This window comes from Salinactinospora qingdaonensis, from assembly GCF_039539445.1.
Taxonomy (GTDB): domain Bacteria; phylum Actinomycetota; class Actinomycetes; order Streptosporangiales; family Streptosporangiaceae; genus Salinactinospora; species Salinactinospora qingdaonensis.
On sequence record NZ_BAABDD010000004.1, the window covers coordinates 115,344 to 173,014 of the forward strand.

The 57,671-nt window shown below is 65.3% G+C and carries 42 protein-coding genes, 1 tRNA gene, 2 pseudogenes and 4 CRISPR repeat arrays; of the genes and pseudogenes, 22 read left to right on the forward strand and 23 right to left on the reverse strand.

The window, feature by feature from the left end:
- Positions 1-541 precede the first annotated feature (541 nt).
- The 9 genes from dnaA (at position 542) to ABD848_RS06005 (ending at position 13,342) form a co-directional block, all read left to right on the forward strand.
- Entirely contained in the window at positions 542-2,557 is a 2,016-nt protein-coding gene (dnaA, locus tag ABD848_RS05965) for a chromosomal replication initiator protein DnaA (RefSeq protein ID WP_344968184.1), read from the forward strand.
- A gap of 856 nt (positions 2,558-3,413) precedes the next feature.
- Positions 3,414-4,547 (forward strand): DNA polymerase III subunit beta, encoded by a 1,134-nt coding sequence (gene dnaN / locus ABD848_RS05970; protein ID WP_344968186.1) that lies wholly within the window; start codon positions 3,414-3,416, stop codon positions 4,545-4,547.
- Positions 4,548-4,607: 60 nt separating this feature from the next.
- Positions 4,608-5,501: a phosphogluconate dehydrogenase (NAD(+)-dependent, decarboxylating) gene (gnd, locus tag ABD848_RS05975; RefSeq protein WP_344968188.1), complete on the forward strand. Its 894-nt coding sequence runs from the start codon at positions 4,608-4,610 to the stop codon at positions 5,499-5,501.
- A gap of 124 nt (positions 5,502-5,625) precedes the next feature.
- Entirely contained in the window at positions 5,626-6,759 is a 1,134-nt protein-coding gene (gene recF / locus ABD848_RS05980) for a DNA replication/repair protein RecF (protein ID WP_344968190.1), read from the forward strand.
- Entirely contained in the window at positions 6,752-7,252 is a 501-nt protein-coding gene (locus ABD848_RS05985) for a DciA family protein (RefSeq protein WP_344968192.1), read from the forward strand. Before recF ends, ABD848_RS05985 begins: the two co-directional genes overlap by 8 nt.
- 342 nt (positions 7,253-7,594) lie before the next feature.
- Entirely contained in the window at positions 7,595-9,535 is a 1,941-nt protein-coding gene (gene gyrB, locus ABD848_RS05990) for a DNA topoisomerase (ATP-hydrolyzing) subunit B (protein WP_344968194.1), read from the forward strand.
- A gap of 61 nt (positions 9,536-9,596) precedes the next feature.
- Complete coding sequence (gene gyrA, locus ABD848_RS05995; protein ID WP_344968196.1) at positions 9,597-12,173, forward strand: DNA gyrase subunit A; 2,577 nt, start codon at positions 9,597-9,599, stop codon at positions 12,171-12,173.
- Between the two features lie 278 nt (positions 12,174-12,451).
- Entirely contained in the window at positions 12,452-13,120 is a 669-nt protein-coding gene (locus ABD848_RS06000; protein ID WP_344968198.1) for a DUF3566 domain-containing protein, read from the forward strand.
- A 148-nt stretch (positions 13,121-13,268) separates the two neighbouring features.
- A tRNA-Ile gene (locus tag ABD848_RS06005) sits at positions 13,269-13,342 on the forward strand.
- A 171-nt stretch (positions 13,343-13,513) separates the two neighbouring features.
- On the opposite strand, the gene ABD848_RS06010 is transcribed toward ABD848_RS06005, so the two are convergent.
- On the reverse strand, positions 13,514-13,753 hold the full coding sequence (locus ABD848_RS06010) for a helix-turn-helix domain-containing protein (RefSeq protein WP_344968200.1): 240 nt from the start codon (positions 13,751-13,753) through the stop codon (positions 13,514-13,516).
- A 24-nt stretch (positions 13,754-13,777) separates the two neighbouring features.
- On the reverse strand, positions 13,778-14,368 hold the full coding sequence (locus tag ABD848_RS06015; protein WP_344968202.1) for a hypothetical protein: 591 nt from the start codon (positions 14,366-14,368) through the stop codon (positions 13,778-13,780).
- A 256-nt stretch (positions 14,369-14,624) separates the two neighbouring features.
- On the opposite strand from ABD848_RS06015, the gene ABD848_RS06020 reads away from it, so the two are divergent.
- Positions 14,625-15,167, forward strand: coding sequence for a helix-turn-helix transcriptional regulator (locus ABD848_RS06020; protein ID WP_344968204.1), 543 nt, complete (start codon positions 14,625-14,627; stop codon positions 15,165-15,167).
- Between the two features lie 323 nt (positions 15,168-15,490).
- Here the strand turns inward: ABD848_RS06020 and ABD848_RS06025 are convergent, their stop codons facing one another.
- Genes ABD848_RS06025 through ABD848_RS06060 form a run of 8 tightly spaced genes read right to left on the reverse strand, consistent with a single transcriptional unit; the run spans position 15,491 to position 22,698 of the window.
- Positions 15,491-16,315, reverse strand: coding sequence for a shikimate dehydrogenase (locus tag ABD848_RS06025; protein WP_344968206.1), 825 nt, complete (start codon positions 16,313-16,315; stop codon positions 15,491-15,493).
- 7 nt (positions 16,316-16,322) lie between these two features.
- Complete coding sequence (locus ABD848_RS06030; RefSeq protein ID WP_344968208.1) at positions 16,323-17,075, reverse strand: NAD-dependent epimerase/dehydratase family protein; 753 nt, start codon at positions 17,073-17,075, stop codon at positions 16,323-16,325.
- Positions 17,072-17,800 (reverse strand): coenzyme F420-0:L-glutamate ligase, encoded by a 729-nt coding sequence (locus tag ABD848_RS06035; RefSeq protein ID WP_344968210.1) that lies wholly within the window; start codon positions 17,798-17,800, stop codon positions 17,072-17,074. The genes ABD848_RS06030 and ABD848_RS06035 overlap by 4 nt, the downstream gene beginning before the upstream one ends.
- Positions 17,797-18,858: a glycosyltransferase family protein gene (locus tag ABD848_RS06040; protein ID WP_344968212.1), complete on the reverse strand. Its 1,062-nt coding sequence runs from the start codon at positions 18,856-18,858 to the stop codon at positions 17,797-17,799. The genes ABD848_RS06035 and ABD848_RS06040 overlap by 4 nt, the downstream gene beginning before the upstream one ends.
- The gene (locus tag ABD848_RS06045; protein ID WP_344968214.1) at positions 18,855-19,736 is read right to left on the reverse strand and encodes a hypothetical protein; all 882 of its coding nucleotides are present in this window, start codon (positions 19,734-19,736) and stop codon (positions 18,855-18,857) included. The genes ABD848_RS06040 and ABD848_RS06045 overlap by 4 nt, the downstream gene beginning before the upstream one ends.
- A gap of 4 nt (positions 19,737-19,740) precedes the next feature.
- Positions 19,741-20,961: a methionine adenosyltransferase gene (locus ABD848_RS06050; RefSeq protein WP_344968216.1), complete on the reverse strand. Its 1,221-nt coding sequence runs from the start codon at positions 20,959-20,961 to the stop codon at positions 19,741-19,743.
- The gene (locus ABD848_RS06055; protein WP_344968219.1) at positions 20,909-21,844 is read right to left on the reverse strand and encodes a Gfo/Idh/MocA family protein; all 936 of its coding nucleotides are present in this window, start codon (positions 21,842-21,844) and stop codon (positions 20,909-20,911) included. The genes ABD848_RS06050 and ABD848_RS06055 overlap by 53 nt, the downstream gene beginning before the upstream one ends.
- Entirely contained in the window at positions 21,841-22,698 is an 858-nt protein-coding gene (locus ABD848_RS06060; protein ID WP_344968221.1) for a sugar phosphate isomerase/epimerase family protein, read from the reverse strand. The genes ABD848_RS06055 and ABD848_RS06060 overlap by 4 nt, the downstream gene beginning before the upstream one ends.
- 311 nt (positions 22,699-23,009) lie before the next feature.
- Between ABD848_RS06060 and ABD848_RS06065 the strand changes: the two genes are divergently transcribed.
- Positions 23,010-24,188 (forward strand): hypothetical protein, encoded by a 1,179-nt coding sequence (locus ABD848_RS06065; protein WP_344968223.1) that lies wholly within the window; start codon positions 23,010-23,012, stop codon positions 24,186-24,188.
- Positions 24,189-24,214: 26 nt separating this feature from the next.
- Here the strand turns inward: ABD848_RS06065 and ABD848_RS06070 are convergent.
- Positions 24,215-24,847 (reverse strand): annotated as a pseudogene (locus ABD848_RS06070) (IS110 family transposase); the annotation flags it as partial.
- Between the two features lie 181 nt (positions 24,848-25,028).
- Positions 25,029-25,598, reverse strand: a pseudogene (locus ABD848_RS06075) (transposase); the annotation flags it as partial.
- Positions 25,599-26,302: 704 nt separating this feature from the next.
- Here ABD848_RS06075 and ABD848_RS06080 point away from each other — a divergent pair.
- Complete coding sequence (locus ABD848_RS06080; RefSeq protein WP_344968225.1) at positions 26,303-27,064, forward strand: DUF5131 family protein; 762 nt, start codon at positions 26,303-26,305, stop codon at positions 27,062-27,064.
- 67 nt (positions 27,065-27,131) lie between these two features.
- Positions 27,132-28,262: a three-Cys-motif partner protein TcmP gene (locus tag ABD848_RS06085; protein ID WP_344968227.1), complete on the forward strand. Its 1,131-nt coding sequence runs from the start codon at positions 27,132-27,134 to the stop codon at positions 28,260-28,262.
- Between the two features lie 191 nt (positions 28,263-28,453).
- Here ABD848_RS06085 and ABD848_RS06090 read toward each other — a convergent pair whose 3' ends face one another.
- Complete coding sequence (locus ABD848_RS06090; RefSeq protein WP_344968229.1) at positions 28,454-30,340, reverse strand: hypothetical protein; 1,887 nt, start codon at positions 30,338-30,340, stop codon at positions 28,454-28,456.
- 394 nt (positions 30,341-30,734) lie between these two features.
- Here ABD848_RS06090 and cas7g point away from each other — a divergent pair, with 394 nt between their 5' ends.
- The 4 genes from cas7g to ABD848_RS06110 all read left to right on the forward strand — a co-directional run bounded on the left by cas7g (position 30,735) and on the right by ABD848_RS06110 (position 39,790).
- Complete coding sequence (gene cas7g, locus ABD848_RS06095; RefSeq protein ID WP_344968231.1) at positions 30,735-31,913, forward strand: type I-G CRISPR-associated RAMP protein Csb1/Cas7g; 1,179 nt, start codon at positions 30,735-30,737, stop codon at positions 31,911-31,913.
- Between the two features lie 3 nt (positions 31,914-31,916).
- Positions 31,917-33,356, forward strand: a complete 1,440-nt coding sequence (gene csb2, locus ABD848_RS06100) for a type I-G CRISPR-associated protein Csb2 (RefSeq protein WP_344968232.1) — start codon at positions 31,917-31,919, stop codon at positions 33,354-33,356.
- Complete coding sequence (cas3g, locus tag ABD848_RS06105) at positions 33,349-37,323, forward strand: type I-G CRISPR-associated helicase/endonuclease Cas3g (protein ID WP_344968233.1); 3,975 nt, start codon at positions 33,349-33,351, stop codon at positions 37,321-37,323. Before csb2 ends, cas3g begins: the two co-directional genes overlap by 8 nt.
- A gap of 184 nt (positions 37,324-37,507) precedes the next feature.
- A CRISPR array of direct repeats spans positions 37,508-38,264; the repeat unit is 37 nt; unit sequence GTGTCCACGGCTTCTCGGAAGCCGTCCCCGTTGAAGG.
- Between the two features lie 188 nt (positions 38,265-38,452).
- A complete protein-coding gene (locus ABD848_RS06110; protein WP_344968235.1) occupies positions 38,453-39,790 on the forward strand; it encodes a hypothetical protein in 1,338 nt (445 codons plus the stop codon).
- A 992-nt stretch (positions 39,791-40,782) separates the two neighbouring features.
- Positions 40,783-41,401: a CRISPR direct-repeat array (repeat unit 37 nt; unit sequence GTGTCCACGGCTTCCGAGAAGCCGTCCCCGTTGAAGC).
- Between the two features lie 128 nt (positions 41,402-41,529).
- On the opposite strand, the gene ABD848_RS06115 is transcribed toward ABD848_RS06110, so the two are convergent.
- The 9 genes from ABD848_RS06115 to tgmA all read right to left on the reverse strand — a co-directional run bounded on the left by ABD848_RS06115 (position 41,530) and on the right by tgmA (position 50,902).
- Positions 41,530-41,826, reverse strand: coding sequence for a hypothetical protein (locus tag ABD848_RS06115; RefSeq protein ID WP_344968237.1), 297 nt, complete (start codon positions 41,824-41,826; stop codon positions 41,530-41,532).
- Between the two features lie 338 nt (positions 41,827-42,164).
- A complete protein-coding gene (locus ABD848_RS06120; RefSeq protein WP_344968239.1) occupies positions 42,165-43,343 on the reverse strand; it encodes a DNA polymerase III subunit beta in 1,179 nt (392 codons plus the stop codon).
- Between the two features lie 71 nt (positions 43,344-43,414).
- Positions 43,415-44,419, reverse strand: a complete 1,005-nt coding sequence (locus tag ABD848_RS06125; protein ID WP_344968241.1) for a DUF932 domain-containing protein — start codon at positions 44,417-44,419, stop codon at positions 43,415-43,417.
- Between the two features lie 377 nt (positions 44,420-44,796).
- Positions 44,797-44,967: a hypothetical protein gene (locus tag ABD848_RS06130; RefSeq protein WP_344968243.1), complete on the reverse strand. Its 171-nt coding sequence runs from the start codon at positions 44,965-44,967 to the stop codon at positions 44,797-44,799.
- Positions 44,968-45,043: 76 nt separating this feature from the next.
- Positions 45,044-45,529: a hypothetical protein gene (locus ABD848_RS06135; RefSeq protein WP_344968245.1), complete on the reverse strand. Its 486-nt coding sequence runs from the start codon at positions 45,527-45,529 to the stop codon at positions 45,044-45,046.
- Between the two features lie 679 nt (positions 45,530-46,208).
- Positions 46,209-47,000, reverse strand: coding sequence for a hypothetical protein (locus ABD848_RS06140; protein WP_344968247.1), 792 nt, complete (start codon positions 46,998-47,000; stop codon positions 46,209-46,211).
- 813 nt (positions 47,001-47,813) lie between these two features.
- A CRISPR array of direct repeats spans positions 47,814-48,215; the repeat unit is 37 nt; unit sequence GTGTCCACGGCTTCCGAGAAGCCGTCCCCGTTGAAGC.
- 205 nt (positions 48,216-48,420) lie between these two features.
- Positions 48,421-49,647, reverse strand: a complete 1,227-nt coding sequence (locus tag ABD848_RS06145; RefSeq protein ID WP_344968249.1) for a methyltransferase domain-containing protein — start codon at positions 49,645-49,647, stop codon at positions 48,421-48,423.
- Complete coding sequence (tgmB, locus tag ABD848_RS06150; RefSeq protein ID WP_344968251.1) at positions 49,640-50,593, reverse strand: ATP-grasp ribosomal peptide maturase; 954 nt, start codon at positions 50,591-50,593, stop codon at positions 49,640-49,642. The genes ABD848_RS06145 and tgmB overlap by 8 nt, the downstream gene beginning before the upstream one ends.
- A gap of 6 nt (positions 50,594-50,599) precedes the next feature.
- Complete coding sequence (tgmA, locus tag ABD848_RS06155) at positions 50,600-50,902, reverse strand: putative ATP-grasp-modified RiPP (protein ID WP_344968253.1); 303 nt, start codon at positions 50,900-50,902, stop codon at positions 50,600-50,602.
- A 522-nt stretch (positions 50,903-51,424) separates the two neighbouring features.
- On the opposite strand from tgmA, the gene ABD848_RS06160 reads away from it, so the two are divergent.
- From ABD848_RS06160 to ABD848_RS06175, 4 genes are all read left to right on the forward strand, one after another.
- Positions 51,425-52,222 carry a hypothetical protein gene (locus ABD848_RS06160; protein WP_344968255.1) on the forward strand — a complete coding sequence of 266 codons (798 nt, stop codon included), beginning with the start codon at positions 51,425-51,427 and terminating at the stop codon, positions 52,220-52,222.
- Positions 52,219-53,403, forward strand: a complete 1,185-nt coding sequence (locus ABD848_RS06165; RefSeq protein ID WP_344968257.1) for an XRE family transcriptional regulator — start codon at positions 52,219-52,221, stop codon at positions 53,401-53,403. Before ABD848_RS06160 ends, ABD848_RS06165 begins: the two co-directional genes overlap by 4 nt.
- A gap of 567 nt (positions 53,404-53,970) precedes the next feature.
- Positions 53,971-54,737: a CRISPR direct-repeat array (repeat unit 37 nt; unit sequence GTGTCCACGGCTTCCGAGAAGCCGTCCCCGTTGAAGC).
- A gap of 162 nt (positions 54,738-54,899) precedes the next feature.
- The gene (locus tag ABD848_RS06170) at positions 54,900-55,172 is read left to right on the forward strand and encodes a colicin immunity domain-containing protein (RefSeq protein WP_344968259.1); all 273 of its coding nucleotides are present in this window, start codon (positions 54,900-54,902) and stop codon (positions 55,170-55,172) included.
- Positions 55,173-55,260: 88 nt separating this feature from the next.
- A complete protein-coding gene (locus ABD848_RS06175) occupies positions 55,261-55,962 on the forward strand; it encodes an Imm52 family immunity protein (RefSeq protein WP_344968262.1) in 702 nt (233 codons plus the stop codon).
- Positions 55,963-56,109: 147 nt separating this feature from the next.
- On the opposite strand, the gene ABD848_RS06180 is transcribed toward ABD848_RS06175, so the two are convergent.
- Positions 56,110-56,466 carry a hypothetical protein gene (locus ABD848_RS06180; protein ID WP_344968264.1) on the reverse strand — a complete coding sequence of 119 codons (357 nt, stop codon included), beginning with the start codon at positions 56,464-56,466 and terminating at the stop codon, positions 56,110-56,112.
- A 496-nt stretch (positions 56,467-56,962) separates the two neighbouring features.
- Between ABD848_RS06180 and ABD848_RS06185 the strand changes: the two genes are divergently transcribed.
- Entirely contained in the window at positions 56,963-57,310 is a 348-nt protein-coding gene (locus ABD848_RS06185; RefSeq protein WP_344968265.1) for a contact-dependent growth inhibition system immunity protein, read from the forward strand.
- Positions 57,311-57,671: the final 361 nt, after the last annotated feature.

Genomic DNA, 57,671 nt, shown 5'->3' on the forward strand with positions numbered 1-57,671 from the left:
GGGCGGCGCTCCACGGTTGTCCACGAGAGTGGCAGTGTGTGGAAAACACTTTGTCCACAGGCTGTGAGTAGCCGACCTGGCGGCCTAAGCTGTGGACAGCCCCCTAGTTGAACGCCGTGGGGCCACAGGGTTACGGTCTCCCGGCTATCCCCTGCTCCCACCCACTGGTCACACCCTGTCAACTGGGAATTGTGGATAAGTCAACAGCGTCACCGCAGATCTGCAAAGCTGTGGAAAACACAGTGCACAACATGTGGATAAGACACGAGGACTGTGGAGCGAGCAGGAGACACGAGCGACGTCGTCACTGACCCGAACCTCGCACCGTACACACATTCGTCCACAGAAATACCGTTAGTTTCCCACAGGGCACCGTCCGTAAGAGGGGCTCATCCCCAACCACCCCCCACGCGACCGGACGGTCCCCGAATCGGATGCCGCGACAATGGATCGTCGGAGCCGATGCGCGCGGGGTGCCAGCGAGAGCGCACCGGCAACGGCCGGCACATCCATGAGGAGGGGCGAACCATGGCAGGTCACCGTGTCTGATGGACAGGTCAACCTCGCAATGGTGTGGTCGAGTGTCTTGGAGGCCCTCGACAGCAACGCGCTGCCCCCGCAACAGCGGGCGTGGCTGCCGCAGACCCGCCCATTGGGACTCATCGAGGACACCGCCTTGTTGGCGGCCCCCAACGAGTTCGCCAAGGAGATTCTGGAAAACCGCCTGCGCCCGGCCATCAGCCAAGCGCTCTCCGCCGAGCTGGGCCGCGAGATCCGCGTTGCCGTCACGGTCGACCCCACAGCGATGCAACCGGCCCCGCCGCAGCAGCCACTCCCCTCAGCCCCCTATGGCAGTCCAGAACCGCCCCCAAACCCGGGACGCCCCGAGTTCCCCCGGCCCAACGAACAGTCCCGAGGGTGGCAGGAGTCGCCCAACAGCGGGGCCGGCGACGGACAGCAGCCGGTCACCTCTGAGGACACGCCTGCACCACCCGCCACCTCGGAGGATCTGCCCGACGGCCACTTTGGTCACCCCGGGCACCTGGAGGAGGGCGCTACCTTTCCCCCGGCAGGACAGCTCCCCGGTGCAGCGCCGGGGGCGCCGGGGAGCACCGCCGGCGAGCCCGGCCGGCACGAACGCCCCGGCAGCGGCGAGGACCTCCTGGCGGGCTGGGAAGAGCCGGGCTCCCATAGCGGGTACGACTCCTTCGGCTACCCCTTGACCAGTGCCCAAGACAGCTCTGGCGACCCGCGCTACCGCGGCTGGGAGGAGCCGCCACGCTGGGACCGCCCCAACCGCTGGGAGAGCCCAGCGTGGGAGGTCCCCGCTGGACAGCCTGCCTCCAGCGGGCCGCCCGCGCCCGAGACGGACAACACGGACAACGCAGTCGGCGAGGCGGCCGATGCGGAACCGGCAGCGCCCTCGGGTGCTGAGGAGGAGCCTGGTCCGGTTCCCCCCGCTCCCGCCCCAAGCGCGCCCGACACCTCGGGGGGCAACCAGCCGCACACCTCAGCCGAGCCGGCCCGACTGAACCCGAAGTACACCTTTGACACCTTCGTCATCGGTTCCAGCAACCGGTTCGCGCACGCCGCGGCGGTGGCCGTGGCCGAGGCGCCGGCCAAGGCCTACAACCCGCTGTTCATCTATGGCGGCTCCGGGCTGGGCAAGACGCACCTGCTGCACGCGATCGGTCACTACACGCAGCGCCTCTACGACGGCGCCCGGGTGCGCTACGTCAGCTCCGAGGAATTCACCAACGAGTTCATCAACTCCATCCGCGACGGCAAGGCCGACGGCTTCCGTCGCCGGTACCGCGACATCGACGTGCTGCTTGTGGACGACATCCAGTTTCTGGAGAACAAGGAGCAGACCCAGGAAGAGTTCTTCCACACCTTCAACACCCTCCACAACTCCAACAAGCAGATCGTCATCTCCAGCGACCGTCCTCCCAAACAGCTCGTGACGCTGGAGGACCGGCTGCGCAACCGGTTCGAGTGGGGGCTGATCACCGATGTGCAGCCTCCTGAACTGGAGACACGGATCGCGATCCTGCGCAAGAAGGCCGCGCAGGAAGGGTTGGCGGCGCCACCGGAGGTTCTGGAGTTCATCGCCAGCAAGATCGCGACGAACATCCGGGAGCTTGAGGGGGCGCTGATCCGGGTCACCGCCTTCGCCAGCCTCAACCGGCAGTCGGTGGACCTCCACCTGACGGGGATCGTGTTGAAGGACCTGATCCCCAACGACGAGGGCCCCGAGATCACGACGTCGGCGATCATCGCCCAGACCGCCTCTTACTTCGGTCTGACCACCGAGGATCTGTCGGGTACCTCACGGTCGCGGGTGCTGGTGACCGCCCGCCAGATCGCGATGTATCTGTGTCGGGAACTCACTGACCTGTCCCTGCCCAAGATCGGCCAACAGTTCGGTGGCCGGGATCACACCACGGTCATGCACGCCGACCGCAAGATCCGTTCTCTCATGGCCGAGCGTCGCTCGATCTACAACCAGGTGACCGAGCTGACCAACCGCATCAAGCAGCAGTCGCGCAACCTGTGATTTCCGCGGCCGAGCTGGGGTCCTGAGGCGCTTCCGGCTCGGCCGCCGACAAACTCCCCCGCCTGTCTTCGGAGCGAAGGGACAGGCGTATCCGCCGTCTCCCGCTTCACCACTCCCCCTGCACGCCGCCGCCTTTCCCCATACCTGTGGATAACCAGTGGAAAAGTTGCGGATAACTCGACGGTAGCTGTGGGTAAGTAGGGGATGCGCTGTGGGTAAAGGTGTGAATCTGTCGTCCTGTGACCCGATGACCCACTGGGAATTCTTGTGGGTAGCCCGTGGATAACTCGTGGATAAGCCGTGGATAACCGGTGGACAGGCTGTGGGAGTCCTTCACACGTCCACAGTGCGCCGTGTTATCCCCAGCCGCCGCCCACAAGAGCAGTGGACAGAAAAACCGCGGCTACGCTGGGCAAACGGTGGTTGTCCACACTGTCCACAGCCCCTATTACTACTGCGCCACCTATTAACCCCCCGAGTGACGTGGAAAGTGGGTTCACCCCCAACCTGTGCACAACTACCGCCGCCGTGCCGCAGCTTCGTTGGAAACGCCAACGGCATCGAGTCGAGTGGCCTCCAGTGCTGGGCATTAGCAGCTTCTTCGCTGGTCAGAGGCGAATTGGCGGCAATCGAGCGTGTGGGCGGCGACAGTGAGAGAATCCGGGTAACGTGTGAAGCCGTTCCCTTGTCTCGCGGTGGCAGTCGGGTGCAGGCTGAGACCTCCGAGGTCGCACCGCTGGGATGAACCGGCTACCGAGCTGGCGTAGTGCCGACTGCCGATCACGCGTGGTCATGTCACGGCAGCTATGTGTACAGCCCATGGGCGCCATCGTTTTCGCAGAAAGAGGGTCGGATCGTGAAGTTCCGGGTCGAACGTGACGTACTCGCTGAGGCCGTGGCCTGGACCGCGCGTTCGCTGCCGGCACGGCCGTCCGTTCCCGTCCTCGCTGGGATGCTGCTGGAGGCCAGCGACGAGGGCGACAGCCAGCGCCTGAAACTCTCCGGCTTTGACTACGAGGTCTCGGGGCAGGTCTCGGTGGACATCGATGTGGAAGAGCCGGGCACCACACTGGTCTCGGGGCGGCTGTTGGCTGAGATCACCCGCAACCTGCCGCCGCGGACGGTGGAGTTCAGCACCGACGGCGCGAAGGTCACCCTCTCCTGCGGCAGCGCGAAGTTCACCCTGTTGACCATGCCGGTGGAGGACTACCCGACGCTGCCGGAGATGCCTAACCTCGCCGGATCGGTGGGCAGCGACGTCTTCTCCGCCGCTGTGGGGCAGGTCGCCGTCGCCGCCGGCCGCGACGAAACGCTGCCCATGCTCACCGGCGTTCGAGTCGAGATCGAGGGCGAGACCCTCACACTGGCCTCCACCGACCGTTACCGGCTGGCCGTGCGCGAGCTGACCTGGAATCCAGAAGACCCCGAACTGTCGGCTGTGGCGCTGGTACCGGCCAAGACGCTGGCCGACACGGCCAAGTCGCTCACCGGCGGTGCCGAAGTCTCTATCGCGCTGTCCTCGGCCGACAGCGGAGAGGGCATGATCGGTTTCGAGGGGGGAGGCCGGCGCACCACGACCCGGCTGCTCGACAACGAATTCCCCAAGTACCGTGCCCTGCTGCCCGACTCCTTCAACTCCGTCGCCGAGCTGTCCAAGAGCGAGTTCCTCGACGCTGTCAAACGGGTCTCACTGGTCGCCGAACGCAACACGCCACTGCGGTTGGCTTTCAGCGAGAGCCAACTCGTTCTCGAAGCGGGCACCGGCGAGGAAGCACAGGCGGTGGAAGTCCTTGATGCCTCGCTGACAGGCGATGACATCCAGATCGCCTTCAACTCCTCCTACCTGATCGACGGGCTCAACGCGATCGACTCCGACACCGCCCGGCTACAGTTCACCACGTCCACCAAGCCTGCGATCATCACGGGCAAGCCCGCCGACGAGGACGCCACGGCCGAGTATCGATACCTGATCATGCCGGTGCGGATGTAGCGCTGACCACTCGCTTTATCGACATATCACCCCCACCGGGTACGAGGGAAAGGCACGAGGATGCAACTGGGGCTGATCGGCCTGGGCAAGATGGGCGGCAACATGCGGGCGCGGCTGCGTGAGAAGGGGCACGAGGTCGTGGGAGTCGATCATCACCCCGAACGCAGCGACGTCGAAAGCACCGCCGAGATGGTGCGCACCCTGGCCACGCCGCGAACCGTCTGGCTCATGATCCCCGCGGGGGAACCCACCAAGAGCGCCGTCCACGAACTCAGCGGCCTCCTCGACCCCGGCGACCTCGTCATCGAGGGCGGCAACTCTCACTATCTCGACGACCGCCGCCAGGCCGACGAACTGAAGAGTCGCGGCATCCACTACATCGACGCCGGTGTCAGTGGCGGTGTCTGGGGCCGTGAGAACGGCTACGGCATCATGGTCGGCGGCGCTGCCGAGGACGTCGCCCGTGTGCAGCCGATCTTCGACGCCCTGACCCCCGACTCCGGCGGAGGCTTTGTCCACGCCGGCGACATCGGTGCGGGCCATTTCGTCAAGATGGTGCACAACGGCATCGAGTACGGCATGATGCAGGCTTTCGCCGAGGGCTACGAGCTCATGGCCGCCTCTGACGTGGTCGATGACGTCGTGGGCACCTTCGACAGTTGGCGCGAAGGCACCGTGGTCCGTTCCTGGCTGCTCGACCTACTCGTGCGTGCGCTGGAAGAGGACCCCGAGCTGGCTGGGTTGCGTGGCTACGCTCAGGACTCCGGTGAGGGCCGCTGGACGGTTCAGGCGGCTGTGGACCACGCGGTGCCGGCCCCGGCGATCACCGCTGCTCTGTTCGCCCGTTTCTCCTCCCGGCAGGAAGACAGCCCCGCCATGAAGGTCATCGCCGCCCTGCGCAACCAGTTCGGCGGCCACGCCGTGACTAAGGCCAAGGGCGACACGGGTGAATAGATCCCGCGCGGGCAGTGTCAGCTAGAGCTGACTGTACTGGCGCGGTCGGCTCTAGCTGACAGCCGCGATTTCGACCCACTGGCTGCATCGCCGTTTCACGTGAAACCGCTGAGGGGGAGGCCAGATGTACGTTTCACACCTACAACTGGCCGACTATCGTTCCTACGAATCCGTGCTGCTGGAGTTGGCGCCGGGCGTGAGCACCTTCGTCGGCCCCAACGGGCACGGCAAGACCAACTTGGTCGAAGCGCTCGGCTACGCCGCCACCTTGAGCAGCCACCGGGTATCCACAGATGCTCCCCTCGTGCGGAAGGGGGCCGAGCGCGCGATCGTGCGTGCCAAAGTTGTCAAAGGCGAGCAGAGCGCTCTCATCGAGTTGGAGATCAACCCGGGCAAAGCCAACCGCGCGCGACTCAACCGTTCCGCCGCCACCCGGCCGCGCGACGTTCTCGGTGTCTTGCGCACCGTTCTGTTCGCGCCAGAGGACCTGGCGCTGGTCAAGGGTGATCCCGGCGAGCGACGCCGTTTCCTCGACGATCTGCTGGTGGCTCGCGCCCCGCGCTACGCGGCGGTCCGCTCCGATTACGATCGCGTGCTCAAGCAGCGAAACGCGCTGCTGAAGTCCGCTTCGGCGGCTTACCTCAAACAGCGCACCGCCCCTGATCTGTCGACACTGGACGTCTGGGACGATCACCTGGCCCAGAGCGGGGCCGATCTGCTGGCTGCCCGCTTGGCCTTGGTCGCTGAGCTACAACCGTTGACGGCCAAGGCTTACAGCGAACTCACATCGAGCGGTGGCCCACCGGTGTTGCAGTACCGATGTTCGGCCAGCGAGGGTGAGGAACCGCTTCCCGGCGCCCGGGATGATCTCGTCGAGGTCCTGCGCGCCGCCCTGGTGCAAGCGCGCGAGCAGGAGTTGCAGCGCGGCGTTAGCCTGGTCGGCCCCCACCGCGACGATCTGCAATTACGACTGGACGACCTGCCGGCGAAGGGGTACGCGAGTCAGGGTGAGTCGTGGTCCTATGCGCTGTCGTTGCGGTTGGCCGGATTTGAGCTGTTGCGTGCCGATGGCGACGATCCGGTGCTCATCCTCGATGACGTCTTCGCCGAGCTCGACGAAGAGCGGCGCCGCCGGCTCGCTGAACACGTGCGCACCGCTGAGCAGGTCCTCGTGAGCGCGGCCGTGGCCGAAGACATTCCTTCCGAACTGATCGGTGCTCGTTTCGAGGTACGGGAAGGGACGGTGGCGCGTGAGTAGCGCTGAGACGCCACACCCTGGGGACAGTAGTCCCGCCGCGGGTGGAGCCCGGGGAGTCGAGCTCGCGCGTCAGGCGCTGGCTCAGGCCCGTGTGGCGGCCAAGGAGCGAGGGGCCACCCCCGGTCCGCGCCCTCGCCGTGCTCGGAGCCGGTCGGCGCGCTCCCGCAATGAGCCGCAGCACTTCGGCGATGCCATCCGAGCCTGGCTCATCGAGCACGGTTGGCAGGAGCAGGTGGCGATCGGCGGCATCTTCGGCCGGTGGTCACAGATCGTGGGCGAACGCCTTGCCCAGTATGCGCGGCCGGCCACCTTCGACGACGGGGTTCTCACGGTCGACACCGACTCCCCGACGTGGGCCACGCAGGTGAGGGCGCTGACCCCGCAGTTGTTGCGCAGGATTAACGAGGAGCTGGGGCATGGCAGTGTGACCTCGATCAAGGTGCGCGGCCCGCAGCGTAGCTCCCGCTCCACCGGAGCCTGGCGGGCTCGCTAGGGCCAGTCGCGTGGGGCGCCCTCGCTACGGGCACTGAACGGGGCGCGGAGTTGATTTCGGGGGCTTCCGCGTGTGGGGAGTCGTCTCCCGCTCTACTCGTTCGTTCTAGAGCATCACAGGGCCGTTAGTGCCACTTTCTGACAGCGCGCGCGGTATCATGGAGAAGGTTCTTCGGACGCTTCCGCCGGCGAAGCTCGCCTCAGGAATAGGGGCAGAGGATTGGCGAAGTGAGTGGGTGCCCGGCGGAGGCCGCTGTCAGACAGCGATGTCACCTTGGGTCACCGGCACGCTCGCCGGTCGTCGTGCGGCCGGGAGGGTCCCCAGCAGGAGGGTGTTCACACTTTGGCCTACGACGCTCGATCCATCACTGTTCTCGAAGGGCTCGAAGCGGTACGCAAGCGCCCCGGCATGTACATCGGGACGACCAGTGAGCGGGGGCTGCACCACTTGGTCTACGAGGTGGTGGACAACTCCGTAGACGAGGCCCTTGCCGGTTACGCCAGCGCGATCGAAGTAACCCTACTCGCCGACGGGGGGGTACGCGTCGCCGACAACGGTCGCGGTATCCCCGTCGATCTCCACCCGGTGGAGAAACGGCCGGCGGTGGAGCTCGTCCTCACCACCCTGCACGCGGGCGGCAAGTTCGACACCAAATCTTACGCCGTCTCCGGCGGCCTGCACGGTGTCGGCGCCGCCGTCGTCAACGCCCTTTCCACGCGCCTTGAGGTGGAGATCCGCCGCGATGGCTACGTGTGGCGCCAGAACTACGAGATGACCCGGCCCACCGCCGACCTCGCCAAGAGCGAGCAAACCGACGAGACCGGGACCGTCATCACCTTCTGGGCCGACCCGGTGATCTTCGAGACGACCACCTACAACTTCGAGACGTTGGCCCGGCGGCTCCAGGAGATGGCCTTCCTGAACAAAGGGCTGTCGATCACCATCCGCGACGAGCGCCACGTCGACGAGGTCTCCGGTGCTCCCCTGGTGCAGACCTACCACTACAGAAGCGGCATCTCCGACTTCGTGCAGCACCTCAACACCACGAAGGAGCCCGCCCACGCCTCCATCATCGATTTCGAGGAGGAAGGCGAGGGGATCTCGGTCGAGATCGCCATGCAGTGGAACCAGTCCTACACCTCTTCGGTGCACACCTTCGCCAACACCATCAACACCGCTGAAGGCGGCACACACGAAGAGGGCTTCCGTTCGGCGCTGACCACGCTGGTCAACCGCTACGCGCGCGAGCAGCGCCTGCTCCGTGACAAGGACGACAACCTCACCGGCGACGACATCCGCGAAGGTCTCACCGCCATCATCTCGGTGAAGCTGGCCGATCCCCAGTTCGAGGGCCAGACCAAGACCAAGCTCGGCAACACCGAAGCCAAGTCGTTCGTGCAGCGGGTCACCAACGAGCACCTGCGCGACTGGTTCGATCGCAACCCCGGCGAGGCCAAGGACATCGTCACCAAGGCGAGCCAGGCGGCCCGAGCCCGCATCGCCGCCCGGCAGGCCCGCGACCTCACGCGACGTAAGACCCTGCTGGAGTCGACCTCCCTGCCCGGCAAGCTGTCGGACTGCCAGTCGGCCGAGCCGGAGAAGTGCGAGCTCTACATCGTCGAGGGCGACTCGGCCGGCGGCTCCGCCAAGGGCGGAAGAGACCCGCAATACCAGGCCATCCTCCCGATCCGGGGCAAGATCCTCAACGTCGAGAAGTCGCGCATCGACCGCATCCTCAAAAACAACGAGGTCCAGGCCATCATCACCGCGCTGGGTACGGGCGTCCACGACGACTTCGACATCACCAAGCTGCGCTACCACAAGATCATCCTCATGGCCGACGCCGACGTCGACGGCCAGCACATTCGCACGCTTTTGCTCACCCTGCTGTTCCGGTTCATGAAACCGCTGATCGAGGCGGGCTACGTCTACCTCGCTCAGCCGCCGCTCTACAAGATCAAGTGGGACCAGCGCGGAAACGACGCCGACTACGTCTTCTCCGACCGGGCGCGCGACGAGACCATCGCCGCCGGTATAGCCCAAGGCAAACGCGATCCCCGGCCACGCGATCTCGTCCAGCGCTTCAAGGGTCTGGGCGAGATGAACGCCAACGAGCTGTGGGAGACCACCATGAACCCAGCCGGCCGGATGCTGCTACAGGTCAGCCTGGACGACGCTGCCCAGGCCGACGAGATGTTTAGCGTGCTCATGGGCGAAGACGTCGACTCGCGGCGCTCCTTCATCCAGCGCAACGCCCACGACGTGCGCTTCCTGGACATCTGACGGCCCGGCGCGGGCACCTCCACGGCAGCGAACCACTTCAGCAGAAAAGGATCGACATCCAGTGACGGATGCGAACACCCCCGAAGCCCCAGAGGAAAACGAGAACTCGCAGTTCCGGGTCGAACCCGTCGACATTCAGGTCGAGATGCAGCGCAGCTACCTCGACTACGCGATGTCGGTCATCGTCGGCCGTGCCCTGCCCGACGTTCGCGACGGTCTCAAACCGGTGCACCGCCGCATCCTCTACGCCATGTACGACGGCGGCTACCGGCCCGACCGGGGCTATTTCAAGTGTGCGCGCGTCGTCGGTGACGTCATGGGGAACTACCACCCCCACGGCGACTCCGCCATCTACGACGCGCTGGTGCGCATGGCCCAGGGGTGGTCCATGCGCATGCCGCTGATCGACGGTAACGGCAACTTCGGCTCTCGCGGCAACGACCCCGCCGCGGCCATGCGCTACACCGAGTGCAAGCTCCAGGCCCTGGCCATGGAGATGGTGCGCGATATCGACAAGGAGACCGTCGACTTCGCGCCCAACTACGACGGCAAGACCGCCGAGCCCGACGTGCTCCCCAGCCGGTTCCCCAACCTGCTGGTCAACGGCTCCAACGGGATCGCCGTGGGGATGGCCACCAACATCCCGCCGCACAACCTGCGCGAGGTCGTCGACGGGGTGAACTGGTTCCTGGAGCACCCCGAGGCCTCCGACGAGGAGCTGCTCGAGGCCCTCATCGCCCGCATCAAGGGGCCCGACTTCCCCACGAACGGGCTCATCGTCGGCAAGCGCGGCATCGAGGACGCCTACCGTACGGGGCGCGGTTCCATCACGATGCGCGCCGTCGTCGAGGTCGAAGAGGACAGCCGGGGCCGCCAATGCCTGGTCGTCACCGAGCTTCCCTATCAGGTCAACCCGGACAACCTTGCGCTGAAGATCGCCGACCTGGTGAAGGAAGGCAAGATCACCGGCATCGCCGACGTCAAGGACGAGACCAGTGGGCGCACCGGCCAGCGTCTCGTCATCGTCCTCAAACGCGACGCCGTGGCCAAGGTCGTCCTCAACAACCTGTACAAGCACACGCAGTTGCAGGAAACCTTCGGCGCCAACATGCTGGCGCTGGTCGACGGTGTGCCCCGCACCCTGCGCCTTGACCAGTTCGTGCGTACCTGGGTCTCGCACCAGATCGAGGTGATCCTGCGCCGCACCCGCTACCTGCTGCGCAAGGCCGAGGAACGCGCCCACATCCTGCGCGCCCTCCTCAAGGCCATCGACCGCATCGACGAGGTCATCCAACTGATCCGCTCCAGCGCTTCGGCTGACGAGTCCAAGAGCGGCCTCATGGCGATGCTGGAGATCGACGACGTGCAGGCGCGCGCCATCCTCGACATGCAGTTGCGCAAGCTCGCCGCCCTGGAACGCCGCCAGCTCACCGACGAGTACGACGAGCTGATGGCTCAAATCGAGGACTACAACGACATCCTCGGCTCCCCTGAGCGGCAGCGCTCCATCGTCCGCTCCGAGCTGGGCGAGCTGGTGGAGAAGTTCGGCGACGAGCGCCGTACGCAGATCCTCCCCTTCGAGGGGGATATGCGCATGGAGGACTTCATCGCCGAGGAGGACGTAGTCGTCACGATCAGCCGCGGCGGCTATGCCAAGCGCACCCGGCTCGACGGCTACCGGGCCCAGAAGCGCGGCGGCAAGGGAGTGCGCGGTGCGCAGCTCAAGCAGGACGACATCGTCCAGCACTTCTTCGTCACGACCACGCACAACTGGATTCTGTTCTTCACCAATCAAGGGCGGGTGTACCGGACGAAGGCCTACGAGCTGCCAGAGGCCGCGCGCGACGCGAGAGGCCAGCATGTGGCCAACATCCTGCCGTTCCAGCCCGACGAGCAGATCGCTCAAGTCCTGGCACTGCGCGACTACGACGCCGCACCGTATCTGGTGTTGGCCACCAGTTCAGGACTGGTGAAGAAGTCCCGGCTGGCCGATTTCGACTCGGCGCGTTCGGCCGGCATCATCGCCATCAACCTGCGCGAGGACGATGAGCTCATCGCGGTTCGGTTGGTGTTTCCCACCGACGACCTGCTGCTCATCAGCAGTAACGCTCAGGCGATCCGCTTCCCCGCATCAGACGAGTCGCTGCGCCCCATGGGGCGGGCCACCAGCGGTGTCATCGGTATGCGTTTCCTCGACGGCGACTACCTGCTGAGCATGGACGTCATCCGGGAAAGCGACGGCCCGGCCGATGTCCTGGTGGCGACCAAGGGCGGGTATGCCAAACGCACTCCCGCCGACCAGTACCCCGTGCAGAACCGCGGCGGTAAAGGAGTGCTCACGGCCAAGATCGTGGAGGCGCGCGGCCGGCTGGTCGGGGCGTTGATGGTGCGTCCCGATGAGGATGAGGTCTTCGCGATCACGGCCGGCGGTGGCCTCATCCGCACTCGCTGCGCCGAGATCAAGCGCTCGGGACGCGCCACGATGGGCGTGCGGCTGATGAATCTGGACAACGGTAATGAGGTCGTGGCCGTTGCCCGTAACGCCGAGTCGATGGAGGATGACGAGAACAGTGAGTTGGGTGACCCCGACGAGGCCGCCGCAGCCCTGACAGAGAGTGGCCAGGGCTCAGAGGAGTAGCGCCATGCCCGCGCGGGCGACCACGCGGGTTCCGCAGCAGCCGACTAGCCAGATAACCACCAAGATCACTAGAGTTACGGCAATATTAGACATTCATCCCGTGGAGCAAACGACGCGCCCTTTGTAGCAACGTCGTCGACGGACCCCCGCTACCCCGCACGCTGGATGGCGTCGGCTTGAGTCAGGACAGTGCTGATCGTGTGTACTCGACTCCGGTCCGTTTCCCCCTGTCTCCCGGGTTTCAGCCGTCACATGGAGAGTCCAGCGGTAACGTGGCTATGACTGACAATTCGCAACGGGAGTCCGCTGCCCAAGAGCAGGTCAAGGCGGACGACGACAGCAGCGACGACACGATCAGAGACGATTCGACGACTTCCGCTCCACCGGACCCCAGGGAGCCTGATGTCGAAAGCGATGGGGAGGGTGCCGGTGCCGCTTCTGGTCACGGTGACCAGCCCCCCGAGGCCGCGGAGGGCGCCGGTTCGTCTCAGGCCGCGGCGATGGAGCAAGGTGGCGTGACTATGGCAGCACCCGTAGACAGGTCCGAAGGAGAGGCCAAGAGCGTGCAGGCGGCCCGCAAGGCTCATCTCACCTTAAGCCGGATCGAGCCTTGGCCGGTGATGAGGTTCAGCTTCGTCATCTCCTTGGTGTGCTTCATCGTCTTGTTCGTGGCGGTGGCCGTTATCTACGTCATCCTGTCGACCTTCGGGGTGTTCGAGGCGGTCACCGATCTCCTACGGTCCCTGACCGATGGCGGCGAGGGTGACGAGCTCACGCTCCATCCGGAGGATTGGTTCTCCGCATCTCGGGTGCTTGGCTATACCGGCATCCTCGGTGCGCTCAACATCGTGTTGATTACGGCGCTGTCCACGGTCGCTGCGATGCTCTACAACCTCGCGGCCGACCTTGTGGGCGGTATCGACGTCACTCTCAGCGAATCCGAGTGACATTCCTGCCCGAGCCCTCTCCTACGCGGGCTCGGGCACGCCACAAAACCGCTAGACTGGGATCTAACGGGGGCATCCCACCCTCGCACCGCAGCGGCAAACCGGTTCGACCAGGTCCCTCACATGCGGTAAAGTTCCACCAGAACAAGGGCGTATAGCTCAGACGGTTAGAGCGCATCCCTGATAAGGATGAGGTCCGTGGTTCAAGTCCACGTACGCCCACACGTTTTTCCTGCTCAGAGCCTGGTTCTCGGTCGTTGAGGGCCGGGCTTTTGATCGTTTGACCGTGGTTTGACCGTGAGGACCGTACGGCAGCGCCCGTCAGGGTGTGGGCTGGTGCGGTGGTGGGCGGTAGGAGACGGATCGGTGGGGGCGAGCTTCGGTCGGGCAGTGTCACGGTGGCTCCACGGGTTCGGATGGTTTCTCGGTCGGCAGTGGGATGTTGAGCAGCCGCAGGATGTCGGCTGTGGGCACCCGGTAGGCATCGCCGTAGCGGATCACGGTGCAGGGGAAGTCCCCGCTTTTGGCGAGTTCGTAGGCCAGGGTGCGGCCCATGTTGAGTGCGCGGGCGGCGGTCTGCAGATCCACGGCGGCGGGCAGGGCGTAGAGGTCGGGGATGCTCAGCGGCGTCACCGCCGCTGCCCCAGGCGAGTGTGGTCATGCGGCCTCTCTTGTGGGTGTGGTGGTGGGGGTGGGCAGTTCGATGACATCGCCGGGTTTCCCCTTTCTGCGTGCCGAGCCGGCGGTGGCTGGCTCGTCTCGCTGGGGGGTAAGCGGCAGCGGGTAGGGATGTGTGACGGCGGTGCGCCATCTCATGCGCGCACTCCTCTCAGAGCGGGGCCAGTGCGTGGCCGAGGGTTCTATGCCGGGGACGGTGGGGGTTTCTCCCGCGAGCGTCGCGGGCTGTGGACGCGAGGTCTGCGAAGCCGGGGAAGAAACCGGGGCGAGCGCGGTCTCCGATTTTGTTTCTGTGGCCGTTTCTTCGTCCGAGGGTGCGGGGGTCTGGGTGTCGATATGGCCGGTGTTGCTGAGGTGGTCGAGCAGGAGTCGGGCCGCCCCGGCGGGATCGGTGGCCGGGTGAATTGTGGTGGCCGCGTGGCGGTGGGTGCTGTGGCGCCAGGTGATGCGTCCATTGACACACCAGACGGTGAGGTCGGAATGTACCGACAGCACGGAGACGTCGCGTTGGTGGCCTATCAGCATGCGGTGGATTCCGGCGTGGGAAAGCAGGCGGTGGAGTTCCCGCATTGTCTGAGCCGGCGTTATCGGGAGCGTATCCGAGCGTGCGGTGGAGGTGGCTCGGTCGTGGGTGTGGTGTGGCACAGGAATTCCCCAGGGTGTGGACAGCGTGAATGGCGTGTCGGGGCCGTGGTGGGCCGCTGGACCGACAGTGTCACTATAGAACAATTGATTTCCTTAAAGCAATTAGTGTTTTCGAGAAGCCTTTGGTGTGGGGGTGCTTCGTCTCCCCCACCCCTGCGCAACAAGGCGGAGAGAAGCCGGCTTGCAGGGCCGTGCGGCCGGTTGGGTGGGGGCGTGTGACAGCGACCGTGACAGCGACGAGGCGGGGGTAGGTATGGCCAGAGACGGTGTCCCCGGCTGGAACCCCCAAGCGTTACGCCAGGCGCGTGCCGAGGCGGATCTGACCCAGGCACAACTGTCGAGGCGCACCGGGATCGCGCGGTCGCTGATCGCGCTGTACGAGCGCGAAGAGCAGGGCCGCACCCCCAGCCCGGCACGTCTGGTGGCCCTGGCCGCGGCCTTGGGACGCCGGCCAGGTGACTTCCTCAAGGAGGACACCAAAGGCCTGGCCGCCCTACGGGCCCTGGCGGGCCTGTCCCAGCAGGAGCTGCTGGACCGGTGGGGCGATCCCGACATCAAGCTCAGCGCCTACCGCGCCATCGAATGGGGCAAGGTCCGGCGCCTCCGCCAGCACGATGCCGCCGGCCTGGCCCGCGCCCTGGGAGTGACCACCGAGGAGGTCATCGCCGCCCACGAACACGACATCCACCAATGGAACCTGAAAACAGCAACAAAAGACCACTAAGTCCCACCGCACCCCTGAGCGAAAAGAGGAGAAGAGGCCGAGGGCTTAGGGGCTAGCGCAGGGCTTTCCCTTCGCAGGGGGCTGTCCCGCGCGGGGCGGAACCTTGCCCCCTGCGAGGGCGACGATATGTCGCCGAACGGCGAAAGGCCGGACCACCAAGTGGCATCGCGCAGGCTCGCAGGACCGTGGGTGTCGATATAGGCAGCGAAGAGTCGCTGCGCTCACGTCCGGTTCCGAGTTCACCGCGCGCTTGGAGAACGCCAGGTGGCTGGTGGCGGCACTTGTTGACCGGAGATGATCGTTGCGCCGAGGCTCAGTTGTGCCTACGCGCTCGGTGGGGCCGCACGTAGGGCACCTTCGGCCGCTTCGCGCATCGCGGCTATGGGTGCCGGACTGTGGCCGGTTTGGAGTTCGACCTGGCGAGCGGCCTGGTGAATGAGCATGGGCAGGCCGCCGATGACGGTGCTGCCCGCGCGTTGGGCGGCTTGGGCGATCGGAGTGGGGCAGGGCCGGTAGACGACGTCGAGCAGCGTGTTTCCCGCTGTTGGCCACCATTGGGCGAGAGGGTCGGCCGCTCCGGGCGGCAGGGCGGAGACGACCAACTCTGTTTCTAGGTGCCAGGCGGCTTCGGACCACGGGTAGATGTGTAAAGCGACCCCGATGCGCTCGGCGGCCCACGCGAGGTCGGTGGTTCGAGTTGGATCGCGAGCGATGGCGGTCACCGTGGAACAGCCCAGTGTGTGCAGAACAGCGAGGGCGGTGGCGGCGGTTGCGCCCGCCCCGAGTACACATGCCGATTCCGGCTGGGTGATCCCTGCGTTGAGAAGTGCTTGGAGCATGCCGTGGACATCGGTGTTCTCGCCGAACAGTCGGCCGCTGTTGACGGTGACGGTGTTGGCGGTGCCGGTGGCTTGGACAGTGGCCGAGGCCTCGTGCAGCAGGGGGAGGGCTGCACGCTTGAGTGGCATGGTCAACGACAAACCCGCCCAACTGTCGTCCAAACCGTTAAGGAAAGAAGGGAGTTGGTCTGGGGTGCAGTCAATAGCGAGGTAGGCCCAGTCCAGCCCGAGGACTTGGTATGCGGCACGATGCAGCGTTGGAGAGAGGGCTTGGCCGATAGGGCAACCGAGGACGGCGAGTTGCTTCATCGCGTTCCTAGGTAGGAAGTTCGTGGTCGGCGAAGGCCCCACCCATGAAGTGATCAGTGAGCGGGGCGGGATCGTGGTGCTCGTCGGCACTGTCGGCGGGCCGGTAGTCGAGAGCGTCCCAGCCGGTGCGGGGCCACCAGGACTCGGAGTTGTCGGAAGTGCCGTAGACGGTGAGGAAACGGCTTGGCAGAGGTCGGGTTGCGGCGGCGTACAGCAGAGTGGTGGTATCTCGGGGGCTGAGCCAGGTTGCCCGGTGGCGGGGTTCACTGGGGCGAGAGCGGTAGCTGCCTATGCGTACAGCCACGACCTGGAGGTCGGTCTTGTGGGCATAGAGGTAGCCCAGAGATTCCAGGGTGACCTTGCTGACGGCGTAAAAGCTGTCCGGCGCGATCGACGTCGAGGCGCCAACAGGGGTCATGCCGGTGACATGGTGGCTGCTGGCCAGCACCACGCGCGGCACCCGCCGGTGGCGGGCAGCCTCCAGTACGTGGTGAGTGCCGATGATGTTGTGCTGCACCATCTCGGCAAACGGGGCCTCCTGGGTGACGCCGGCGAGGTGGATCACTACGGATGTCCCGGCTGCGGCTTGCTCGACCGCGGCTTGGTCGCCTAGATCGGCGGGAACGAACTCGGTGCCCGGCGGTGGCTCGTTCTCCGGTGGTTGCCGGTCGAGCAGCCGCAGCGCGATGCCGCGGGCGGCGAGGTCAGCGGCCAGGCGGGTGCCGATGGTTCCGGTGGCCCCGGTAATCAGCCATGTCATGGCCGGTGGTGCAGCATGGCGGCCACGCCTTCGTCGCCGGCGGTGTAGTCGATGCCGCGCAGCACGGCCACCGGGGCGCCACGGCCGCGCTGGCCCAGGATGATCCCCGCGGCGGCAGCGATGAGGTCGGTGAAGGTCTCCTCCTGGCGTTTGCCGCCGTGCTCGGTGGTGCGCAGCGCGGTGATGCCGGCGGCGCCGATCGAGATCACGGTCGCTCCGCGCCGGTCGGCACGTCCGTCGGAGTCGGCGATGACCACCGCCACCTCGGCGCCGATACGGGTGGCCAAGGCTTGGCGCAGAGCGTGGGCCGAGGCGTCGGGGTCTTCGGGCAGCAACCAGGCGCCTTGAGCACCGGCGCGGTCGACACCGGCCGAGGTGAGCTGATAGCCCAGCTTGTGGCGGGCGATGATCGGGCCGCGTTCGGTGGCCAGGAAGTACTCGGTGGAGTTGTCCAGGATGAGCTGCACGATCTCGGCGGGTTTGCCGGTGCGCGCCGAGAGGTCCACAGCCTCAGGGCCAGGGGTGAGGCCGGCCAGGTCGACGTAGCGTTTCTCGGCGATGGAGACCACCTTGCTGGCGACGACGACGATGTCGCCGTCCTCCAGCCCGGTGCCGGTGGAGGTGAGGACGTCGGTGACGACCCCGGCCAGGTCGTCACCGGGGCGAACCTCGGGGAAGGGCTCCAGGGCGAAGGCGGAGAAACCAGAGGTCGGGGCAGCGGTCATCCAAGAACTCCTGCGTCGGTGAGAACGGCGGTATGCAGGCGGGCGTGCGCGACAGCGAGCGCTTCACGTCGCTGTCCGGTCGTGGCCTCGCGACCACGGGTGAGCCAGTCGCGGACCCGCAGCAGGTAGTGCGGCCACAACTGGCGGGCCGCATCAAACGGCGAGGCAGTCGAGTTGACGGCGTGCCAGGCGTTCGCTACAGGCAGCGGCCAGGAACGCTCATCATATCTTCGCAACGCCGTGGGGATGAGGCCGTCCAGTGTGCTCAGCATTTCTTCAAGGCGGGCCGACTCAAGCTCGCGTGCGGCGACCCGATATAGGGCCGAGGACGGGGGCATTGGCAGGGGCGAAGGTCTCCAGGCAGCCGTCAGGTGCAGTAGCACGGGGACGGCTTGGTGGTAGATAGCCGGCAGGTGAGGGAAGGATCCGGCATGCTGCTTGGGCTCATCGAGTCGTATGGAGACCACGGGGCCGCACGTAGCGGCGGTTAACAGCAAGAAAGCATCGATACCGTAGCCGTCCACGCACTCTGACAACTCCGCGGGAAGGGTTCTCAGGGCTCGCACTGCGGTGACTAGAGCCTCGTGGGAGACGGCGAGATCCCCGGCCAGCGGCTGAGGTACATCGTTCCCAGTGGTGGCGGCGATCAGTGGTCGGGCCACATGGTTGGTGAGGTTGGCTTCGTCCCAGTGGCGGGGATAGTCAGCGATCGCCAGGGCCGCTCCGTCTCGTACGCTTTCCAGCAACGCGCGGTACACGGCTGCCTTCGGGTTGCGGGTGTCGGTGTCGACGATCAGTACCGCTGCGGCCTCGGCCGGCCCCGAGCATCGGGCGGCGGCCAGGACCTGTGCTCCCTTGCCTCGAACCAGTCCCGTCAGGCCGATTTTGTGAGCATGCGTCGATACGGCGGCGAAGCGTTCCGCCGTTTCTGGGGTGTCGGAGGAGTCGGCGTGGACGATGACCGCACGCCGCGCGCCGAGAGCCGTATCGACGGCGGCGCTGACATCGGCAATGGTGGAGGGCTCATTGCGGCTGGGCAGGATCGCTGCGGCCTTCACCGGACTTGGACCTCCTCGGCAAGTAGGTCGGCGGCCTCCTCAGGATTGGGGGCATGCAGGTAGTCGAACCGGGTATCGGCGAGCCGGGGGATGAGGTGGCTGCGCCAGCGGGCACAGTCGGGGGTATCCAGCGGCCAAACCGGCCCGTAGGGCATGCCGTCCACACCGTTGAGCGGGGTGGGCAGACCGGCAATGTAGCGGGCGAGGTTCTCGTGTAGCCGCAGCCGCTCGTTGACCGACAGCGGCGTTGCGGGGGCCAGTGACGCCGTGGCCAGTCTCGGGTGGACAGCCAGGCGCACGGTCCAGCCCAGCGGAGCCGGCCCGGCCGCGAAAGGCTCCAGGGCTTGCTGGGGTTTGGGGGCCAACGGTTGGAGTTGGTCACGGAGGGCGGCGGTGGGTTTGCCCGGCCACACCGCCAGCACGCCTTCGTGGTACTCCCCTAGGACGACCAGGTCATCTCCGGCGTGGGTCCAGCCGCGCTCGGCAAGCGCAAGCGCGGTGCTGGTCTTTCCACTTCCTTTGGCGCCGAATAGCAGCACCGACTGCCCGCCGGGGGTGTGCAGGGCCGTGGCGTGCACAGTGACTTTACGGTGATGCTGGCGGGCCCGTTCCAAAGCGGTGTAGGTGACATAGGCCAGTGTGTTCGAATCCGCAGCGCAGCGAGGAAGCCGTATGCGCACCGTGCGCATGTCGCCTGTGATGCCCGCGTCTCCGACGGTGACCTCAACGTCGGTCGTTCCCGCTGCTGCGGAGGACGGTTGCAGGTTCCAGCCGCCGGGGAGGAAAGGACCAAGCGCCTGTGCAGCAGTGGGGTCTAGATCTTCATCGAGAGCGAGAACAGCGGACACGTGGCCGGTGGAGATGCGGTGTCTGATCATCCGGTTACCTGTTCTCCAAGTCGGCCAGCAGTTGCTCGACCGGCTCCACTTGGGGCAGGTAGCGGCCCGACAGCAGGTCCTCCATCCAGTCGGTGCGGGCCAGCGTAAGGCGCACCAGCTCCTCGATTACCTCGGTCGGTGCCTCTTCGGCGGTGGTGATCTCGATGGAGGCGGGTTGGTCGTAGGCGGCGCCGTTGCGCCACAGCAAAGCGATACGGCATGGGCCGAATTCGGCGGCGACTGCGCGAGCGGCGGTATCGGCGAGCCAGCCGCCGACCTTGCCGACGTGGTAGGCCGGGTTCTTCCCGAAGGTGGCCTCGTTTCCCGCCAGGTGGGAGCCGCTGATCACTCCGCTGCGGGCGTTTCCCCGGCCGACCAGCCCGTCCTCGCCGTAATCGACGGCCGAACCCGAGAGTGTGAAGTACTGGCGCGACAAGGGGCTGCTGCGGCTGCCCCGGGTGCTGCACACCACCCTCACTCTTCCCGGTAGCCGGTGCTCAAGTACGGCGGTCAGCTCACCGGTCGCAGCGGTGACCACGTCGTCGAACTCCGCCGAGCTGGTTAGTTGTCCAGCCAGGCCAGGTATGCACACGGTGATGGTGAAGGTGTCGCCGTCGCGGACAGTGAGGGCCTTGATGTCGCTGCCCGCCCACGGGTAGCGGTGGAAGAAGGCTTCAGTCAGCAGTGTGATCGTTTCTGTGGTTGTGCGCGGAGCAGAGCCGACGAGGTAGGCGGTGTCGTTGGAGAACGCCTTTGGCCGCTCGGGCAGGTCGTGAAGACCACGGGGAGTGAACCAGTGAGGGAACCTGCTGGAGTCGGTGCTCTCATGTCGGATTTCCAGCTGCACCCGGCCGAATCCCGGCAACACGGCGCGAAGGTGGTCGAGGGCTGCCTGCTCAAGGATCTCCCGGACCGGTAAGGGATGCCCGGCGAACGAGGTGGAGACCCGACCGCCGATGACGACCCGCAGCGGCCGGTCGTAGCTACCGTCGGCCTCGGTGAAGGCGGCCCGGCCGCCCAATACGGCGACCTTGTCCAGATTGTGGTGCAGCACCGCCCCCGCAACCTTCAGGCAGTGCCGGCTGTAACGGATGGAGGCGAGTTCGGCGATGCCGTCGGCGAGAGTGTCGGGGTGGCCGATGCCCTTTCGCTCGACGACTTCCACGGCCAGCTCATACGGCAATGGCGCCGGCGATCCGGACGCGGTGTGCATGGCGATAGACATGGTCGATGACCTCCAATGGGCGCCGCAGCGCCGAGAGCGGGAACAGACAGGGGTGGGCGGGATGCCCTCCGGCGACGTCGAGCACGGCCGCGTACATCCAGCGCCGCAGTTCCTCATGGGTGGGGGCGGCCTCGCGGGCGCCGAGTCCGGCTTCGAGGTTCCGGCCGCGCACACGCAGACGCTGTCCGTCGGCCCGGCGGAGCAGGATTTCGTGACGGGGCGAGCCAAGGTGATCGACCTTGGCATCGATGTGCAGTGTCTGCTCGTTGGTCAGGGTGATCTCAGCGACGACACGGTCTTCGCTCTCGCACAACTCCCGACGGTGGGTGGCCTCGGCGCTCAGTGTCTCGATATCTCCCTTGAGCAGTCGCAGCGCGAGCGCGAGGCCGTGCAGGGCCGGCTGGTGCAGCACCCCACCGGCGGTGGCGTAGGTGCGGCGCCAGCCGCGGAAGTATCCCGGATCACGCCGTACCGCCAGCCACACCTCGATCCGTTCGATCGTCGGGGGGTCAGCGAGTAGTTCGCAGAGGCCGGGGGCGAAGTGCGACTGAAAAGCCACGAAAATCCGTTCATCGCCTTGCCGAGGTGCCAGGAGCGCCGGGGTGGTCGTGGCGGGCTTTTCCACAAGCACTGCGGCACCGGACGTCGCTGCCTCCCGCGCTACCCCGAGGGCGGTCCCAGGCGGGGTAGCCACGACCACCAGATCGGGGTGCAGAGCTGACAAGGCTGCCCGCCACGAGGTGAACACCGGAATTCCCCACGGCACCTCGGCATGCGGGGCGGGATCGGCGACCCCTGTCACCACCACCCCAGAGGTGCCGGCAAGGGCAGCGAGGTGCTTGGTGCCGACCTCCCCCGCTCCGACCAGTAGCACGCGCTTCACGCCAACCCTCCGGGCACGGTCGAGCGCAGGAACACGGCGCCGGCGGTAAGCGCCTCGGCTGGCTTGTCGCGTACATGGGTCTCCAGCGCATACGGCAGCATCGGGTAAACGGCATGTAGCAGCGGCAGCACATCCCCGTAGGGCACGCACCCTGATCCGGCAGGACAGAATTCCCGGGCACCCTCACGGGTCAGCCGATAGTCCTTGACATGCACGTATCCCACATAGGGCGCCAGTGTCCGTATCACTTCGGGGGTGGCTTGGCCGACCTCGTGGAGATTCGCCACATCCAGCCACAGCCCCAGCCCTTGTCCGTGGTATCGAGCGAGGATCTCCAGCAACGGTTCGACGCTGGCGACAGTGCACACCGGCTCGTTTTCCAGCAGCAGCCGTACTCCGGCCCCGTGCGCCATCTCCAATGCCTTGGGCAGCAGCGGGTCGTCGAGCAACTGCTCGGTTAGATGTGGCTCGACCCGCAGATGGGAGAAGATCCGCACAACCGGGGCACCCAGGAGCGCTGCGCTTTCAATGGCCCGCTGTACCCACCCCAATCGCTCACCGGCTGGAACCTGAGTGGGGAAGCCGAAGGTGTCCACTCGCCCTGGGCAAGCTTCGGGCTGGCACCACTTCCACAACGGCGAGGCCAACGCCGCCACCGTCAGACCGTGCTCCTCGGCCAAGGTGCGGATACGCCCGAGCCGGTCGTCGGGCAGCCTGATCGCATTGACGCCCTCGGCTGAGCGGATCTCCAGTCGCTTGATCCCCAGCTTGACTGCCAGGTCCATGCCTAACACCGGATCGGGGCCAAGTTCGTCGGGGTTGAGTACCAGCGTGCTCTGCGGGCATGCGCCCATGCTCGGTTTTCCCCTTCGGCAACACGATGGAAGCGGTCATTCTGCGTCGGGCCGTTTAAGCCTGTGCAGAAGCGGATCAAGATCCGCTCTCGCAGGAGAGCAACGTGGAATGTGGAAAACGACAACGCCCATGAGGAGGCGTTGGAGAGGCAGAGTTACTGCGGTTCACACGTCGAGACCGACACGAAAGGAGCATGCGTTTTCACCTCTAGCGGCAGCAGGGGCACTGCTACGATCCCTGCGGCCCATGCCAGGGCGACACCCCGTCACCTGGCCCAAAACCGGGACAGATTCAGCCCGTTGGACATCCCTTGGACACACGGATCCCACCGCCCCGGCTTTCCCCGGAGGACGTACGTGCCGAGCTGTTACGGCTGCGCCAAGGGCCCGCCCTCGGCCATCCCGGGGCGGCTACAGCGCTCAGTAACCAACTCCAGGCGCTGCTGCTGGCCCGCCAACCGCCGCTGTCCCATGCGGCGAGCGAGACAACGCGCCTGGTGGCAGCCTTGCGGCGGGCGATCGACGCCTTAACCGTCCACGAGCGCCGCTACGCCACCGTCGACTTCAACCTGCTGCCAGAGCACTCCTGGCCTACTCTCACCGAACGGCAGGAATCCCTGGCGCGCGTGCTGGGATGTTCAGCGAAGACCGTCCGGCGTCACGCTGGACAGGCACTGGACACCCTCGCTCTGCTCATATCCGACGGCAGCTACCTCACCGAACAGCCCCCTGCAGCCGACGACGCGCCAATGCCGGCTGCCATGGCACCGCTTGAAGGGGCAAGCCGGCTCTTCGGCATCAACGCCACCTCCCGAGTAGACCTGATCTGCTCTGCTCTGCCCAACCAGCAGCGCGTACGCCAACACCTCAACGATCCGCTATACGCCCGCTACGCGGGCTTCGCCGACCTCGACACCCTGTTCTACGTCCGTATCCGCCTCGCCCAAAGCTTCCCCACCGCCACCATCCGCGACTTCCATCCCGGCGAGTACTACAACGCCGAACCCGACTGCCTGATAGTTCTCGGCGCTCCAGAGCGCAACACCACCTACGCCGAGTTCGGCCCACACCTGCCCTACCACTTCACCCCGCGGCCGGATCCGGCCATCGCCTTCCCCGACCACGGAGATATCCGCCTCCCCCCTGCGTGGACTCCTGCGGGAGAACTACTCGCGGATCTAACCGTCATCACCCGCCTCACACTTGACCAAGGCACCACCGTGCTCCTGCTCGGCGGCTGCCTAACCCTCGGTGTGCTCGGCGCCGCCAAGTGCCTCCTCAACGGCGAACGCGGCCAGCGCAACACCACCTACCTGGACGCTTTCGCTTCTGACGGAGACTTCGTAGCCGTCACCACAACCCGCAAGGTCGGCGGCATCACCGACACCCCCGACCTGACCGCCACCGAACCGCTGCTCCTACTTACCCGCGAGCAAACGGGCAGCTTCACCGTCCGCCTGGACAACACCGCCCGCTACGCAGGCCGGTGAACGCCCCCGCGCTGACACCCGGCAAGGGCGTGGGGACGAATGGATTCGACCAGCCGGGAGCGGCCCGCCCGGCGGATGCGTTCCGGGCTCGGGTAGCGCTCCAGGAGCGTGAGCACGGCCGGGTGGTCGGTGCGGGGGCCGAGGACGCGCTCCAGGGCGGGGTGGAGTTGGGTGAGCAGGCCGCGCAGCCGGTTGCGGGTGCGGGTGGCCTCGGCGGCCAGGTCCTCGTCGTGGCCGGCCACCATGTTCAACGCGGCGATCGCCTCGTCGTCGCTGGCCAGGTTGCGCAGGGTTGTGGGGCATCGTCCGGGCCGCGTCGGCGATGACCGCCGCATCACGGGCATCGGTCGTGGCCTGGCCGGGATACAGGTCGGCCACACGCCGCATGGTCAGGTGCGGGCAGGTAGGCCACCGGGCATCCGGCGTCACAGGCCACCGCCAACGGCAAGGCGCCGATGGAGGCGGGCTGGTCGACCACGACCAGCACGTGGCCGTGTTTGGCGGTGAGCGTGTCCAGCACTGCACGGAGTTTGGGTTCTGTTGGGCAGACGCTTGTCCAGCACGGTCTTGCCTGCCGGGGTGAGCCCGTGGGCGTGGTGTTCGCCTTTGCCGACGTCCAGGCCGAGGTAGACGCCGATCCTGTCAGGGGTGTCCATCATGGTGGGTTGCCTATCTGCGCTGTTCCTGGCCTCGCCTGGGCACCGTCTGCCGGCATCCACATGACGAAGATCCTGCCCATAGGGGCGGATCGTGCTTCTATCAGCGGTCTGGTGGTGCCTCTGGTGCCCGGTGACACCACCCCCAGATCATGGACGACAGGGGGGAATCTCAATGGCCGTGTCAAGTCGTAGTTGGCCTGACCGGTGCGTTGTGCTCGAAGAACCGGCCATCACGCAGCAGCGCCCACAGCACGTCCACCAGCCTGCGTGCCAGCGCCGGCAGCGCCTGCGTGTGCCGCATCCGCTCGCCACGTTTGCGCTGATAGAACGTTCTCGACGGGCCGTGGGCGGCGATCGAGGACAACGCGTCCATGGAGAACACCCGGCGCACTCGGCGGTTGTAGCGCTTCGGGCGTCGAAGGTTGCCGCTTACCCGACCCGAATCCTTGGCCACCGGGGCCAACCCGGCATAAGAGGCGAGTTTGCCCGAGTGGGCGAAGGCAGCCACGTCGCCGCCGGTGACGACGATGAACTCCGCGCCCAAGATGGGCCCCATCCCGGGCAGGGACTCGATGATCTGCGCGTGAGGATTGGACCGGAACACGCTGGCGATGGTCTTATCCAGCTCTTTGCGCTCACGGTCCAGCTCCAGCAGCTTGGCGGCCAGGCGCTTAATGAGCGCGGCGGTGCTGTCCTGGCTGGCCAGGACGATGGCCTGGGCCTGGGCCGCCTCCAGGGCGCCGGCGGCGATCCCGGCGGTGTCGGGCCGGTGGGTGCCGTGCTCATGCAGGTGGGCGATGAGTCCCGGCTCACCGGCGGCGCGGATCTCCTCGGGCGTGGTGAAGGCGGTGAGCAGGACCAGCGGCGAGCGCTTGGCGTAGTCGAATGCGCGCTCCAATCCGGGAAAGATCGCCCCGAGCAGGCCGCGCAGCCGGTTGACGCCGCGCACCCAGTCGCCGGCCAGGCGGCGGTGGTTGAGATCGGTCTTCATGATCCTCAGCGACGCGGAGGTCACCCCGATCTCAGGCCCTCGGGCATGTCACTGTAAGAGCAGGTCGGCCTGGCCGTACCGAGCCACCAACCCCCACCTCTGAGGGAATCATCAGAGGTGCCCAGCGGCTCATCCTTGCCCTCGACAAGCTCGACTTCGAACTATGCTGACCGGCCGCGATGACCCGTCAGTGGTGGTCACTGGGCAGCGCTGGGGCGAAACGCTGCCTCTGAACCCCCGGCTGGGGAGGGTTACGGCCACCAGGATCGCCGCCCTAACTGAAACCGGTTGGCCAAAACTCTTACGAACCCTGGCCTTCTCTTGTTATTCTGCGAACAGTTGTTCGATGGTTGCTGGTTTTTTGATTAGGGCGGCAGCGGCGGAGCCAGCGTGGTTGGGTTGTTCCAGCTTTGGTTGATGCTGCTCGTCAGACGTTGTTTTCGATATGAAGGGTTGGGCTCGCTGTGGCTGACAGAAGCTCGATTGAGTGGACCGAGGCCACCTGGAACCCCACCACCGGTTGCGACCGGGTCGCTTCCGGGTGCGACAACTGCTATGCCTTGGCTCTGGCCAAACGTCTGAAGGCCATGGGAGCCGGCAAATACCAAAACGATGGTGATCCTCGCACGTCAGGCCCGGGCTTTGGTGTCACGATCCACCCCGAGTCGCTCGATATCCCGCGTCGTTGGAAGTCGTCGCGTGTGGTCTTCGTGAACTCGATGAGCGACCTGTTTCACGCGAAGGTCCCCAAAGACTTCGTCCACCAGGTATTCCAGGTGATGGCGGAGACTCCGCAGCACACCTACCAGATCCTCACCAAGCGCTCGCACCGTTTGGCTCGTCTCGCGTCTGAGTTGGTGTGGCCCCCTAACGTCTGGATGGGGGTCTCAGTGGAATCCGCCGACGTCCTCGATCGGGCCGACCACCTACGCGAGGTTCCCGCGGCCGTGCGGTTCCTCTCCTGTGAACCGTTGCTTGGACCGCTGCCGCGTCTCGATCTCACCGGGATCGACTGGGTGATCGCAGGGGGAGAAAGCGGCCCTCACCATAGGCCGGTGCACCCGGACTGGGTGCGCGGTCTCCGCGACCACTGCGCCGAGCAGGGCAGCGCGTTCTTCTTCAAGCAGTGGGGGGGACGCACTCCGAAGACGGGCGGCCGGGTACTCGACGGCCGTACATGGGACGAGCGCCCTTCCCACGCTGCCCAGGCTTGCTTGTCAAGGTGACCATTTAGCCTCTTCCGGCCACATGAGACATTGTTGGCCTGGTGTCATATGTTCATAATGCTTAGGTATGGCGGTCCCCGAAAAGGCTGTGTGGAAACTTAGCCCGCATACAGAAGCAAAGCACGCGATGCTGCGTAGCTACCTGGAGACGTGGCTGGCAAAGCTTGCCGGAACACGAGGAATCCCTCCCCTCACCTATGCCGAAGGCTTTGCGGGACCGGGGGTCTATGAGGGGGAAAAACCAGGTTCTCCGGTGATCGCCCTCGACGTCTTCCTCAAGCAAGCCCACCGTCTGCGACGCGACCAGCACCTCAACGTCTTGCTGATCGAGGAAGACGCCAGACGGGTGGAGGAACTCCGCCGTCAGGTGGCAGCAAAGCTGGCTCCCCATGGAGGTTCGCATCCTAAGCTCAACGTGACCATCCAGCACGCTGACGCCAGCGCCTTGTTGTCCGACCTCACCGAAGAATCACGTAGAGACGAGCCATTCTTCGCGTTTCTCGATGGGTGGGGTGGGCCAGACCACATTCCGTTTGAAACGGCACGTCACGTCGCTCAACGCCGCGGGGGCGAGGTGCTTGTCACGTTTGAAGCCAGCCATCTTTGGCGCTTCGTCGATGACGAGGAACGCGCTGAGGTTGGGGACCGGTGCTTTGGCAGTCAAGAGTGGCGTGATGTAAAAAACCAGCCTTCGAACAAGAAGCAGAAATTTTTGATTGATGCTTATCAAAAATCTCTCAAGCGGGCTGGGTTTGAATATGTTACGTCTTTTGAGATGATCCTCCCTAAAAAGAGTCGCTTGCATCTGGTCTTTGGAACCAAGCATATCGAAGGCTTGCGAGTGATGAAGAAGGCCATGTGGAAGGTCGATCCACACCAGGGAGGAGTCTTCCATGATCCACGATTCCCAGGACAGCTCTCCTTGGATCTTGAAGCTCAAGCCGATCTATCTCACCTGCGTAAGGTCATCTTGGACAAGCTTGAGGAAGGTCCCATTAGCATAGACTCCCTGAGAGAGTTCGCGTTACACGAAACAGTTTACCGCGAGAAGCATGCTCGCGAAGTCGCTCAGAAGCTGCTGAGAGAGAAGCTGATTACCTCTACCGGGGGAGCTAATATGGGCTCAGGATCAATATTGGAAATGCGCAGCGATGATCCTGCTTCCTCGGCGGGACCTCAGCAGGAAGCACTCTTCTGAAGCCCCTCGAACAACGCTTGCAGGTCCCCTTGGCTGACGGAAAATCTGGACCAGTTGGTGATTGTCTCTCGGTTGGCAGGCGAGTAAGCATGCCAACGAAAAATTAGTATAGCCGTATATCCCATCCAGCGCTGGAGTGGCAAAAGTGCGAGCGTCGCAACGTCCGCGCTTGCCCCGTCCCTACAAGTTTTTTATTCTGAGGTAATAGCTTCTCCTGTATCGTCGTGGCTGACCCCTGGGATGAGTGGGGCGTCATAGGACAGAGGGATCTCGTGGATTTGGTCGCGTAGTTTTGGCTTGGGGCGGTCGTTGTCCAGGATGATGAGTTGGCAGTCGCGTGATCCCGAGAAGGGTGTGCTCTCCCAAGCCGCGGCTGTTTTTAGGGCGTATTCGTAGATGCGGTCGGCCAGAGCGCGGTCTTTGGGGTTGGCGCCGATGTTTTTGCTGATCGAGTCGATGATGAGTAGCCCGGGGAGGTTGGTGGTGCGGCTGAGCAAGGCATGTTGGAGCAGGGCGAAGCTGTAGGCGACGTTGACGGCGGCTTGAGTTCCTCCGCCCAGGTCGGTGAAGGTCTGTTGATCGATCAAGGGGAGGTAATTGCTGTGGTCCAGGCTGGCGTTGCCGTTGTACCAGGGGAGTTGGAGAACATCGATCACTTCTTGGAAGCGTTCGTCCATGTCGTTGAGGGAGCGACGGCGAGAGGAGAGTTGATCGTCGAGCTTCTTCAACTTTTCCTTGAGGTCGGTGATCTCTTCTTGGGTGGCTCGGATACCGGCTTCGATCTCTTGAAGACGTTCATAGTGCTCTTGTTGGGTTTGTAGCGTTGTGATCCTTTCCTTTGTTGCGGCGTTGCGGGCTACGAGCTCCTCGATCGTTTCCTGGAGGGGAGCTAGTTCCTGTGTCTGGTACGCCTGGAGCTTGTCCTCGGCCTCGGTAGCCCTGGTGGTGGCTTCGCGATGAGTCTGGGCAGCGAGGCCAGCTTCCTGCTCAGCTTGCGCGAGCTTGTCGACAGCCTGATCATGGAGCGCCTGCAACCGGTCGCGCTGTGTCTCACCGTTATTGCTCGTTTGGGGTTGGAGGCACAGCGCACAGTGGCCGGCGGGAACCGTTCGACCGGCCAAAGCAGCGGCGCATGCCGGGCACGAGGTGAAGACAGGGTCGTGTTCGGCCAGCGAGCGTTTCAGCGACCGTACCGCCTCGTATGCCTGGTCGACCCGAGTATCGGCAGCATGTCGTTGCGCTGCGGCCTCGGTTTGGCTCTGGCGGGCCTGATCTACTTCCCGGCGCAGCGGATCGGCGCTGCGGCTCACGGCGCGAGCTTGTTCTCGCACTCGCCTGAGCTGTTCCTGCAGTGCCTCTTTTTCTTGACACGCCGTCTGGTGTTCCGCGACGGCCTGCTCGGGTGTGGTCGTGGACTTCTCGAAGAACCGTTGGAGAGTCTGGTGCGTGGCTGACTGCTCCCGCAGCGACTTCTCGCACTCCTTCAACCGTGCCTGCAGGATCTGAGCCCGAGGGTCGGTCAACCCGAACAACAGCTCAAACACGTGCTTACGGGCGGAGTTCCTGTCCTGGTGCAAGATGACCTGCCGGTCGATCTCACGCTGGGTTCGATACAGGTAGGGCCAGACATCCAAGAACCCCAGGCGTGCGGCGCGACGGTTCACAGCCCGGACCTCGTCTGGCGCGATGGTTTCCTTGAGGTCCAGCCACCCGAGAAGGCGATCCGACAGCGTGGCCTCATCAGCCGCTTCCTGCCGGGAGGGGGCCTTGACCGGCAACCGTTCCACCAGTTCGCGCCCCAGGTCCAGCACCTCTACGTATTTGGGATTGCGAACGTGGCGCCGCAGCCAGACTTCGTTGTCCTGCAGCCGCAGTCGCAACTCGACATGGGACACATAGCGCTTGAAGGCGAGCTTCCAGTTCACCTTCTGGCCGAGGACGAACCCGATCGCATCAGCCATCGAGGTCTTGCCGGTATTGACGGGGCCTGACACCGACACGATTCGATGGTCCAGGTAGTAGGGACGAGGCCCCAACGGTCCGTGGATGACCAGTTCAAGTAGCCGCATGTCACGCATAGGAGAAGTTCCTTCGCGGTCGACAAGTTGACAATCACTCTTTGGGATTATTCATAAACCTTTAGTGATTGAACTCAGGCTTCCACAGGGCACCGGCTGCGTGAGTGGCTTTGAGGAAACGACCGCTGGTTTCACGTAGCGCAGAAGACATCTACCGAGACAACGCTGTCGCCCCCGTTCTCTCTGCTGTGTAATACGGCTCCTGGTGGCATCTGTGTTTTTGTGTCATTGTCTTCTTTTGTTTTATATGTACAGTTTGACCGTTTTTTCTTTAGGGGTTCTGAGGTTGTGAAGATTGTCGTTGTCTCCGGTTAGATTGCGGGGTGTTGTTGGGGCGGCTGCGTTTGTGGTGGTGGCCGTCGTCGTGTTCGTCGCAGGAAGGTGAGGGAGTTTCGTGGGGGAGTTGGCTCAGCGTTTGCTGGAGGCTGTCGGTCCTGAGCGGGAGTATGCGGGGATCGCGGTGTCCTCGCAGTACCGTCCGGCCAGTGGGGACAAGGTGTTTCCGCCGTCGTTTCCGCTGAGTGAGAGCGAGAAGAAGAGGGGCGTCTCGCCTTACCTGTCCGAGAAGCGCTGGGTTGAGGGTGAACTGTGCGATGTGGTGGTGCTGGATCAGCCCCCTAGCCAGGCCAACCGGATGGAGATGGCGCTGTTGGAGGCGCGGGATGCCGGCCAGATCGCGTTGCCGCTGTTTGAGTTGCAGGCCGAGACCTCGTGGGGGCCGTTGCGGTTGACCTCGCTGGAGTTTCCGCATCGTTTCGCGGATGCTTACCTGCGCGACAGCCTGCTGGAGGGCAAGCCGTTCGATTCCAGCGAGGTGGGCAAGCGGCTGCGGTCGGTCTCGGCCAGGGATGTGCGGCCGTTGTTCGAGCGGTCTCCGGAGTCGCTGCTGTTTGGGGCGTGGGACTCCCACCGCAAGGGGCGCGGGGTGAAGCTGGCGCGGCTCTACTCCTCGTCGATGGTGGGGCTGAATCCGGTGGAGGGCAAGCGCAAGGGCGGGCGGATGGATCCGTTCAACCTCACCGGAGCGGTCCGCGACTCCACAGTCGAGGATTGGGAGTTCGTTGCTACGGGAGCCAAGCTCAAGAAGAAGGAAGGCGAGAAGCTCAGCGAGACCGGCCACGGCAACATCGCTCCCGGGGATGTGCATGGCGGGGTGGCCATTACCGAGGCTCGGCGCATGGGGTGGTTGTCGCTGTCGGGGGTGGGGCAACTGCGGTTCGGGGACGCCTCGCCGCAGGCGGCACAGTTGGCGCGCGCCACACTTGCCGCATTGGCGCTGGCGGGGGATCGATTGGCGTTTGGCGCGCCGTCGGTGTGGCTGCGCTCGGGCTGTGACCTGATCCGTGGCAGTGAGGTGATGGCCTTCGACCGTGATGGCCAGCAGCAGGAGGCGTTCACGGTGAGCGCGGCCGAGGCGGTCTCCTGCTTCCACGAGCTGCGCGAGCGTACGGCCGAGGCCGGTATCACCATGGCCGGCGACACCATCACGGTGACGCCGAAGAAGGCGCTGGCCGAGGCGATCGAGTACGCCACCACCCGCGCCGGCGCGGACGAGGATGCCGGGGAGGAGTAGCCGATGGCTTTGGCCGTTGATGTTCGGCTGCTGCAGGGCCGCTACGAGGCCGCAGTGGGAGGCGAGCATGTGGAGTGGCCGCCGCATCCGGCGCGTCTGTTCTGCGCGTTGCTGTCCGTGGCCGAGTCCGAGCGTGACCGCGACGCTTTGCGGTGGCTGGAGCGCCAGGCGCCTCCGCAAGTGTGGGCGCCCGAGTTGAAGGGGCGCTCCTCGGCGACGAGCTATGTGGTTACCAACAAACGCAGCCCCAAGGGCGGGAGCCAGCACTGGCCCGGTCGCACCACGATCCACAAGGAGCGCGCCACCGCGGTCCCGGGCGACACCGAGTTCGCCGTGGTGTGGGAGCAGGCGGAGCCCGATGCCGGGATGGTGGAGACGCTGGGGGAGTTAGCGTGGCGGGTGCCTTATCTGGGGCGGGCGAGTAACCCGGCGGCACTGCGCGTACACACGACTGCCAAGCGGCGTGAGGATTGGCAAGTCTATGCGCCCGTGGCCTTGGATGAACCCGCTGACGGCCAGCTGCGCGTGCCCTACCCCGGCTATGTCCAGGCCCTGGACACGGCCTTCGAGGAAGGTCAGCGAGCCTGGGAGGTCGCCCACACCACCCCCTACGCCCTGGCCTCGACGACCTCGCCGTCGCAGCAGAGCGGGCAGGTGGTGCCGGGGCCGTTTTCGAGCATGCTGGTGTTTTCTTTCCCCGCCCGGGTGCAGCGTCCGGCCGCCACCGAGCTGCTGCAATTGACCCAGACGCTGCGCCAGGCCGTCTTGGCACGCATCGGCGACACGGTCGCCCCCCAGATTGCCGGCCACACTCCTTCGGGGCAGCGCCATCTGGGCTACATCGGTCTGCCCAACACCGGCCACGACAACGCTGATGGTCACCTTCTCGGCCTGGGGTTGCTGCTGCCGGCCGACCTTGAGCCCCAGGCGTTGGGACAGCTTCGTGCCCGCATCGTCGATGACCCGCTGCAGCGGTTGACGATGGGGCGTGCCGGTCACGTCGATGTCACGTACGAGCCCTGGCCCACCACCCCACGCCGCCTGAACCCGCGTTTTTGGGCCGGGGAACGCGCCACAGCCAGGGGCAGTCGCTGCTGGACCACGGCGACCCCGCTGATGTTGGATCACTACACCCGCCCCAACTCCGACCTGCCCGCTCTGGTGACCCGCAGCCTGGTCACGGCCGGCTACCCCGAACCCAGTTGGGTCGAGGTCTCTGCGGCCCCCCTGACACCGGGAGCGCTGCATCGGCCCGCCCGGGGGACGTTTCCGCCCAACCGGCCACGCCGCAAACTCCTGCACGCCTGCATCGTTTTCGACCAGCCCGTGCGAGGCCCGGTGGTAGCCGGGTCGATGCGCTACCTGGGGCTGGGACTGTTCGCCCCCACCGACCACCTGCTACCCACGCCCGAATGTGAAGAAGAGGCACACACTCGTGAGTGATCTGGACGCGGCGGCCTTCAGCGACTTCTACGCCGCCATCCACGGCTACGCCCCCTTCCCCTGGCAACAGGACCTAGCCGACCGGTTGCTGCAGGGCCATCCCTGGCCCGATGCCGTGGACGTGCCCACCGGCTTGGGCAAGACCAGCCTGATCGACATCGCCGTCTTCGCCGCCGCAGCCGGCGCCCCCGCTGCGCGGCGGCGAGTCTTCTTCGTCGTCGATCGCCGCCTAGTCGTCGATGAGGCTTTCGACCACGCCACCGCCCTAAGCGAGGCCCTGAACGCCCCGCAGAGCTACGGGCCGACCGTGTGCCGGGTCGCTCAAGCGCTGCGCCAGCCCACAGCCCCGGATCCGGTGATCGAGACCACCCGCATGCGCGGCGGCACGACCTGGTCGTGGCGCTGGGTGGAACGCCCCGACCGCCATGCGGTGGTGGTGGGAACCGTCGACCAGATCGGCTCGCGTTTGCTGATGCGCGGCTACGGCGTGGGCGCGAACCTGGCCCCCATCGACGCGGCCTTGGTGGGCACCGACAGCCTGATCCTGGTCGACGAGGCCCACCTGGCCCCGACGATGCTGCGCACTATCACCGCCGCCACCAGCCCTGACGGTGACCGCCTCTCCACCCCGCTGGTGGTTCCCCTCTCGGCGACCGTGCCCACCTACCCTGACGCCACCATCCACACCACCACCCAGGCCGACCTTGACCACCCGGTGGCCCGCGCCCGCCTGCGCGCACCGCGCCACCTGCACCTGATCGTCCCCAAAACCCGCCCCAACACCAGCAGCGCCACCATGGTCACCCAGCTCGCCGGCTGGTCCCACGCCCTCGCCCACGGCCAAGAGTCAGGCCGGGTCGTACTGACGGTGTGCAACACCGTGGCCCGCGCCCGCGCCGTCTTCGACGCCCTCGCCCAGCGCGGGGTGACCGAAGACAACCGGGTGCTGTTGACCGGGCGCACCCGTCCGCTGGATCGCGATCACACCATCGCCGCCTCCTACCACCGCTTCCGGCTGGGCAGCCGCTCCTACGCGCCCGGCGTTCCTTTCCACGTGGTAGCCACCCAAACCGTCGAGGTCGGCGCCAACATCGATGCCGACGCGCTGGTCACCGAGTCGGCCTCGCTGACCGCCCTCACCCAACGCCTGGGCCGCCTGGGCCGCGCCCCCGACCAGCGTCCCCGCCCCAGCACCCTTTTCCCCGCCGTGGTGATCCACGACGCCACCACCGGCGACGACGATCCCATCTACGGGCCCGCCCGCGCCGCCACCTGGAAAATGCTCACCGAGCACGCGCCCCAGCCCGCGCTGGTACCCACCGCCAAAACCCCCTTCGATCCCGCCAACCTCCCCCAAGGCATGCCCGTCTCGCCGGTGGCGCTGGCACGGCTGCGCGATCGCCTTTCGGCCGAGCAACGCCACAAGCTCGCCGGCCCCCAAGCCCGACCCGCGATCCTCACCAAACCCACCGTTGACGCCTGGACCCGCACCGCACCGCGGCCCCACCCCGACCCGCCGGTGGCTCCCTACCTGCACGGCCTCGACACCGGCGAGGCCGACATCCAGTTGCTGTGGCGTGCCGACCTCACCGATACCGATCTCGAAACAGGCAAAGAGCTGCTGCGCTTCGTCCCGCCGGTGGACGAAGAGATGCTGCCGCTACCGCTGCCCGCGCTGCGCCGCTGGGCCAGCGGCAGCCAAACCCAGGCCAGCGAGGTCGCCGACGTCGAAGGCGACACCCACACCGACACCCCCCAAACCGACCAGGCCCCCACAGTGCTGCGCTACCGGGGCCGCGACGACATCGAAGCCATCCCCCTCACCCAGGTCCAGCCCGGCGACACCATCGCCGTGCCCGCCCACTGGGGCGGCTGCGACGCCTACGGATGGGCGCCGACCAGCACCACCCCCGTCACCGACCTAGCCGACCTGGCATCCCGACGCCAGCGCCCCCTAGTGCGCCTGCACCCCCGGCTGCTCACCCTCCTGGACCACCACCTCGACATCGAGCAGCCCCCCGAGGCGGCCCAAACTCTGCCCCGGCTCCGTGGCCACCTCAACGAACTGCTCACCCTGCTTCCTGAGCCCGACGAGCAAGAGCAGCCACCGCCCCAACCCAGCGACTACACCGAGGCCCTCACCCCCTTCACCACCCTTGACTCCCACCTCCCCGCCGCGACCCGCCCCGGACGGCTGCTGGCCAACCTCGCCCACCTGGCCCACGCTGACCGCATCACCACCACCGCGCTCCCCACCAGCGACACCCAGCCGCCCACTGTGCTGCTGGCCCTGCGCTCGGGTGGACAGGCCAGCGACGAGGACACCACCTCCTCCTCCACCGCCCCCACCCCCCTCACCCTGGAGACCCACCAAGACGACGTCGCCCGCCAAGCCGCCGACTTCGCCCGCAACCTCGGCCTGGAACCACCCCTCGTGCACGCTGTGTGGCTAGCCGCGCGCTACCACGATGAAGGCAAACGCGACCCCCGCTTCCAAGCCATGCTGCACGGCCTGCCCCCAGCCGCCCTCGCCCAAGCCCCCGTCCTGGCCAAATCCGGGCTGAACCCCACCGACCGGCGCGCCCACGAACAAGCGCTCCGCCAATCGGGCTACCCACCCGGCATGCGCCACGAGGCCCTCTCCACCCGCATCGCCGCCTGCTACCTCACGCAGGCCAACTACGCCGTCGACACCGACCTCGTCCTCCACCTCATCGCCGCCCACCACGGCCACGCCCGCCCCCTCATCCCCGCCGTCGCAGACCCCGCCCCCGTCACGATCACCCTGCCCGAGGGCACCACCCTCGACAGCACCACCGGCCCCGACTGGCAGGCCCCCACCCGCTTCACCCACCTCAACCACACCTACGGCCCCTGGAAACTCGCCCTACTCGAAACCATCGTCCGCCTGGCCGACATCTGGTGCTCAGCCGGCCACCCCGTCACCACCGCCGCCCACCCCCATATCCCTCACACCCACACCACACCTACACCGCCCACCAGCCCGCCCTCACACACCGTGGAGCTGCCCGCCCTGGACGGCCGCGACCCTCTCGGCTTTCTCACCAGCCTGGGACTGCTACGCCTGCTCACCACCGAATCCACCCTCGACGCGCGCCTGTCCTTCAACCCCGCCACCGCCACCGCCCAACTCACCAGCCCCCTGCCCGACACCGAGGCCATCGCCACCGAACTCACCACCCTGCTGGCCAGCATCGGCGACGACCAACTCCTCATCGCCATGCCCTCCGCCTGGCCCCCACACGCCCCCCGCGGCAAAGACCCCCTGCGCGTAACTCCCGAAGAATTCCCCGACCTCATCAACCGCACCCACAACCTCAGCGAACGCGCCACCCACGAGTGGCTCGCCGCCATCGCCACCGACCTAACCACCGACACCACCGGCCGCTGCGCCCTGACCCCCTTCATGGCCCCAGCCGGAAAACAACAAGTCGCCACCTTCTTCGCCAAACCCCTCCACGCACTCCGCGACGACCCCGCCCGCCTCCACCAAGCCCTCACCACCTGGCGCCGCCTCGACAATTTCACCGGCGAATACTTCGACCACCGCGCCATCCGCACCGCCGGCGACCTCCCCACCGGCGAATCCACCCCCGCTGGCGTCCCGGGCCCCACCTGGCTGGCCACCCAAGCACTCCCCCTCACCCGCCTAACCAGCCACGGCTCTTCACCCCTGGCCACCCTGTGGCACCGCCTCGGAGGTCGAAGGATCATGGTTTGGCCCGTTTGGCGTTCACCCCTTGACCTCGCTGCGGTTCAGGTCCTTGTCGAACACCCCGCTCTCCGCCCTACTCCCCACGACGCCGTGGCCCGACCTGAGCCGTCCGTTCCACGTGACCGCATCGCTCCTCTTGGCGTAATCACTATGGCCGCCGCCGAACGCCGCTCGGTCCCGGGCAGCAAGTCCGCTGGCCCCCTCACCCCCATCCCCCTGCACATCACCTAAACCGACAGCCCCACAACTATGCTCTTTGATAACTCCACACGCCCACTTCCGGCTCGCGCGAACCCCAAGTGCCCATGCAATCCCGGGGAGGTTCCCAAGCACAAAACCCCACAAACCACGCAAAACACACCGCCCCGCGGGCCGACCGGCACCCCAGAAAACGCATCACCCCACGTCAAAAAGCGTGTCCACGGCTTCTCGGAAGCCGTCCCCGTTGAAGGAGCTCGGTGTCCTCGTTCACCCGCATGGACACAGCCGTGTCCACGGCTTCTCGGAAGCCGTCCCCGTTGAAGGTTCGCCGTGGAGCCCAACCGGCCGGCTGACGCGGGTGTCCACGGCTTCTCGGAAGCCGTCCCCGTTGAAGGGGCAAGCCCCGGATCACCGAGTCGCAGCTAGAGGAGTGTCCACGGCTTCTCGGAAGCCGTCCCCGTTGAAGGATCCGCCGCCGCCTGTGGGGGAGGGGACGGCCTACGGTGTCCACGGCTTCTCGGAAGCCGTCCCCGTTGAAGGCTGCCTGGTCAGTGGGCATGTCGTAGCGTGTCTGGTGTCCACGGCTTCTCGGAAGCCGTCCCCGTTGAAGGTCGGGATGGTCGCCGGGTATTCGTCGCTGCTCAAGTGTCCACGGCTTCTCGGAAGCCGTCCCCGTTGAAGGTCCACGGGACGCATGTCGCGCCACCCGGTGGCGAAGTGTCCACGGCTTCTCGGAAGCCGTCCCCGTTGAAGGAGCGCTACAGCCTCGCTCGCCCGCAGGCCGCAACCGAGTGTCCACGGCTTCTCGGAAGCCGTCCCCGTTGAAGGGTCACGTGGTGTCCCTTTGCGGTTAGTTGATGGTGTGTCCACGGCTTCTCGGAAGCCGTCCCCGTTGAACCAAGCCGGCCATGGTCACGCGCGACAACGCGCAACTGTGTCCACGGCTCCACAGGAGCCGTCTCCGTTGGCGGATTCGTGTGGGGCGCCTCTTGCCGGATGGTGGCGCCCGGTTGGCCCTTTCTTGAGAGAGCGAGCAGGTCGCAACGCGCTCTTCACGCACTCGCTGACGGTTTGACCGTAAGAACTCCCCCGTGCTGTACCTATAAATTATGTATGCTGTAGATAGCTACAACGGCAATGAGAAGATAGGGACAGCGCCATGCACACGTTCCGCCCTCTCGCTAACGGTCTGCGCACCGACCACCCCGTCCCCGACCTGCCCTTCATTGACGACACCCACCTGCCCTTGGAGGATCCTGAGGGGTTGGAGGCCGTGGGTCGCGGCGCCGGCGAAGGCATGTGGGGTCGTTGGGATCCACATGATGAGGGCTGGCTGGCCTTCACCACCGACCCCTTCCGCCACGACCTGGGCTGGTGCGTGCGCTACCACCCCGACCACGGACGCTCCGTCCTGCTCTATCGCGACGAAGACGCCTCCTCGGTGCATATGGACTGGTGGGGCGACCCGCTGCTCTTCCGTTCCGGCGGCTACTGGTGGGACGGTTCCACCTGGTACCGGCCCGGCCAGGTCTGGGACGCCGCCGCTGAAGACTTCGAGCGCCGCACGGTCCCGGCTGCCGTCAACGTCACTGCCGCCGACTTGCTGGACGACAGCGCCGATCCTGACCACGGTCACCTGCTCAAGGTCGCCAACTTCAGCCCCGAGGTCGCGCCCCCCGATCGCTGGGCCGACGAATTGGCGCTGTGGGCCCGGTACCGGAGTGAGCGCGGTGAGCAGCGCCCCCTAGATGCGTGCGTAGTGACGCTGTCCGCACCGGAGTTGGCCGGCGACCAACTTGTGGGCATCACCGAGATGGCCCAGCTCGGCGGTATCGCCGCTTCCACTCTGCGCGCCTACATCTCCCGCGGGGAGGGCGATGTCCCCCCGCCCCAGGCCACCGTCAACGGGCGCAGCATGTGGGCGCGTCCGGTTGCCAAAGAGTGGGGCGAGCAGCGCCACCGCTCCCCTGAGAGCGTGGCCGCTAGCCTGACTTCCCCTGACGACAACTATGAGATGCCCGTCGGCCAGGCCCAGCTGCGCCGCCGCCTGGCCAAGACGTTCATGTCCGTGCTGTGGAACAACCCCGCCCGGCGCAAGCGTTGGACCCTGCGCCACCGCACCGAGGCCGCCGTCAGCCAGGTCGCCGACGAGCTCGCCTGGAGCGCCGCTGCCGACCTAGACCGCATCGTCCCCACTGCCGACCTGCAGATGACCGTCAAGTACGCCCTACTGCGGGAACTCGCTGCTGGGCGCGGCAACGTCTCCTACCACGGGATCAACCGCTCGGTGGCCCGGATGCTGGACTGGCTCATCCGCCACCATCCCGACCGCGCCCAGCACACCATCGGCGGACTGGTGGGCCAGGCTGAACGCGAGCTGGGCATCGACCGCAAGGTCACCGCCCGTTCGCTGCGCACGGCCCTTGCCATGGACGGCAAGCTCGAACAGGAGTTGCGCGAGGACTTCCTCGACCGCGTCCTACCTCGCACCACCTGAACCGCCGCCGGAGCAGTAGTAGACCGGTAGCGATGACGATCGGGCCTCGGGCTGGCGGCAACGCTCGGTCGAGGCCCTCAGCTTGTCCGCCGCGTGGCGCTGACGTGCCCGCACGGACGCTGACACCATCACCAAAACAAGCTGTGGAAAGCGGGGAAGGAAGCGGCATGGTTCCCAGCGCGTGACCGCGTACATGCTGTGCGAAGGGGGAGTGAGCCTCCCCTGGACAAGCATCAAGGCCGACGGCCTTCCCCGGACCTGCGCCTCCCTCGGGACGCAGGTGACCGAAAAACGCGCCCTTCTCAAGCAAGCGTGGCTACGTGTGCGCATGCCCGCAGGAGACAAGCTTTGGCGATCTGGCTGTGCTCATCCGCAAGGTTGTGGACGAACGCGGAGCGGCGAGGAACCGAACAAGCGCTGCTCGCCATCGAGGAACTCCAAGACCTTCAGGGTCATGCAAGAGGCGCTGAACACCGTGATCCGCCTTTCATGCGCTCGTTTCGGGTGGAGGTGGCTCAGCGCTGAGGAGATCGAGAATCGAGCCCAGGTTGGATGCCGCATCCTCCTTGTGCGACGTCCACCACCGCAGGGCGGTCAGCAACGTCTTCCAGGGCTTCACTGAGCAGACTGGCGTCGGCGAGAGCTCGTCGAGCTCGGCCTCACAACACCGTCACCCCGTCCTGATGCAGCTGATTTATGCGACTGCATCGCGCCTCTTGGCATAATCATTATGGCTGCTGTTGAACGCTGCCCCGTCCTGGCCATCAGCTGACCCTTTCATTGCCCTTATCCTCCACACCACCCACCCCCTCAATTTCCCGCAGCCATGCTCCTTGAGAACTCCACACGCCCACTTCCGGCTCGCGCGAACCCCAAGTGCCCACGCAATCCCCGGGAGGTTCCCAAGCACAAAAACCTACAAACCACGCAAAACACCTCGCATTACGGGCCAGTCGACACCCCAGAAAACGCATCACCCCACGTCAAGAAGCGTGTCCACGGCTTCCGAGAAGCCGTCCCCGTTGAAGCGCTGGGACCTCACCGCTGCCGTGGCCAGCCAGGTCGTGTCCACGGCTTCCGAGAAGCCGTCCCCGTTGAAGCCCGATCTCCGATCGGCACGCCGTCGAGGGCCACGAAAGTGTCCACGGCTTCCGAGAAGCCGTCCCCGTTGAAGCGCCGCGACCGCGACCGCGATCGAGAACGCCAACGGCGTGTCCACGGCTTCCGAGAAGCCGTCCCCGTTGAAGCATCCTCGACAAGCACGTCACGCCGCGGCGCCGCGGGTGTCCACGGCTTCCGAGAAGCCGTCCCCGTTGAAGCCCGCTTAGGAGGAGAAACCAATGGGGCTCTACGCCGTGTCCACGGCTTCCGAGAAGCCGTCCCCGTTGAAGCGCCGTCACCGGCGACGGCACCGCGCAGGTGACGGTGTGTCCACGGCTTCCGAGAAGCCGTCCCCGTTGAAGCTGCCATGCGAACCATTCCATGGGGTTGGCGTCTGGCGTGTCCACGGCTTCCGAGAAGCCGTCCCCGTTGAAGCTACGCCATCACACGAGCCGTCGACGTCAACCGACCCCGTGTCCACGGCTTCCGAGAAGCCGTCCCCGTTGAAGCACGCCGAACGTCGCGGGCCGCGAGTCGGTGGAGAAGTGTCCACGGTTTCTCAGAGGCTGTCTACGGTGTCTTTGTTGACGTGCATGGTTGCCCATGTTCAGGGCTGTGGGCTGTCAGGGCGCGTGTTGTCACTTGTTTTTTGGGTGTTTGCGGGGGCGACCGCCGCCGGTGCCGCGGCCGGGGCGGTTGGTTGCCCAGCGGTCGATGGTTTCGGGGAGCCAGACGGGGGAGCGTCCGAAGGTTTGGTCGGGTGGGGGGAAGTCGCCGGGGCGTGGGCATCCGTCGCGGCGGCGTTGGGAGGCGTGGTTGTGGTAGCCGCGCACTGTCGCTTCGCTTAGTGGGCTTCCGTCGTGCCCGGTGATCCCGTGTTGCTGTTGCAGGTATTGGGGCAGCGTCGGCAGGTCCAGATACGTCGGCAGTGTCACGCGGGTCATGATACGCGGCAGCGGGGTGCTGGAGTGGGGTGCTGCTGTTGAGGTGGAGGCCGTTGTCGTTGAGTGGCGAGGGGCCTACAGCTTTCTACTGTGGTCACCAAGGGTAAGCAGTTGGGTCAGTGTGACGTCTGCTGGCTGCGGCGCTTTTCCGGTAGAGGCGGATGATGGTGTCAAGTAGGGGCCGCCGATTCGATGGCATCGGCGAGGTGGTGTTCCATCTCCTCTAGCAGGGCCTCAAGGCTGCTTATCGTGATCGTGGTGGAACTGGTCATGGTGGGTTTCCTCCTGGAATGGGTGGTTGGCCGCCCCCATACGCTGGGGCGGCGGGGTTAGAGTCGGACCGGTGCGAGGAGATGCCGGTAGGTGGTGGGGTCGTCGTGTTGGGCGGCGCCGGTGGTGATTACGACCGGTGTGGTGGGCTTGTTGATGTGTAGCGTCACCGTGTCGCCGGGGATGGTTTCGAGGGCATCACTCAGGTAGTTCGGGTTGAACGCCACTTGGATGCCCGCCTTGTCGGCCCCGACTCCCGTGGTTTTGGCGGGGATGTGGGGGGTCAGGGTGGCCTCGTCGGGGGTGACGGTCACGCTCGACTCGGCAACCGAGAGGCGCACGGGGAGTCTGCGGTGGCCGTGCGCGGTGTTGATCGCGGCGGCCCGCTCGACCAGGGTGGCCAGTTCTGTTCGGTCAGCGGTGACCGTCGTGGCGAAGGTGGCGGGGAACTTATCCAGCAGTTCGGGGAATTCGTCGTCGATCAGGTGGAGCGAGAGGGCCACGTTGCCGCAGGTGAGGGTGACCCAGGCGAGGCTCCCCAGGCCGTGTTCGGGCTCGGATTGGGTGGCACCGATTCCGATCGTGTCGTGGGTGAAACGGCGGGTGGTCTTGTCGAGTATCTGGCCGGGTAGCACCCCCGTAACAACGGGGCCGGTCGTGCCTGTGGTGGTGGGGAGGTGGGTGCGGGCGATCCGGTAGCGGTCGGTGGCGGCCATGGTGAGGCTGTGGGAGTCGACCTCGGTCCACACGCCGGTGAGCACGGGCAGGCTGTGGTCGGTGCTGGTGGTGACCAGCACGCGCGCTAGTTCGGTGGTGAACTGGCGCCGGTCTACCCACACCGTGGGGGGAGCCGGGGTGGGCAGGTTGGGGTAGTCCTCAACCGGCAGGGTCAGCGAGGGTACGGTGTAGCCGGCGGCGCTGATGAGGGCCTTGCCGTCGTCGACGGTGAGGGAGACCGGTTTGGCTTCGGCGGTGCGTTTGGGCATCTGCTTGGTGACGGCAGACAGCAGTTTCGACAGAGCCAGGTGGTCGACGACGACCCGCTCTTCGGTGTCGACGTCGGCTTGGGGCAGGGCCACGGTGATCGCGGCCTGGTAGTTGCAGCCGGTGATGGTCAGGGCGCCGCTGCGGGTGTCGAGTAGCACCCCTGCCAAGGTGGGGGTGTGTGGGGAGCGGTCTTGGGCGATCCCAGCTGTGGCAAGGGCGCCGCGCAGTTCGCCCACAGTGGTGGTGAACACGGGAACCTCCAAGGGTGTACGCGGGGCCCGGCGCGGGGTGTACTTGTTCCCGCGCCGGGACGTGGCAGGGGTCAGTTGGTCACTGCGAATGCGCTGAAGGCGGTGCGCTTGAGAGCGGCCACGTTGGGCTGGGTGATGACCCGTTCGGCGCGGGCCACTGCTGTCTCGGCGCCGTCGGCGCCGCGCACGGGCGCGTAGTGGTCGAGGTATTCGACCACCGACTGATACCCCGCCCACGCTGTGTTGCGGATATCGGCGTTGGTGTCGGCGTCAGCGAACAGCGCTCCCAACTGGCCGGTGATCCGGGCGTGGTTGGCGCGCTGGCGGTCGGTGGCGTTCTCGGCCAGGGGCCACAGTTCACGGTGGACGGTGTCCATGAACGCGCCCTCGGTGAGCTGAGTCTCGATCATCTTCTCGGCTTCGGCCTGGAACTTTTCGAGATAAGTCCAGGTGAGCCCGAGCGCCTGCCGGGCCTCTTCGATCCGGCCGCTGGCGCCCGAGGTGTGGCGCAGCGTCCATGAGGAGCGCGTGTTGGCCAGCGCGGCGGTTTGGGTGTTGGCGCACACGATGCGCACCGGAGTGACGAGCAGCCGCATCGGGGTGGAGCCGTCGTGGGAGTTGAGCGCGGCGATGTAGAGGTCCAGCTCATCGGTTCCGGCGATGGTCATGGTCTGCGGAAGCCACATGGTGACGAATACTTCGCGGCCCTTGCGCAGTGAGCCGGCCGTCTCGAAGTGCGCGCCGGACTCATCGACCAGGGCGTTGAGGAACCCGCACAGTTCCTCGTTTTGCACGGGCGTGTACTGCGATCCGACACAGCCGAGCACGTCGGGCTTGCCGGTTTCGGGGTGGGTGCGCAGGGTCGCGTAGGCGCCAGGCACCGTCAACGTCTGGCCATCCACGGTGGTGGTCAGCGGGGATTTGCGTACGTTCCAGCCGCCAAGCCGGGCCACGCGCATGGCCTCTTCAGCGGTGAAGACGGTGTCCAGCGTGGTTCCCAGACGGTGCCAGGCGTCGGTGCGGGCGGAGACGAACGCGGCGCTGCCGTCAGCGAACTGCTCGATCTTGTGAGCCATGGGGGGCGTTCCCTTCAAAACATTGACCGCTTCATTCGGTCTATGTTTTAAGTATGCCCCGCGACTCCAAACTTAGCAACTGTAATGCTGTCTAAGTTTTTGGTTTTTCTAGGTGGAGATAGCTGTGGGGGCATGCATGCTCCCCACATGCGCGGATGGCTCCAGGTATGGGCGCGGCGCAGTTGCCACTTCCTGTGTGCTCCCCGTGCCTGTGAGGATGGGCCCAGATGCGGCGTCGGTGTCCTGCTTAGGGCCGGTGGTGCAGGGTTGGGCGATCAGGGCCCATGTCGGAGGGCCAGGTGAATCCGTCGCCTTGAAGACGATGCCCTCGGCATGGGGCTCATGGGGGAGTGTGGGGATCGAACCGCTACGTACGGTCATCCCCCGAGACTGGGGAGTTGATTGACGAGGTAGCTGATGGCCCCGCCTGGCAGCAAGGAGCGCCTGTTGGAGATGTAGAGGACACGGTGGCGACGCCAGTGCGAGGGCCGTTCAGCCCGCGGCGCGTTGACCAGCACGGCGCCCGAAGGCTTCTCAGTGAGTCTCATCCAGCCAAAGGTGAAGATTGCGAACCCAAGTACCCCGGATCCCCAGCCGATGACGGATCGGATCTCGTGTAGAGGCTCAACGGAGCTTTCTACCGTCCCCCAGAGGATGAATGCTCCCAAGATCATGAAGAATGTGCCTTGGAATAGCCGTAGTCCAGCGGGTTTGAGGGGAAGGCTCAAGCGGGAGCGCTGTCGGCAGAGCCGTTCGATCTGCGTTGCGGTTCCGCGGACCCTCTCGTCGGGATTGATGACCCGGATCCCCCGTATCTCTTTCGCGAGGGTCGACAGTCATGACGATCTTGGTGTCGTCGCGCTGCCCAGTCACAGTGAGTCCCTTGAGCTGTTCGGGCGCGTTTTCTTGCTCGCGGAAGGCGGTGAAGTCCTCGGGCGCTTTGCCGATGGTGCGCTTGGCGTCATGGGACTCGGTGGTCAGGTCGCCATCGCATCCCTCGTACACGAGTTCGGCGACCTGGACGAGTTCCTCACGGTAGAGGTGGGGGATACGACGTCCCACAGCAAGCGGAAAGTACTGATCGGGCTTTTTGCCGTGGATGAGAGGCATTACACCATAGTGCTCAGCAGGACTGACTGCCCTGCCCACTGCAGTACCAGAGGGATGCCTCGGTGGAGGGGCCGGGCGTCCCAGCGGGGTGGGGTGCACCTGAGATGCCTAGTTGGGAGTGGCAAGGAGCGTGCCACCAGGTGACAACTGGCCTTGGGGGACTTAGAGTCCCGCAGCGGCGCTCCGGCGGCGGGGCAAAGTCAGTGAACACTGTGCCGGGACGGCCAGATATGCCAAAGGGTGGCGCGCACCAGTCGCTTTGACGTTCGCGCAGGTCGTTGGTTGGACTATTCGGATTTTCGAGTGGTCTAGTTCTGTCGCCTGGTTCGTACTCGTTTCGACCGCTTTTGGGTTCCGGTGATGCCTGCCTGGTAAGAGCCGGGGATCACCACTCGCTTGTAGTTGATGGCACGTTCGTGAACGGCTCCCGGGGCGGCGGCATCTAAACTGCTCCTCGGAACCGGGTAGCAAACATTCGCTGGCTCGCCGCCCAGCCTGGGCGGCGAGCCAGCGAATTCCACGTCCTCAGTGGCACGGATATCGAGCATGAGGAATTCACAGCGATGATAGGTGAAGTGACTCGATAGGGGATTCCGCTACCGAAAACCAGGTAATCTATGCGGTGCTACCGAAATATCCTGGCAGGACAACACCATCATAAGTCAACGAGGCACCGTCGCTAGAGTGTCGTTGCCGTACTGGACTTCTGAAGGGTGAGCCCGGGATTGGAGTAACTCACGCTCAATCCGCCCCAACCCGCGGACACCGAAAGGACGCTGCCCCCGTTGTTTCCTTCGTAGTCGAAAGCTGCCTGTACGGTTCCGCCGCATTCGGAAAGATCATAGCGTACAGAAACGTAGCCGTTATCCGTGTAGTTCACGAAGCCGCTTACCCCGTCTTCGATATTCCACGCCGGCCCACTGGTCCCCACGCCCGCAGACCTGAGTGTGGCTCGGTTGGTGGTCGTTCCCTGGTAGTTATAGGTCTGGGCGTTGTAGGAACTGTACTGGCCACAGGAGTCGCTGAATCGGAGTGCGGCGATGTCGTAGGGGGACCCCTGCCCGACAAAGTCGTCCCGGTAATTCCAGTATCCGGAGACGCTAGCGCTCGGGGAAGAGGGGTGCTGAGAAGAAGCCACGGATACGACGAAGGCGTCCGACGGCCAACTCTGGGTAGCCATCCCACTAGGAGCTTCTTGCCCGTCGAATTCCGAGTTGATAGCCATGGCTTCCTCAGCCGAGGTTTCCCCGGTGATGCTTGTGCTCACGGAGAACTCTCCTCCGAGAGATTCAACGAGCTTTTCGAGGCCAACGTAGTCTTTGGGATTTTCCGCCTGGTAGGCTTCCACCCGCTCGTGGAATTCGTCGGCGCTAACCTGTACGGACGTCTCTGCTGATGCTACAGCGGCAGGGATAAAGAGGGTGCTAACGGTGAGCAGACTGGCAGCACTGAAGGAAAAACCACGATGCATTTATGAACCTAAAGGTTGCGTTCTGATGCCTTTGGCAGAAGAACATAGCTCTGCTTTCGTGGTCAAGGGGGAGGTGGTGGCTCTTTGTCCTGCCGATATTTTGAACTTTCCTGCTCATGGGAATGCTTTCGGAGTGCCCACAGCACAGCATTCCGCGTAACGTGATACTTCACATACATCCATACAGCGCCGAACAGTACGAGGAGAGCTAGGGCGGACAGTGGTTCTGCAGGCATAACCGCAGTCTAACCTTGGTCTTTCGTGAGGTGTCGTCGGCTAGTCGAAAGCACCTTCGCGCCCCCTTCCCCCGAGGGGCAGACCGAACGGCCCGTTCGACTGCATTGGCTGGGACGGCGACCCTGTTGCGGTGCTGGAAACAGTCTCCGCTGACGGGATGTGCTGGACGTGGCCGCACGAGAAACCGAGAGGTGGGGATGTGGCTGCTGGCCAACATCGCGTGCACTGTATCGAGGGGAGTCGCCGGCCGTACGCGAGCTTCGCCCTATCCCGACGTTTTCCGAATTCGAGGGGTGCAGCTTGTCCAGGAGGGAAGACCGGGCCATCGTGACTCCAGGGCTGGGAAGTTTATACAGGGCGCTGCAGCAGTTTTGCCCTCCACGCCACCTAGTCCACCAAGCCCCCACAGTCACGCTCTTTGATAACTCCACACGCCCATCCAGGCTCGCGCGAACCCCAAGTGCCCACGCAATCCCGGGGAGGTTCTCAAGCACAAAACCTTACAAACTCCGCAAAATGCCCTGTCTCGCAGGCCAATCAGCCCTCCGGAAAACGCATCATCCCACGTCAGGAAGCGTGTCCACGGCTTCCGAGAAGCCGTCCCCGTTGAAGCCACCCCAACCTGCTCTCCGGCGACGACATCGCCGAGATGTGTCCACGGCTTCCGAGAAGCCGTCCCCGTTGAAGCGGTCACCGAGGGCCACCTCCAGCGCGCCGAGGGCCTGGTGTCCACGGCTTCCGAGAAGCCGTCCCCGTTGAAGCGAGGTAGCCGATGCCGGGAGTGTCCTCGTCGATCGTGTCCACGGCTTCCGAGAAGCCGTCCCCGTTGAAGCCGGCGGATCTGGATCTGGCTACGCGCGCCGTCGTGTGTCCACGGCTTCCCAGAAGCCGTCCCCGTTGAAGCCGGGGTGGCCATCAGGCGACACCTCCCTCGACCTCGTGTGTCCACGGCTTCCGAGAAGCCGTCTCTGTTGAAGTCGCAGGCCAGCACTGGGCCGCCGTCACCGGCCGTTCGCCTGCTCGCGGCCAGCCGTGCCGCTCGCCGCGTTCTAGCGCGCACCGTTGAAGCGACACGGTTGGCTGTCGCCTGTCCCTTGTGCGGCACGCGGGCGTTGACTCGGCTGACTGCGCTCAGCCCTGTCACTTGTGACTACTGTGACGCCGAAATCAAGACGGGTTGGCTTTAAGGGGGTGGGGACAGAGGGTAACGCTTGGAATTGTCGGGTGAGCTGTACCAGACGTATTGCTCTTCAGGGGTGACGGTTAGCCCGAGGTGGTGGCGGGGTGGTTCGCCGAGGTCGAGCCATTGCTGGTAGCGGGTTTGGGCCTCGTCCCACAGGCGTCGGGGGCCGTCTTGTCTGACGGTGACGCCGTCGCTGTCGGCGGTGGCGAAGGCCCAGGAGCCGTCTTGGGTGAGCAGCCAGTGTTCCTCGGGGTGATGCGGGTAGCGGACGCGGATCGTGTGGAGGTCGCTGAGCAGGGCGAGGAAGAAGCGCGCGTTTGGGTCGTCGAGGATGGTGGTGAGGTCGAGGGGGGAGTGTTTGGCGGGGGCGGCTTGCTCCTGTTCTTCGGTGATGGTGCTGTAGAGGGCGAAGGCGGTGGCCGACTCGTGGGTGCGTGTGGGCATGAAGCCGGCGGTGTCGGTGGTGAAGTGGCCGCTGGCTTCGCCTTTGGCGGCATCCACGGTGAGTCGGACCAGAATTCCCCCGCCCAGAGGGCGGTAGAGGTTGGCGAGGATGGTTCCGCCGTGGCTGACCTGTTCCAGCCAGGCCGGGGGGATCGCCGGGAACGAGGCGGTGGCCATCAGGTGGGTGTAGGGGCCACAATCGGGCCAGCCGTGGGCGCCGTCGCCAGAGGTGAGATTCGGGGCATAGCCTGCTTGGGTCAGGTTTGTTCGGGCGCTTTCGACCAGACCGGGGTCGATGTCGAGGCTGGCGACCGCGGCTGATCCCAGCCGGTGGGCCAGGAGGGCGGCGTTGTATCCGGTGCCGGTGCCGATTTCCAGCATGCGCGATCCGTCGCTGGGGGCGAGGAGTTCGAGCATGCTGGCCATGAGCGCTGGTTGGGAGCTGGTGCAGGTCATCTTGGCGGCGGTGACCGAGCCTTGGCGCAGTGCGGTCTGCCAGGCGGTGTCGTCGCCGTCGAGTTGGGTGATGCAGATGTCGTCGGTGTAGACGTGCTCCAGCCAGGCGTGGCGCTGGTGCGGGTCGGTGCCGTCCAGCGGGGTGTAGGTGCCGTTGTTGTCGGCGCTGGGCACGAACACGCGGGGGACGAAGACGTGGCGGGCTACCTCGGTGAAGGCGCGCTGCCACTCGGGTGAGGCGAGGGCGCCGATGTCGACGAGATGGCGCACGAGCTGCTGACGCAACCGCTGTGATCGGTCGTCGTCGACCAGGTGAGCCTCAACCATGGGCGGGTCCTTTCTCCAGTGCGGTGGCCAGTGCGGCGGCGATGTCGGCGGCGACCTCGCTGATCCAGGCCCACTGGCCGTTGGGGTTGATCTCTAGGAACACCCAGTCGCCGGTCTCGGTGACCAGGAAGTCCAACGCGCCAAAGCGCAGCCCGAGGTCGCGCGTCAGCGCCAGGACCGAGGTACGCACCGGCTCGGGAACCCTCACCTGCTCGTAGGTCAGCGAAGCGTAGTCGGAGCGCCAGTCCACCTCGGCTTGGGGCGAGTCGCTGTGGATGGCGGCGGCGAAGCACTGGTCGTCGACTACGGTCAGCCGGATGGCGTGGGTGTGGGCGATCCACTCTTGGACCATGTGCGCGGTCATCGCCACACCAGGGTCATCGAGTTCCTCGGCGGTGGTTGTGGTCGTGAACAGCAGACGTCGCCGCCCGTCCTCAGCCCTGACACCCCGGGGGGAGAACGGCTTGTAGACCACCGTGTCGAGGTCGCGGGCGAAGTCGCGGGCGGCGGCGGGTTCGTTGGTGATGAGCGTGCGCGGTACCCGCAGCCCGCAGGCCCGCGCGCGCTGGAGTTGGATGGGCTTGTACTCGGCGTTGGCGATCTGTGCGGGATGGTTGAGCCAGCGCGGAACCGCTGCCAGCGTGCCCAGGAAACCGAGTTTGGCCTCCAGCGCCGCCCAGTCGCGGTCAGCCTCACTCATCTGTGGGGGAAACCTGAAGCTACGGGGGCGGCGGTAGTAGATCCCGCTGATCTCGGTGAGGTCGAGGCGGTGCTGTTCGGTGCGCAGGGTGCCGGCCCATTCGTCGTCGAGAGTCGCCGATATCGACAGCCGCGTCGGGAAGTCGGCGACATCGCAGCGAACGACCGGCACCCGGCGCCGGTTCAGCTCCGCGACGACCCAATCCGCGGTGGGATCGAACCAGTGCGTGAGGATGAGAACCGTCATCGGCTGTTAGCTGGCGGGGCCAACATCGGTGTCGTCATCGGGTGCCTGCCGGTCGTCGGAGTTAGTGGATGTGGTGGTTTCGCCGCTTTGCCGCTTCATCATCGGCACGCTCACGCCCTCAACCTCCACCATGGAGATCTGACGTTGGGGATCGTAGTAGGCACGCTCGGTCTCGGCGGTCTGTTCGGGATCGGCGGGGACGTCCACCGCATGACGCACGCCGAAGGGGCGGACCGTGGCTGGAGGCTCGGCCACAGCAGTACCGCTGTTGTCGGCATCAGCCAGAGGGAACACATCGTGGAACTGCACGGGGGTGTCCTTTCGTCTCGGGAGGACAAAGGGTGGATACCCACCCCTGACAGGTCGCGAAGCCGCAAGACCATCGCCGAAAGCGGCCAAGCGGCCCCACGAAAACCGAGGTCTAACGAGGCGGCGGCCACAGGGAATCGGAGGCCGAATCCGGTAGCGGGGTGATGTGGGGCTGCCCCAGTGCCTCACATCGCGTACCTGGGCTCGAACTCGGCGGCCAACTCCTCAGGGGTGCGGCCCGCACGCGCCAGTTCCAGGATCTGGGTGCGGTACTCCGGCGGGGAGGCCGGACGGGTCTTCGGCACGATGAACTCTCCCTTCGATGGGCAAACTATTCCAAGTCGGACACTGTCCACCGAACCGAAGCAAGATCAGCAAACCGCTCTGAACAGGGCATTTGAGTAGCTACGAAGGTAGGTGACTGCTAAACCGACAACCCAGTGCGGTTGTTTTTGATCACTGGAAGACGTTCGAGAGGTTTTCTTTCGCGCGCTGATTACTGATATCTGCTATGTTCCTCCTGTGACTGAGCAGGAGCAGGTCCTCGAAGACCTCAGCGCTGATGGCGTAGTGGACGCGATAACCTGGGCACAGCGATCGACCTACCGGCGCGTGCTCGCCGATCTTTCCCGCGAAGCTGGCTACAAGAACAGCTCCATTGGAACAGCCGCCTACGACGTGATGGTGGACCGGCTCGACCGAGTGTGCCAGTGTGGCCCCTTCGAACCAGATCCTGATGCCCCTGAGGGCGGGAGCGATGTGCTCTACGAGGGACTCCACACCGATGAGCAGTTGGAGCGTTGGCTGTTGCCCTCGGGGCAGGTGGTTCGTGATGATGCAAACGGCTCCCAAGGTTGGCGCTCTGGACGGTGGCGTTGGCTGCGAGCCTCCTTCAAGTTCGACAAGATCGACGAAATCCGCTGGCCCACCAAAAGCTTCACTAAGCAGCGTGTAGCCCAGCAGCCCTACCCCGAGGAGGATGCCTTGTTCTCCGTAGAGGAATTGGAAGAACTCGGGGGGATGACGGCAGCGTTCAGTCTCGAAGAGTTTCGCGAGACGCTGGTTCTGGCCCATAGCGCTGACATCATCACCGGGCAGACCCAGCTGTTTCTGGGGCGGCCACGGTGGAACGTGGACGGTGGACCAGCTTGGCACTGGCGTCACGATCTGCTTGGTTTGTCGCCCGAAGATGGCCGCGGCCAGGTGGGGGACGAGCCTTTTGCACCGATGCCAACTACCCCCTCCGAAGTTGCCGATGCTCCGGTTCGCCTGCGTCCTGCTGGCTCAGATCCGGCGAAACGTGCGCGTGATCACGGATGAGCAGCAGACTCGATGATGTCGCCGCGTTCTTTGACGGGGGACGTCTGACACTGGCGCGTAACCTGGCTGGTCTGCGTAAGAATAAGCTGGCCGGTCTTATCGAGAAGAGCCCGACCGCTATTGCGGCCTATGAAAACGGTGCTAAGCGGCCGGCTCCGGCAACGGTGGCCCAGTTAGCGCTGGTTTTGGAAGTCGAGCCGGGATTTTTCCTGGCTCGGCCTCGGGACCTACCCAGGTTGGGTACCCCCCCACATTTTCGGTCGTTGCGCTCGACGAGTCAGATTGCCCGTGATCAAGCCCATGCCTATGGTCAACTCGCTGTTGATGTGGCTACCGTCATCGAACGCCATGTCGAATTTCCCCGGCGAGCGTTGCCTGTCTGTCCGGTGGCAGTCGATGAGGCCGATAACGACGCTCCTGAACAGGCAGCCCAGCTCTTGCGAAAGGAATGGGATCTACCAGCAGGACCCATCGGGCACCTGGTCCGCCTGGTAGAGAACCACGGCGGTTTGGTCGTGTTCAGCCCGACTGCGACAGCCGCCGTCGATGCCTACTCTTTTGATACGCCAGAACGTCCCATCATCCTGCTCAATCCGTTAAAAGACGACTACTATCGGCAGCGCTTCGATGTGGCTCACGAACTCGGCCATCTTGTGATGCATCTCGACGCAGATCCGGGAGGGCGTGTCGCAGAAGAGCAGGCTAACCGCTTCGCAGCCGAACTGCTGATGCCCGCAGCCCAAATCAAAGACTTTCTACCCAGTCGAGCTGATTGGCAGCGCTTCGGCCAACTCAAGCAGTACTGGAACGTTAGCCTTCAAGCTTTGCTCTACCGGGCCCGACGGCTGGGAGCGATGCGTGATGTGACCTACCGCAATGCCATGAGTACCGTCTCCGCACGCGGTTGGCGTCGCCGAGAACCAGGCACCATGCCACTTCTGGAGCAGCCATCGCTCTTGCCCGGAGCAGTTCGGCTTCTGCAACAGGAAGCTGGTGTAGAAGAACGTACGTTAGCCACAGAATGCCAGGTTCCCATGAACCTGTTCAAAACAATCACCGCACGCACGCCTCAACAGCCCATCTCGCAGTCTAGTTCTAATCATCAAGAAAATGAGGCCAGCCAAAGCGCTCATGGCGTAACCTCGCTGCTCAGTCGGTTATCCAGTAAAAATGACGGTTGACATTCGCGGAGGGGTCGGTAGATAAATTGGGTTTCCCTTTATCGCTATGAAGCGGGATTCTGCTTCTTCCTTGTCGGTCCTGGTATGAAAGGAATCTAGCCACGGAAAGCCGAATGTAGTTACACCTGGAGTCGAGACCATCGCCGTTCGCAAGCCTTATGGACTTTGAGGGCAGCAGGCGGATCTTGATGGACGCCCTCCTCCAAAAGAGACCACCTTGGCGCCTATATCGAGCACCGTGAAACACTCCGCTACGCAACCGCATCGCACGCACTCCTTGCCATAGCCACTATGGCTGCTGCCGAGCCTTTTCCTACCCTTGACAGTAAATCCGCCTCTCCTCTCCCCGTATCGCCTTCCACACCATCTAACCCACCGACTCCCCCCGACTCCCCGCGGCCGTGCTCCTTGATAACTCCACACACCCTCTCCCGGCTCGCGCGAACCCCAAGTGCCCACGCAATCCCCGGGAGGTTCCTAAGCACAAAAACCTACAAACCACGCAAAACGCACCGCATTACGGGCCAGTCGACATCCCAGAAAACGCATCGCCCCACGTCAAGAAGCGTGTCCACGGCTTCCGAGAAGCCGTCCCCGTTGAAGCAACTCAATCCCACGGACATCTTACCCGTACTGGGGCGTGTCCACGGCTTCCGAGAAGCCGTCCCCGTTGAAGCCCAGGTAGACCAAGCTCGGGTCCTCCGGAAAGTCGAGGTGTCCACGGCTTCCGAGAAGCCGTCCCCGTTGAAGCGAGGTCCTCGGCGTTACCGGTGAGTGCGGCCTCCATGTGTCCACGGCTTCCGAGAAGCCGTCCCCGTTGAAGCCCCGCAGCATCCGCCGGTTCGCGTCGAGCAGCGTGGTGTCCACGGCTTCCGAGAAGCCGTCCCCGTTGAAGCTCGCTGATACCCCAGCCGAACGAGTGCGAGCCGAGGGTGTCCACGGCTTCCGAGAAGCCGTCCCCGTTGAAGCGCTGCTTATCCTGCCCGCAATCTGGATGGTGTCGCGGGTGTCCACGGCTTCCGAGAAGCCGTCCCCGTTGAAGCGGGCAGGCATACACCCGCCTCATCTCCGAGGGCCAGTGTCCACGGCTTCCGAGAAGCCGTCCCCGTTGAAGCGCCGGGGTGCGGGTCATCAGTGAAGATGTCGCCGGGTGTCCACGGCTTCCGAGAAGCCGTCCCCGTTGAAGCCCACGTTTCGCGGGAGATGATCGGCTCCCATGTGGCCTGTGTCCACGGCTTCCGAGAAGCCGTCCCCGTTGAAGCAGGGGTTCAGCGGCCCGCCCGGTCGACGGTCCTAGGTGTCCACGGCTTCCGAGAAGCCGTCCCCGTTGAAGCATGGCGTGCCCGCATGGCTACGTCATGGAGGGCCGCGTGTCCATTGCTTCCCAAAGGCCGTCCCGGTGTCAATGTCATCGTCGGTAAGGATGGGAACTTCGTGAGCGGTTGGGAGCTCAGTCCCGATCAGCTACGCCACGTCACGAGCACGGGGGATCTTTGATGTCGGCTCCTGTTGGCCCCTACGTGGAGTTGTGTAAGCGCTTCGGTGCGGGGGAGATGACGCCGGCGTGCTTCGAAGCGCTCTTTCTGGTGATGTTCAAGTCTGAGAAGCGGACGTTCGGAGCCTTCTACCACGATGTCAACGAGCTGTTCTGGGCGGTGGACTCCTACTGCTCCGATCCTGAGATCCGGGAGTCCACCGATCTGGACGAAGAGCAGCTGCGCCGGGCCGCGAACGACTTCGTCGCCTCCGTCCGTGCACAGGGCTCCTAGAGCCGAAAAGGAACGTGGTGGGCCGCTGCCAAGGGAAACGTCGGGTGATCTCTGGGAGAGCAGCCCCACCTCGGCAGGGAGCTGGAGCATGAGCGGGTCGTTTGTCCTGGGGGCCTATTGGGGCGCGCGTCGGGAGGATGTGGACTGGTGTGCTGTGCGGTTCACCGTCTGCATGAGCGAGCTGGCCGGGCTCCATCCGCTGCTGCGCGGCTGGCAGGGGCAAGGCGACAGCCGGGAAGAGGCCATGGCGATGCCGATCCTCGCTCCCGAGCATGGTGCGGTCCGCGAAGCGCTGCTGCACGGTTCGAAAGCCAGCGGAGCAGAGGATCCCGCCACGAGCGAGCGCGGCTTCCGGATCGGCCTGTGGAACGGCCAAGAGCCCGGGGTGGCGCTGAGCGTGTCGTGCGGGGCGGAGCGGCTGGCCGGCCGGATGAAGAACCGGTTCCTGCTCGACCTGCCCCCCGGCGACAAAGCACGCGATCTCTACGCACCCGACCTCGTCCACAGCATGATGGCCACCGTCATCAACGCCTGGGAGCCCGACTGGGCGACCTTCTACGACGACGCCATAGGCGACATTCAGCATCCCGCCACCGGAAGCGCCATCGTGGGCTGGCTGACCTACCGCGCCACACCACTGTCGATCTCACCGGACCAACTTCCCGCCCCACAACCATCGAGCCCCACGGGACGGGCACCCTCATCCGCCTCGGCAACGACCCGCTGCGTGTCTCCCCGGAACACACCGCCCAGGTCTACGCCGCTCTCACCCCCTGATCTCTTGGCCTGAGAGCCCCGGCCTGTCTTGTGCGTGGGTCAGGTCAACGGCGTGGGCCGTGAATCAGACACTGCAGACACCTCCCTCCAGGGGTGATGTGCGGATGGCTTGGGTCTGCCGCGATACCGGGGAGGACTACGTCGTTTCGGCGACCGGCCGCTACGGGGACCGCCGAGGGCGGTCAGCGACCGGACTACATGAACCAAAGGTGAGGCGATGGGGATGGGCGTTTCCCGGTTGGTCGGGCGTCTGCTCGCCGCGGATGTGCTTGTCGAAGGGCCGGTTCGGGGAGGTGGTGAGGCCGAGATCGCTGAACTTTTGGCCGGACAGCCCCACGCGCAGCCTCCGCGGGCGTTTCTCGACTATCTGCGGATGGTGGGGCACTCCTGGATTCGCCATGTAGACGTCGAGGTCTGCGGTCGCAGTTGCCGAGACGCGGTCGAGGACGTCGAGGGCGTCGAGGGTGCTGACCCCACGAGCCGCGGGTTTCTGTTCCTTCGAATGCCAGGGCTCCATCCTGTGGTCCTTCAACGACGTCGGTTGCGCGGTCGACCGGCACGGCGAGGGCAGGGGACCGGAAGACCCTGGTCGCCGACACCTTCGAGTAGTTCCGGGAACAGCAGGTCCGATCCGCCCTGGCCAGCCGAGAAGCAGCCGCCAGGCGAGGTTGAAGTCAGGCCGTGGCCTCGGAGAATTGCTGGAGCAGGACGGCCGCACAGACGAGGCTGAGCAGGGGCACCGCCGCGCGAGCCAATGGGGAAAGTTCTGGGGGACAATAACGCAGCGGTGCAGAAGCGGCTGGCGGAGGGCTCCGACCAGGACTCGCTGACCCTGGAGCAAAAGCCCGCTGGTGGGAAGGTCGGGAGGTAGGTGCGGGCGGACGGTAAGGAAGTACGACGCGCGACACGTCACCGTGGTTTTGCGGAAAAGACCCGAACGCGCCGGACGGTTACCGTATCCACACTGCTTATCCGGTGAAGCCCAGCGCTGAGAACAGGAGGTGAGGACGCCGGTGTCGGTGGCCAAGGGCCTGGACCTACTCTTCGAAGGGTATTTCCACCAGGATTGGGATCTCGACTACTCCAGCCGGGAGGAGGTGATCCGCGCGTTCGTGCAGGAAGGCCCGCGAGAGAACGCCAGTCTGGCGCTGGCGGAGATCGACGACATCCTCGCCGAGGACGTGCCGGAACGGAAGCTGAACAAGTGGTTCCGACACGATATCGGCTCCACGTTCGCCAACGAGTTCCCGCACCCCAAATGGCGTAACGCGCTGCTGTGGTACCGCGACCAGCTCGCCGGGGAAATCGCGGCCAAAGACGATCCCACAGCAGAAGAAGGCGCCGGTGGTGCATCGTTTTGATCAAATTGATGCGGATATGGGCCTCACGATCAAGGTCAGCTCCGTCAGCGCGTCGATACGGTCCGAGATAAAGCTCCATCCCACGGAGCACCTGCTCACACTGCGTGGAATATGGTGCCTCGGGCGTCGAAGGATCATGGCTTGGCCCGTCTGGCGCCTACCTCTCGACCTTGCTGCGGTTCAGGTCCTTGTCGAACACCCCGCTCTCCGCCCTACTCCCCACGACACTGTCGCCAGACCTGAGCCGTCCGTTCCACGTGACCGCATCGCCCTGCACATCACCTAAACCGACAGCCCCACAACTATGCTCTTTGATAACTCCACACGCCCATCCAGGCTCGCGCGAACCCCAAGTGCCCAT

Coding starts and splice junctions, on each gene's coding strand:
- ABD848_RS06140 (WP_344968247.1), bottom strand. CDS start 47,000: ATGCATCGTGGTTTTTCCTTCAGTGCTGCCAGTCTGCTCACCGTTAGC.
- ABD848_RS06090 (WP_344968229.1), bottom strand. CDS start 30,340: ATGCGTGACATGCGGCTACTTGAACTGGTCATCCACGGACCGTTGGGG.
- ABD848_RS06175 (WP_344968262.1), top strand. CDS start 55,261: ATGAGCGGGTCGTTTGTCCTGGGGGCCTATTGGGGCGCGCGTCGGGAG.
- ABD848_RS06110 (WP_344968235.1), top strand. CDS start 38,453: ATGCACACGTTCCGCCCTCTCGCTAACGGTCTGCGCACCGACCACCCC.
- ABD848_RS06085 (WP_344968227.1), top strand. CDS start 27,132: ATGGCGGTCCCCGAAAAGGCTGTGTGGAAACTTAGCCCGCATACAGAA.
- ABD848_RS06125 (WP_344968241.1), bottom strand. CDS start 44,419: ATGGCTCACAAGATCGAGCAGTTCGCTGACGGCAGCGCCGCGTTCGTC.
- recF (WP_344968190.1), top strand. CDS start 5,626: ATGTACGTTTCACACCTACAACTGGCCGACTATCGTTCCTACGAATCC.
- ABD848_RS06030 (WP_344968208.1), bottom strand. CDS start 17,075: ATGACATGGCTGATTACCGGGGCCACCGGAACCATCGGCACCCGCCTG.
- ABD848_RS06000 (WP_344968198.1), top strand. CDS start 12,452: ATGACTGACAATTCGCAACGGGAGTCCGCTGCCCAAGAGCAGGTCAAG.
- ABD848_RS06025 (WP_344968206.1), bottom strand. CDS start 16,315: ATGAAGCAACTCGCCGTCCTCGGTTGCCCTATCGGCCAAGCCCTCTCT.
- ABD848_RS06170 (WP_344968259.1), top strand. CDS start 54,900: ATGTCGGCTCCTGTTGGCCCCTACGTGGAGTTGTGTAAGCGCTTCGGT.
- ABD848_RS06015 (WP_344968202.1), bottom strand. CDS start 14,368: ATGCGGGAACTCCACCGCCTGCTTTCCCACGCCGGAATCCACCGCATG.
- ABD848_RS06165 (WP_344968257.1), top strand. CDS start 52,219: ATGAGCAGCAGACTCGATGATGTCGCCGCGTTCTTTGACGGGGGACGT.
- ABD848_RS06035 (WP_344968210.1), bottom strand. CDS start 17,800: ATGACCGCTGCCCCGACCTCTGGTTTCTCCGCCTTCGCCCTGGAGCCC.
- gnd (WP_344968188.1), top strand. CDS start 4,608: ATGCAACTGGGGCTGATCGGCCTGGGCAAGATGGGCGGCAACATGCGG.
- tgmB (WP_344968251.1), bottom strand. CDS start 50,593: ATGACGGTTCTCATCCTCACGCACTGGTTCGATCCCACCGCGGATTGG.
- ABD848_RS06050 (WP_344968216.1), bottom strand. CDS start 20,961: ATGTCTATCGCCATGCACACCGCGTCCGGATCGCCGGCGCCATTGCCG.
- ABD848_RS06145 (WP_344968249.1), bottom strand. CDS start 49,647: ATGGTTGAGGCTCACCTGGTCGACGACGACCGATCACAGCGGTTGCGT.
- ABD848_RS06135 (WP_344968245.1), bottom strand. CDS start 45,529: ATGCCTCTCATCCACGGCAAAAAGCCCGATCAGTACTTTCCGCTTGCT.
- ABD848_RS06060 (WP_344968221.1), bottom strand. CDS start 22,698: ATGGGCGCATGCCCGCAGAGCACGCTGGTACTCAACCCCGACGAACTT.
- csb2 (WP_344968232.1), top strand. CDS start 31,917: ATGGCTTTGGCCGTTGATGTTCGGCTGCTGCAGGGCCGCTACGAGGCC.
- ABD848_RS06130 (WP_344968243.1), bottom strand. CDS start 44,967: ATGAGACTCACTGAGAAGCCTTCGGGCGCCGTGCTGGTCAACGCGCCG.
- ABD848_RS06045 (WP_344968214.1), bottom strand. CDS start 19,736: ATGATCAGACACCGCATCTCCACCGGCCACGTGTCCGCTGTTCTCGCT.
- ABD848_RS06180 (WP_344968264.1), bottom strand. CDS start 56,466: ATGGAGCCCTGGCATTCGAAGGAACAGAAACCCGCGGCTCGTGGGGTC.